Genomic DNA, 57,671 nt, shown 5'->3' with positions numbered 1-57,671 from the left:
GGCCGGGCCGCTGATCGCGCTCGCCGACCGGTTGACCGAGCTGCCGGCCGCGTTCTGGACCATGGCGGCGCTCGCCGTCGCCTGCGACGCCCGCCCGTTCGTGCCGCCCGGGCGGCGGCAGACCTCGGCCGTGTTCCCGTCGACCTGCTTCACCTTCGCCATCCTGCTCGGCTGGGGCTTCGGCCCGGCGGTGGCGGTCCAGGCGGTGGCCGTCGCGGTGAGCGGCTGGCGGCTCGGGTACGCGCCCTGGCGTACCGGCTTCAACGCCGCGCAGTACGCGTGCGCGCTCGCCGCCGCGTACGCGGTCAGCCGGCTCGGTCCGGGCGAGCTGTTCGGTGACGGCCGGCTGCACTGGACCGACGTGGCGGCGGTGGGCGGCGCGACGCTCGCCTGGTTCGTGGTCAACTACGGGCTGGTCAGCTCGGCCGTGCGGCTGCGGTTCGGCGACCGGTGGTGGCCCAGCGTGCGCAGCGGGCTGGCGTACGAGCTGCTGTCCACCGGTTCGCTGCTGCTGCTCGCGCCGGTGCTGGTGGCCGCCGCCCGGGCCAGCGCGGCGCTGATCCCGCTGGTGCTGGTGCCGCTGTTCGCCGTCTACCGGATGGCCCGGCTGTCCGAGGAACGGGAACAGCTCGCCGACGTGGACCCGCTCACCGGGCTGCCCAACCGCAAGGCGCTGCTCACCGAGGTGGCCGAGCAGGTGCACCTGCACGGCGAGCGGGCCGCCCGGGGCGCGCCGGACGCGCACCTGGCGCTGCTGCTGCTCGACCTCGACCGGTTCAAGCACGTCAACGACGCGCTCGGGCACGCGGTGGGGGACCGTCTGCTGGTCGAGGTGAGCGCCCGGCTGATGGGCGTGGTCGGCGCCGGTGACATGGTGGCGCGACTGGGCGGTGACGAGTTCGCCATAGTCGTACCCCGGCTCACCGACATCGACCAGGCCCGCGAGCGGGCCGACCGGGTGGTCGCCGCGCTTGCCGAGCCGGTGCCGCTGGACGGGTTGCCGCTGGACGTGGGCGGTTCGATCGGCATCGCGCTCTACCCGGACCACGGCGAGGACTTCGCCACGCTGATGCGCCACGCCGACGTGGCCATGTACGACGCGAAGCATCGCAACGACACGGTGGCGGTGTACGCGCCGGAGTCCGACCACAACTCGGCCGAGCGGCTGAGCCTCCTGGCCGACCTGCGCCGGGTGCTGGAGTCGGGCCCGTCCGCGCAGGGCGGGGAGACGGTGGGCGTACGCGGGGGTGACGGCGCGGCACTGACGCCGGCGCTGTCGGCGCCGCGACCGGCCCGGGCCGAGCGGCCGTCGCGCAACCAGCGCCCGGCGCGCGACGACGGCCGGGGCGGCGGACGCTCCGGCGACGGGCCGAACCGGTGGCTGCGGCGTCGTCGGGACCGCGCCGGGGAACGGCACGACGATGACCTGATCGAGCGGATCCTCACCGGCGCCGACCCGATCCGCAGCCGGGCCGCGCGCGCCGGCGCGGCCGGAGCGGTGGTGGCGACGCCAGTGGTCGGTGGCGGGGACGCCGACGCGGCGGAGACCGGCACCGGGCGCGACACGGAGGCCGCGCACGAGACCGACACCGGGCACGACGCGCAGGCCGCGGTGAGCACCGGCGCGCCCGGCGTCATCGGGCCGACCGCCGACGGGAGCGCCGAGCCGGAGGACCAGTCCGGGCACCCGGGCGAGATCACCATGTACTACCAGCCGCAGATCGCGATCGCGACCGGCGAGGTGGTGGGCGTCGAGGCGCTGCTGCGGTGGCGGCACCCGCGCCGGGGCATGGTCGATCCGGGCGAGCTGATCCAGGTCGCCGAGCAGAGCGCGGTGATGCGACTGCTCACCCGCCGCGTGGTGGACGACGTGGTGGAGCAGCTGGCCAAGTGGTCGGCGGCCGGGCTCACGCTGCGGGCCGCGCTCAACGTCAGCGTCCGTGACCTGCACACCGGCGAGATCGCCGACCAGATCGCCGACCGGCTGGCCCGGTACGGGGTGCCGCCGCAGCGGCTCCAGGTGGAGATCACCGAGGGCGCGCTGATGGCCGACCCCCGGCGGGTGCTCGCCAGCATCACCCAGTTGCACCGCATCGGCGTCGGCATCGCGCTGGACGACTTCGGCACCGGCTACTCGTCGCTGCAACACCTGCGCCGGCTGCCGCTGTCCGAGGTGAAGGTGGACCGCTCGTTCGTCCTCGGGATGGCCGACGACCCGGACGACGCGGCGATCGTCCGGTCGATGATCGAGCTGGCCGGCGCGCTCGGGCTGCGGGTGGTGGCCGAGGGCGTGGAGGACGAGCGCACCTGGCGGCTGCTGCACGCCGCCGGATGCGACGTGGCGCAGGGTTGGTTCCACGCCCGGCCGATGCCGGCCGAGGACCTGGTGGCCTGGTTGTCGCGCTACCGTCCGGTGCGCCCGGTGGAGGCCGGGAGCCGCAGCGGGGCGGCGCCGGAGGGGGAGGCGAAGGCGTCGTCGTGACGGCGGGACAATAGACTCGCTCCGGTCACCGCGCGTCATCCCGTACGCGCGGCCGGCCCACCGCAGACGTCTCAGGACAGCCACGAAGGGGGCACCCGATGGCCGCCATCTCCCGCGAGGAGGTCGCGCACCTCGCGCGACTGTCGCGGCTCGCCGTCACGGAGGAGGAGTTGGACACCTTCGCCGGCCAGCTGGATGTGATCCTCCAGTCGGTCGCGCAGGTCGGCGAGGTCGCCGCGGCGGACATCCCGCCGACGTCCCACTCGGTGCCGCTGACGAACGTGCTCCGCGAGGACGTCGTACGGCCGGGCCTGACCCCGCAGGAGGCGCTGTCGGGCGCACCTGACGCCGAGGAGCAGCGGTTCCGCGTCCCGCGGATCCTGGACGAGGATGTGGCCTCATGAGCGAGCGCAGCGAGCGAATCATCGGGCCCAGCATGGCTGTCGCTCATGACGGCACGGAGCGAAGCGGAGTGCCGGCATGAGCGACTTGACCAAGCTGAGCGCTGTTGAGATCGCCGGGCTGGTGGCGAGCGGCGAGACCTCCGCCGTCGAGGTCACCCAGGCTCACCTGGACCGCATCGGCGCCGTCGACGACCGGGTGCACGCGTTCCTGCACGTCGACACCGAGGGGGCGCTGGCCGCCGCGCGTGCCGTGGACGAGCGCCGCGCCGCCGGTGACGAACTCGGCCCGCTGGCCGGTGTGCCGGTCGCGGTGAAGGACGTGCTCACCACCAAGGGCGTGCCGACCACGGTCGGGTCGAAGATCCTGGAGGGCTGGCGCCCGCCGTACGACTCGACCATCGTCGAGCGGCTGCGCGCCGCCGGCACGGTGATGCTCGGCAAGACGAACATGGACGAGTTCGCCATGGGCTCCTCCACCGAATACTCGGCGTACGGGCCGACCCGTAACCCGTGGGACACCGACCGGATCCCGGGCGGCTCCGGCGGTGGCAGCGCTGCGGCGCTGGCCGCGTACGAGGCGCCGCTGTCGATCGGCTCGGACACCGGCGGCTCGATCCGCCAGCCCGGCGCGGTCACCGGCACCGTCGGCGCGAAGCCCACCTACGGCGGCACCTCCCGCTACGGCCTGGTGGCGTTCTCCTCGTCGCTGGACACGCCCGGCCCGTGCGCGCGTACCGTGCTCGACGCCGCGTTGCTGCACGAGGTGATCGGCGGTCACGACCCGCGCGACTCCACGTCGATCCCGGCCCCGGTGCCGGACGTGGTGGCCGCCGCGCGCCTCGGCGCCACCGGCGACCTGACCGGCGTGAAGCTCGGCATGGTCACCGAGTTCATCGGCGAGGGCGCGGAGCCGGGCGTGATGGCCGCGTTCCGCGACGCGGCCGAGGCGCTGGCGAAGCTGGGCGCGGAGATCGTCGAGGTTTCCTGCCCGCACTTCAAGTACGCGCTGCCGGCCTACTACCTGATCGCGCCGAGCGAGTGCTCCTCCAATCTGGCCCGGTTCGACGGCGTCCGGTTCGGCCTGCGGGTCGGCGACGACGGCAACCGGTCGCTGGAGGAGGTCATGTCGCTGACCCGTGAGGCCGGCTTCGGCCCCGAGGTCAAGCGGCGCATCATGATCGGCACGTATGCGCTCTCCTCGGGCTACTACGACGCCTACTACGGCCAGGCGCAGAAGGTCCGCACGCTGATCACGCGGGACTTCACCAGCGCGTTCGAGCAGGTCGACGCGCTGATCTCGCCGACCACGCCGTTCGTGGCGTTCCCGCTCGGGTCGCGTACCGCCGACCCGTACCAGATGTACCTGGCGGACCTGTTCACCATCCCGACGAACCTGTACGGCGGCCCGGCCATCTCGGTGCCGTGCGGCCTGTCCGACGGGCTCCCGGTGGGCTTCCAGATCATGGCGCCGACCATGGCGGACGACCGGATGTACCGGATCGCCGCCGCGCTGGAGAGCGCCGTCGGCACGCTCACCCCGCCGACGATCTGAACCGGACGGTACGGAGGCGGCCCGCCCGCCTCCGTACCGACACGGTGATCACCGATCAGGGGATTGCCGGGGGTCACTGGCACTGGTCGAATAAACTGCGAGTCTGCTGGATCGACTGGACTGTGGCCCGCTGGCGGACGCGAGCGGTTCCGACCGAGAGCTGGATGTGCGATGGGGACACTTCGCCCGGTCATGGCCCTGACGATGGTCGTCGCGTTGCTGCTGGGCGCCGGGCAGCCGGCCGCCGCGCAACCGGCCACCGTCGCCACCGAGGCCGTCACCATCACCTCGGGCAAGCCCCGGTCGGTCATGGTCATCGGGCAGGTCTACGCGATCCACACCGTCGAGGCGACCGGTGGCACCGCGCCGTACCGGCTGTCGGTGACCTCGGGCAGTCTGCCGCCGGGGATGCTCGTGGTGGGTACGTCGCTCGGGGGTTCACCGACCACTGCCGGGACGTACACGTTCACGCTGCGGATGACCGACCAGAACGACCTCTTCGACGAGCAGACGGCGACGATCGAGGTGCGCGAACCCAAGGTCGTCATCACGTCGGGCAAGCCCCGGTCGCCCATGTACCTGGGTCGGGTGTACGCGATCCACACGGTCGAGGCGACCGGTGGCACCGGGCCGTACCGGTTGTCGGTGGTCTCGGGCAGTCTGCCGCCGGGGATGCTCGTGGTGGGTACGTCGCTCGGTGGCGCGCCGACCACTGCCGGGACGTACACGTTCACGCTTCGGATGACCGACAAGAACGACCGCTTCGACGAGCAGGACGCCACCATCGTGGTCGCCGAGGCGGCGACCGCGTTCACCTCCGGCGATCCGCCCGCCGCCACGGTCGGCAAGCGCTACTTCTTCCGGTTCACCGCCGCCGGTGACTCGGACATCGTGTTCTCCCTGGCGGCCGGGGCCCTGCCGGACGGCCTCACCCTCGACGGGGAGGGCAAGCTCAGCGGCACCCCGGGCAGCGCCGGCACGTTCGCCTTCACCGTCGCGGCGAAGGGGTACAGCACCAGCGCCACGAAGCAGGTGTCGCTGACCGTCGCCGCCCGCAACCCGGGCACCCCGACGGCGTCCCCGACCGGCTCGACGCCCGACCCGGCCGACCCGACTGTTACGCCGTCCCCCGACGACCCGGCCGCCACACCGTCGGAGAGCAGCAGCTCGGCGCCGCTGCCGACGGCTTCGCCGTCGAAGGTGAGCGGCGCTTGGCTGCCGATCACCGGGCCGGGTTCGCCGCTCGTGCTGCTGCTGTTGAGCATCGTGGCCTTCTCCATCGGCGGCATCCTGCTCGTGCTGGCGTACAACCGTCGCCGCACCTTCACCACACCCGAGTGACGCCGGGCCCCGCGCGGTGATCTCGAAGCCCGGCAGCGGGGTGGCCGGGCCAGCCGATTAGGCTGGAACGGTTCTGTCCGGATCGCGCCTGGAGCTCAGATGACGACGACACTGCCCGCGTACGACGAGGTCGTCGCGCGCTTCGAACCGGTGATCGGCCTGGAGACCCACGTCGAGCTGGGCACGAACACCAAGATGTGGTGCGGCTGCCCGACCGACTTCGGCGGCGAGCCGAACACCCGGGTCTGCCCGGTCTGCCTCGGCCTGCCCGGCTCGCTGCCGGTGGCGAACAAGGCCGCCATCGAGGCGACCATCCGGATCGGGCTCGCGCTGAACTGCTCGATCGCCGAATGGTGCCGGTTCGCCCGGAAGAACTACTTCTACCCGGACATGCCGAAGAACTTCCAGATCAGCCAGTACGACGAGCCGCTGTGCTTCGACGGGTACCTGGACGTCGAGGTCAACGGCGAGCTGGTGCGCATCGGCATCGAGCGGGTGCACCTGGAGGAGGACACCGGCAAGACGCTGCACGTCGGCGGCGCCACCGGTCGCATCCACGGCGCCACCGAGTCGCTCGTCGACTACAACCGGGCCGGCATCCCCCTGGTCGAGATCGTCACCAAGCCCATCCCCGGCACCGGCGCGCTCGCGCCCGAGGTCGCCCGCGCCTACGTCGCCGAGCTGCGCGACGTGATCCGCTCGCTCGGCGTCTCCGACGTGCGGATGGAGGAGGGCTCGCTGCGCTGCGACGTCAACACGTCGCTGAACCGGCCGGGCGAGGAGTGGGGCACCCGCACCGAGACCAAGAACGTCAACTCGCTGCGCTCGGTCGAGCGGGCGGTGCGCTCGGAGATGCTGCGCCAGGCGTCCGTGCTGGAGGCCGGTGGCCGGATCACCCAGGAGACCCGGCACTTCCACGAGGACACCGGCGACACCACGTCGGGCCGGTCCAAGGAGACCGCCACCGACTACCGGTACTTCCCGGAGCCGGACCTCGTGCCGCTCGCCCCGGACACCGCGTGGGTGGCCGAGCTGAAGGCCGCCCTGCCGGAGCTGCCGCGGCTGCGCCGCAAGCGGATCCAGCAGGAGTGGGGCCTGTCCGACCTCGACATGCAGTCGGTGGTGAACGCCGGCGCGGTCGAGCTGATCGAGGCGACAGTGGCCGCCGGCACGACCCCCGCGGCGGCCCGCAAGTGGTGGCTGGGCGAGCTGTCCCGCCGCGCCAACGAGACCGGCGTGGAGCTGGCCGACGTGGGCGCCACCCCGGCCCAGGTCGCCGAGCTGCAGGGCCTCGTCGACGCGGGCAAGCTCAACGACAAGCTGGCCCGTACCGTGCTGGAGGGCGTGGTGGCCGGCGAGGGCTCGCCGACCGAGATCATGACCAACCGCAACCTGGAGGTCGTCTCGGACACCGGCGCGCTCACCGCCGCCGTGGACGAGGCGATCGCCGCCAACCCGGACGTGGCCGACAAGATCCGCAGCGGCAAGGTCGCGGCGGCCGGCGCGCTGGTCGGCGCGGTCATGAAGACCACCCGCGGCCAGGCGGACGCGAAGACGGTCCGCGAGCTGATCCTGGCGCGCCTCGGCGCCTGACGTGTTGTAAGGAAGGGCCCCTTCTTAACGCCTGGTGCATGGGAAGGGGCCCTTCCTAACGCCTCACCCCCACTCAGTGGGCGTCAACGGCGACGCCCGGATGGAGTCACCGTGAACCAGCACGACCTCGACGTCCTCGACGAGATCCAGCGCCGGGTGCTCTGGCTCGCCACTCGCATCGTCGACGCGGCCAACCACGACCGCGACACCGGTGACGGGGTGAAGGTCGGCGGCCACCAGGCATCAAGCGCCTCGCTGGTCACCGCGATGACCGCGCTCTGGTTCCAGCACCTGGACGCCGAGGACCGGGTGGCGGTGAAGCCGCACGCCTCGCCGGTGTTCCACGCCATCCAGTACCTGCTCGGCAACCTCGACAAGTCGTACCTGCCGAAGCTGCGGGCGCGCGGCGGCCTCCAGTCGTACCCGTCGCGGACCAAGGACCCGGACGAGGTGGACTTCTCCACCGGCTCGGTCGGCCTGGGCGCCGCCGCGCCGCTGTTCGCCGCCGTGACCCGCCGCTACGTCGACGCGCACTTCGGCGCGCGCCCGCACTCCCGGTTCGTCGCCATCATCGGCGACGCCGAGCTGGACGAGGGCAACATCTGGGAGGCGGTCGCCGACCCGGCCACCACCGGCCTGGGCAACGTGATGTGGCTCGTCGACTTCAACCGGCAGTCGCTGGACCGGGTCGTCCCCGGCATCCGGATCAACCAGTGGCGCGGCCAGTTCGAGGCGGCCGGCTGGCACGTCGTGGAGGTCAAGTACGGCCGCAAGCTCGCCGAGGCGTACGCCCGGCCGGGTGGCGCGGCGCTGCGCGACTGGATCGACCGGATGCCCAACGAGCAGTACCAGTCGCTGTTCGGGCTGGCCGGCCCGGCGCTGCGCAAGCAGTTCCTGGACGGCGCGCCGGCCGAGGTGGCCGCGTTCGTGGCCGACATCGGCGACGACGAGCTGGGCCCGCTCGTCACCGACCTGGGTGGGCACGACGCGCAGGCGATGCTCGACGCGTACGCCCAGTGCGACGCGGTGACCGACCGGCCCAGCGTCGTGTTCGCGTACACGGTCAAGGGCTGGGGTCTGCCGATCGCCGGCAACCCGCGCAACCACTCGGCGCTGCTCACCACCGAGCAGGTCGACGCGCTGCGCGCCGCGCAGGGCCTGACCCCGGAGACCGAGTGGGACCGCCTCGACCCGGCGTCCCCGGCCGGCATCCGGGCCGGCGAGCGCCGGGAGGCGCTGTCCCGCGCGCCGCGCGAGCGGGCGCTGGGCGTCACCGTTCCGGAAACCACGCGGGTACGCGCGAACAAGCCGGTCTCCACCCAGGAGGTCTTCGGCCGGGTGCTGGTCGACCTGGCCCGCGATCCGCAGGTGGCGCCCTACCTGGTGACCACCGCGCCGGACGTGGCCACCTCGACCAACCTGGCCGGGTTCATCAACAAGACGGGCGTGTTCGCCCCGACCGAGCAGCGCTCCTGGACCGAGGACCGGATGCTGCGCTGGACCGAGAGCCCCGCCGGGCAGCACATCGAGCTGGGCATCTCGGAGATGAACCTGTTCCTGCTGCTGGGCCAGCTCGGCCTGTCGTGGGACCTGTCCGGCCAGCCGCTGCTGCCGGTGGGCACCGTCTACGACCCGTTCGTGCTGCGCGGTCTCGACGCGTTCCTCTACGGGACGTACTCCGGTTCCCGGTTCGTGGTGGCCGGCACCCCGTCCGGCATCACGCTGGCCCCGGAGGGTGGCGCGCACCAGTCCACCATCACCGCGTCGGTCGGCCTGGAGCTGCCCGGCGTGACGTTCCTGGAGCCCGCGTACGCCGGCAGCCTCGACTGGCTGCTCTGCGACGCGCTCGGGCAGATCGCCGGTGGCGCCGCGCCCGCCGCCACCGCCGCGCCGGCCGAGGACGGGGCGTACTACTTCCGGCTCAGCACCCGGCCGATCGACCAGGCCCCGTTCGAGGCGGCCCGGACCCGGCTCGGGGACGCGGTGCTGCGGCGGCAGGTGGTGGCCGGCGCGTACCGGCTCGTCGACGCGCACCAGGCGTACCCCGATCTGGCTGACGCCCCGGTCGTGCAGCTCGCGGCCTCCGGCGCGGTGCTGCCGGAGGTGCTCGCCGCCGCCGCGGAGCTGGCGGAGGAGGGCGTGGCCGCGCACGTCGTGGACGTGACCAGCCTGGACCGCCTCTACCGGGCGTGGCAGCGGACGCTGCGTCAAGGTGTGCGGACCGCGACGGTGCCGAGCGTGCCGGGCGCGCTGCGGTCGGCGTTCGCCGACCGGGTGCCGGTGGTCACCGTGCACGACGCGGCCTCGCACGCGATGGCCTGGCTCGGCTCGGCGGTCGGCGCCCCGGCGGTGCCGCTCGGCGTGGACGAGTTCGGCCAGTCCGGCAACGTCCGGGAGCTGTACGAGTTGCACGACCTGCTGCCGGGCAGCATCGTCAACGCCGCGCTGGCCGCGATCGCGCTGCGCTGACCGCGCCGGGCTGGTCCGGCTCGACCCGGCACCGCGGCAGGCCGTGGTGGTCACGGAACGTGACAGGTTGACCTGATTGCTGAGAGTGACCGTCTCCGGCGAACCGGGCGATCGCCTCTCGCCGCCTTTGCTCTGCAGCCACACCCGCAGCATCGCCCTGAGCTGGGGTGCGGCGAAGAGTGCCCGCGGCGCGCGGCCGTCCGTGCGGTCACTCCCGGTGCCTGCCGCGCCGATGGGTGCAGAGCAAAGGCGGCGGCAGGACATGCCAGTGCCGGACGGGTCGGTGACACGCGGTGACCGGGCGTCCGCGCGGCAGGCGGCCGGAGAAGGCCCGGACGGTCAGCGGGTGGGGGTGGCGGTGGGGCTCAGGGTGGTCGTACCCGGCGACGGCGACTCGGAGGGTCCCCGGGTCGGGGTCGGGGTGACCGGCACCTGGTCGCCCTTGGCCGGGTCGCGGATGACGTGCCGCTCCAGGTTGACCTGCGACTGCCCGGTCCCGCCCACGGTGATCTCGTCGTAGGCCTGGAGCAGCTTCTGCTGGTCGAAGTAGAGCACCGTCATGGTCAGCGGCGTCGGCTTCTCGCCCTCCAGGCCGCGCAGCCCGGCCCCGCCGGTCGAGCCCTCCACCATCAGCGTGGTCGGCTGCTTGCCGGGCACCTCCGGCAGCTTCGACACCTGCCGGGCGTGGGTGTGCCCGGAGAGCACCAGCGGGCAGGTGCCGGAGAGCGGGCCGGCCGAGGCGGGATCGTGCACCAGCGCGATGTCGACCTTGCGCGGCGACTTCTCGACCGTCGCGGCGAGCTGTTCACCGGCGCCGATCACCTGGTCGGCGACGGCGGCGGTGAGGCCGCTGCCGGCCGGTGAGGTCTCCTTGTCCGGAGTGAAGCGGGGGTCGCCGATGCCGGCGATGGTCAGCCCGCCCACCGTCGTGATCGAGTTGTTCAGCACAATCGCGTTCGGCTGCTGGGCCACCGCGGCGGCGGTGCGCGGCGAGTCGTGGTTGCCGCGGATGAACACGTACGGCTTCTTGAGCAGGCCGATCGAGCCGACGAAGGACGCCTCCGGCTCGCTGCCCCAGTCGGTCATGTCGCCGGTGTCGATGACCACGTCGATGCCGAACTGCTCGACCACGGTACGGATCAACTGCCAGCCGGTCGGGTTGAGGTGCATGTCCGACACGTGCAGCACCCGGGTGGTGCCGGGCGACGGCTGCACCACCGGCAGCGCGGAGACCGTGGTGTACAGCTTGCTGACGTTGCCGACCAGCCGCTGCAACTGCTCGGCGTACTTGGTGTAGTCGTTGGCGATCCGCCGCGCGTCACCGACGATCGCGGGCGCGTTCACCAGCAGGCCCTCGTACCGTGGCTCCTCGATCGCCTGCGGACGCAGCGTCGTCGCGGCCACTCCGAGGCTGCCGGCGGTGATGACGAGCGCCAGGCCGCCGGCCCAGGCGGTACGGCGCACGTCGCGGAACACAAGCGCGGCCAGGATCAGCGTGGCCAGGACCGCCGAGGCGAGCGTACGCAGCCCGAGCCGCATCACGCCGTCGCGGACGTCCTGCACGGCCGACTGGCTGGCCCGGCTGATGCTGGCCGGGTCGTCGATCAGCGCCTCGGTGCGCCCCTGGTCGAGCGCGCCCACCTCGACGGTCAGGTACGCCGGCCCGTCGTGGCTGTCCAGCAGCAACGCGCCCAGCGGCGGGATGTCGACGGTGGTGCCGCCGCTCAGCGACGGGCTGAGCTTCAGCTCGGCCCGGAACGGGCCGATGTCGGTGCCGACGTGGCCGCCCGCGTACGTGCCGACCACGATGCCGCCGAGCGTGACCGCGAACAGGGCCAGCACGACACCCAGCCGGCGCAGCCGGTGACCCGGCCGCCACGCCGTCCAGCGGCGGGCAGGCCCGCGCCCGGGTGACGTCTCGTCCCCCGCGCGGTGCTCTTCGTTGTCGTGGCCGTCCATGCTGAGATCCTGACCTGCCCCTTGAGCGATCTTGACAAACCTGCCGACCCGGATCAGCTCCGGCCGGCGCCCCCGTCGGCGAAGACCAGCCGCAGGAGGCGGTCGTCCTCGGCGGCGGGCCGGCCCCGCCCGTCCCGGTTCGAGGTGCTCACCCAGAGCGAGCCGTCCGGGGCCACCGCCGCCGCCCGGAGCCGGCCGTACTTGTCGTTGAGCAGGTCGCGCGGCTGACCGAGGACGGTCCCGTTGCCGGCCAGCTCCACCAGCCACAGCCGTTGCCCGCGCAGGCAGGCGGCGACCAGCAGCCGATCCACGGCGGCCAGGCCGGAGCAGGAGGCGTCACCGGTGGGCCACTGCGTGATCGGGTTGACGTAGCGCCTGTCGTCGCTGCGCCCCTCCACCCGGGGCCACCCGTAGTTGCCGCCCTTGTTGATCGGGTTGATCTCGTCCCAGGTGTTCTGCCCGAACTCCACCGCGTACATCTTCTTGTCCGGCGTCCAGGCGAAGCCCTGCACGTTGCGGTGTCCGGTCGACCAGACCGGCGACCCGGCGGTCGGGTTGCCCGGCGCCGGCTTGCCGTCCGGGGTGATCCGCAGGATCTTGCCGCCGAGGCTCTTCGCGTCCTGGGCGTTCTCGGTGCGCCCGGCGTCGCCGGTGCTGGCGTAGAGGAGACCGTCCGGGCCGAAGCCCAGCCCGCCGCCGTTGTGCGTGCCGGCCTTCGGGATGCCGGTCAGGATCGGCGTCGGCGCCTGCCCGAGCCGCATCTTGGCGATCCGGTTGTCGTTCTCGGCGGTGTAGTAGACGAAGACCGTCCGGTCCCGCTCGTACGCCGGCGAGACCGCGATGCCGAGCAGACCGCCCTCGCCGCCGGCGGCCACGTCCGGCACGGTCTGCACCGGCCGCACGGCCAGCCCGTCCGGGCCGGACTCGGGGCCGACCTGAAGGATCCGCCCCTTGTCCCGCTCGGTCACCAGCGCCGCGCCGTCGGGCAGGAACGCGATGCCCCACGGCACCTCCAGGCCCTTGGCCAGCACGGTGGCGACCACCTGCTGGCCGGCCCCACCCGGGCTGGCGGTGCTGGACGGGCTCGGCAGGTTGGGCGGCGCGCCGGCCGGGTCCGGCTCGGGCTCGCCGAGGGCGCAACCGGCGCTGCCCAGCAGCAGCGCCGCGCAGGACACCGCCAGCGCCGTGCGGAGCCGGCGGGCACGGGGGTACGGAAGACGCGCTCTCACCCGGCCCAGCCTAGCCGGGCGAAGCGCCGAACCGGGCCGCTCAGCTCAGCCGGCACGCAGGGCGAGCAGGGCCACGTCGTCCTCACGGCGGTGGGCGGCGGCGAGCAGCCGGTCGCAGAGCAGGTCCAGCGGTACGCCCGGCCCGTCGGCGCGGAGATGGGCGAGCAGGTCGGCCTGTCCCTCGTCGATCGACCGGTCCCGGCGCTCGATCAGCCCGTCGGTGTGCAACAGCAGCGTGTCGCCGGGGGCGAGGACCAGTGTCCGGCCGGTACGCCGGGGCGCCCGGGCCAGGCCGAGCAGCGGCCCGCGTCCCTCGGCGACCGAGACCGTGCCGTCCGCCCGGACCAGCACCGGTGGGGGATGCCCGGCGTTGCACCAGGAGACCCGCAGCCCGTCCCCGTCCGGGCGGATCCGGGCCAGCACCGCGGTGGCGACGGTGGGCACCCGCAGCCCGCCCATCGCCCGGTCGAGCTGGGCCACCAGCAACTCCACCGGGTCGTCGCGCCCGTACGCGTTGCCGCGCACCAGGTTGCGCAACTGGCCCATGGTGGCCGCCGCCTCGATGTCGTGACCGGCGACATCACCGATCGCGGCCACCAGCTCGCCGTCGGGCTGGACGAACGCGTCGTACCAGTCACCGCCCACCTCGACCCGGTCCGCGACCGGCAGGTAGCGGGCGGCCAGCTCGATCCCCGGCACCGTCGGCAGGGTGGGCAGCATGCTGTGCTGGAGCACCTCGGCGACGTGGCGCTGCTCACCGTAGAGGCGGCTGTTGCCGACCGCCTGTCCGGCGCGTACTCCGATGTCCTGCGCGGTGCGCAGGTCGCTGTCGTCGAAACCGCGCCGCCCCTGGCGGTTGACGAGGGTGACCGCCCCGATCACCCGGTCCCCGGCGGCGGTGATCGGCACGGTCAGGTGGGAGCCGATGCCGAGCCGGTCGGCGAGCGGCACCAGCTCCGGGCGCGTGGTGCCGCGCGCCACGTCGTCCAGTCCGGCCACGGCCCGCACCGCCGGCCGCCCGGTACGCAGCACCGAACGGATCTGCGACTCCGCGCTGAGGCCGGTCGTCAGCAACTCGGCGAAGCGGGCCAGGTCGGCCCCGCGTTCGGCGTCCCGGTGTACGCCGGTGACGGTGCGCGGGCGGCCCGCCGGGTCGACGAGCGTGATCAGGCACCAGTCGGCGAGCAGCGGCACCATCGCGTGCCCGAGCCGGTCGACGGCAGTGGCGACGTCGAGCGTGCCGCCGAGCATCTCGCTCATCCCGGCCAGCATGGCGAGCCGGTCGTGCGCCTCCTCGGCGCGGCGGCGGGCCTGCTCGGCGCCGCGGACCGCGATGCGCAGCCGCAGCTCCGAGGAGCACGCGGCGGCCAGGTCGGCGAGCGTACGCAACTGCTCGGGGGTCCAGGCCCGGGGCTTGCTGTCGATCGCGCAGAGCGAGCCGAGCACCCGCCCGTCCAGGTCGGTGAGCGGCATTCCGGCGTACGCCACCACGCCCAGGTCCTCGATGGCCAGGTTGAGGCGTACCCGGGGGTAGAGGCGGGCGTCGGGCAGCACCAGCGGCATCTCGATGTCGACGACGTGCTGGCAGAACGAGTGGCTCAGCGGTGTCTGCCGGCGCGCGGCCCAGGGCTCCGGCAGCCCGGTCGCGCCGGGAAAGAACTGCCGGTCGGCGTCGACCAGGGAGACCAGCGCGACCGGCACGTCGAGCAGGTCGCCGACCAGGCGGGCGAACCTGTCGAACGCCTCGTCGGGTACGGCGTCGAGCCGCGTCTCGTCGAGCGCACGCAACCGGTCGGGATCGGTGAGCGCGGCAATCGGCACGGCCACCCGGCCCCGGCCGTCCTCGCTCATCGCCACCGCCCTCAGCAAGCGGAACACCCGACCGGCATCCCGTCCTCGGTTATACCCCGCTGCACTGTCAATCGACCCCGGGCGGGGCGTTCGTCACGGCCCACGCCATGCCGGCCCGGGGCTGCCGATATGGTCGGCGGTCGTGAAGGCATGGATCCCGCACCCCGAAGGCCTCCGGCTGCTCGGCGAGCTGCCGCCCGGCGTCACCGTGGAGCTGCTGGAGGACCCGGAACGGCCCCCGTCGTCCCCGGCCGGGGTGCGGTTCTGGGTGCCGCCGTTCCTGTCCGGCCCGGACGCCGGCGCGTTCCTGACCCGCCTGCCGGACGTCGAGGTGGTGCAGCTGCTCTCCGCCGGCGCGGACGCCTGGGTGGGGCGCGTACCGGACGGTGTGACGCTCTGCGACGCCCGGGGCGTGCACGACTCGCCCACCGCCGAGTGGGTGGTGGCCGCGATCCTCGCCTCGCTGCGCGGGTTCGCGCCGCTGGCCCGGGCGCAGGCGCGGCGCGAGTGGGCGTACGACGAGGTCGCGCCGACCGACGAACTTGCCGGTAAGCGCGTGCTGATCGTGGGCGCCGGCTCGATCGGCACGGCGGTGCGTGACCGGCTCGCCCCGTTCGAGGTGAGCTTCACGCTGGTGGCCCGTACGCCGCGCCCGGACCAGGGTGTGCACGGGGTGGACGAGCTGCCCGCCCTGCTGCCGGAGGCGGACGTGGTGGTGCTGCTGGTGCCGCTGACCGACCGGACCCGGGGGCTTGTCGACGAGAAGTTCCTGGCCGCGATGCCGGACGGCGCGTTGCTGGTGAACGCCGCACGGGGGCCGGTGGTCAGCACCCCCGCGTTGCTCGCCGAGCTGGCCTCGGGGCGCCTGCGGGCGGCGGTGGACGTCACCGACCCGGAGCCGCTGCCCGCCGACCATCCCCTGTGGGAGCTGCCGAACCTGCTGCTCACCCCGCACATCGGCGGCTCGGTACGCGGTCTGCTGCCCCGTGCGTACCGCCTGGTGGCCGAGCAGCTGCGCCGGTACGTGGCCGGGGAGGAGCTGACGAACCGGGTGGTCGACGGCTACTGATCGTTCGCCTCACCGGGCAGCTCCTGCCCGGTGACGGCGATCAGGTGGGGCAGCTCGGTGGCGCGTACCGCCGGCAGCATCACCACCTCGCCGTCGTCGAGCCGGGCGAGCGCGCGGCCCCGGGCGTCGCCGGCCAGTTCGGTGACGCGCGTCCACGGCACCCGGCGTTGCCCGGCGATCGCCCGCAGCCGCAGTTCCGAGGCGTCGGCGTCGGTGCCGGCGCGCCACGCCCAGACCGCGACGGTGAGCGGGACGAGCAGCACCCAGAGCAGCCACCAGCGGGCGGAGGCCAGCGGCAGCGCGCCGATGGTGGCGACGATCGCGGCGACCAGGATGGCCTGGTTGTGTCGGAAACGGACGGTATCGGCACGGCTCACCCTCCGATGATCCCACCCGGCCGACTCCCACCACCCCGCGCCCCGGCAGCCCCGGCGGCCCCGTCAACTCCGGAGATCTTGGTACGTCTCCGCCCTCCCGAGGGCGACTGCGTACCAAGATCTGGCGCGGGCGGGTCGTGCGATGGAGATCTTGGAAGGAAACGGTCCTCATGGTGGCCCTTTGCTTCCGAGATCTCGTCGGGAGGCTGGGGTGTGACGGATGTCACTGGTGGGATGACGTCACCGGGCGCTTCCGGGATCGTTTCTAGGCGTGGCCGCAGCGGTCCCCGCCGATGCGTCCGCCCGCCCCGACCCCGCACGTCGTAACCGCGAACCGCAACCGCACCGCCCCCGTGCCCCCTCACGAAGGCGACCGCCGTGCCCGTCCCTCCTCCCGCCGGTCCCCGTCGGCGGCCACCCCTGCCCGATGTCGCCGTGTCGCTCACCGGCGCGGTCTTTCTCCTGGCGGGCGTCGCCGGGCTCCTACCCGGTCCGGCCGCGACCGCGCTCGCCGTCGCCGGTGGATCCGCGCTCGCCTGTGTCCGGCTCGCCTGGCTGGCCGGCGGAGCGCTGCCCGCTCCGAGCGACCTCGCCCCGAACGCGCCGCCGACCGTCGACGCCCGAACCGCCGAATCACCAGCCCGGAGCGCCGAAACCGGCCCACCCGAGCGCCGGGACGCACTCGCGCCGGGCGTGACGACCGGGCGGCAGGCGCGCCGGGTCGCGTTGTCCCGCCGGGTCGCCGCGATCCTCGACGCCGCCGTCCTGGTCGCCGGGCTCTCCGTGGCGGTGCTGCCGCTGAGTGATCCCGCGTACCGGCTGCCGATCGCGCTGACCGGGCTGTGCCTCACCGCGCCGCTGTACGTGACGGCGCTGCTGCGCCTGCCCGGCCGGTCCCGGCTGTCCGGGCCCGAGCTGGTACGCCGTACCGTCGACGTGCTCGCGCTCGGCGTCAGCCTGGTCTTCGCCGGCTGGATGCTGCTGCCGGGCGGTCCGGTCCCGGCCGCCGCCGGGATCGCCGCGTCGGGCGGCGCGGTGGTGCTGGCCGTGCTCGTGGTGGCGGCCCTCGCCGAACGTCACCGCCGGCCGGGCGCCGCACGCTGTCACGCCGGGGCCGCGCTGACGCTCGGCGGGCTGACGCTGCTTGTGGTGCTGCTGGCGTACGGCGCGCCGGACCGGGCGCTGCCGGTCGTCGCGGCGCCGCTGCTGGCGGGGGCGCTGCTGACCGTCGCGGGCCTCCGGCGTGCCTGGGCCGGGGAGCGGCCGGATCGGGACGTGGCGCCGGCCGCCTGGCCCCGCCTCACCGCGCCGGCCGGGATCGCCGCGCTGGCCGCCGGTGTCCATCTGTGCGTGGTGGGGGAGTTCAGTACCGGCGCGATGGCTCTGGGCCTGACGGTCGTTCCGCCGATCATGGTGGGTGAGCTGCTCGCCGCCGCGGACCAGCGTCGCCGCGTGCAACGACTGGCGGCCCGGGAGGCGTGGCTGCGGCGCCGGCTCGGGCCTGATGCCCGGGCCGTCGAGCCCGCGCCGCTGACGCGCGCGGATCTGGTCCGGGCGTTGGCGCAGCGCAGCGGTGGCGCCCTGCTCGTGGTCGACCTGCACGGCGAGGGCGCGGCCGTGCCGGAGGGGCCGGTGCTCACCGAGGTCGCGCGCCGGCTCCGAGTCGGCGTCGAGGCGCACGACCTGGTCGCCCGGCTGGGCGACACCGAGTACGCGGTCCTCACCGATGTCGGGCCGGTGCTGGCGTACGCGCTCGGCACCCGGCTGCTGGCGGGGCTGACCGAGCCGTACCCGCGGCCGGGCGGGGTGGCCCGGGTGCGGGTGAGCGTCGGGCTGGCCGAGACCGGAAGCGGCGAGCCGGAGGACGTGCTGCGTCAGGCCGACCTGGCCCGCCGCCGGGCGGTGCAGCTCGGCCGGGACCGGGTCGAGTGGTACGACGCCTACCTGGAGGAGCAACTGGTCCGGCGCCTGGATCTGGAACGGGAGCTGCCCGGCGCGGTGGCGCGCGGTGAGCTGGACCTGGTCTACCAGCCGGTGGTGGCGCTCGCGGAGCGGACACCGGTCGGCACCGAGGCGTTGCTGCGCTGGCGCAGTCCCACGCTGGGCACCGTGCTGCCGGCGGAGTTGCTGCCGGTGGCGGCCGACCTCGATCTGGTCGGCGAGATCGGGCGGTGGGTGGTGGACCGGGCCTGCCGCCAGCTCGCCGCGTGGTCGGGGGGCGGCCGGGAGCTGTGGATGGCTGTCAACGTGACGCCGCGTGAGCTGGCCGCGCCGGACTTCGTGGCGCGTACGGCGACCGCGCTGGCCGCGTACGACGTGTCGCCGGAGCGGCTGGTGGTGGAGGTGGCCGAGCCGGGGGTGGGCGCCGAGTTGTCCACTGTGGTGGCCCGGCTCGCCGGTCTCCGCTCGATCGGCGTGCGGACCGCGCTCGACGACTTCCGCGCCGAGCACGCCTCGCTCGCCCAGCTTCGCCGCCTGCCGATCGACCTGCTCAAGGTGGGCCCGCATCTGGTCCGGCCGGGTGGGGACGGGCAGCGTCCGCTCATCGACGTGGTGGCGAACCTGGCCGACCGGCTCGGGGTCGAGTTGGTGGTCGAGGAGCTGGAGTCGGAGGGCCAGGTGGCGGGCGCGCGCCGGGCCGGCTGCCGGTACGGGCAGGGCTTCGCGCTGGCCCGCCCGGCGACCGCCGAGCGGGTCGAGGCGTGGTTCGAGGAGTTCCCGTCCGCCGCCCGCTGAGCTGAACCGGTTCAGCGGTCCGTCGTACGAGGTGGGGCCGTGCTGCCGCGCGGCGTGAGGTGCGCGGTCTCGTCCTGGACCGCGGCGGCCGGCTCACCCGCGATCACGGCGAGGAGCTGCCGGGCGGCGTGCGCGCCGTACGCCGGGATGTCCCGGCCCAGCGCGGTCAGCGGCGGGTGCACCAGCCGGCAGAGCGGCGAGTCGTCCCAGGCCACGATGGACAGGTCGCCGGGGACGGCCAGGCCCATCTCCTGGGCCACCGAGAGCCCGGCGATCGCCATCACGTCGTTGTCGTAGATCACCGCGGTGGGGCGTGCGGCGGAGCTGAGCAGCCGGCGGGTCACCCGCGCGCCCTCCTCGCCGGTGTAGTCGGACCAGACCGTCTGCGCCTCCTCCAGCCCGAGCCGCCGGCACACGCCGGTGAACGCCTCGGTGCGGATCTCGGTGTGCAGCAGCGAGGGCAGCCCGCCGACCCGGGCGATGCGCCGGTGGCCGAGCGCGACCAGGTACTCCACCGTCTCGACCAGCGCCGCCGCGTCGTCGGCCCAGACGCTCGCGAGGCCGCCGGTGTGGCCGGGGCCGCCGATCACCACCGCCGGCAGTTGCAGCTCCTCCAGCGCCGGCACCCGCCGGTCGTCGGTGCGCAGGTCGCAGACGAGCACGCCGTCGACCCGGCGTTCGGCCCACCACCGCCGGTAGACCGCGATCTCGGCGTCCTGGTCGCTGACCACCTGGAGTGTGAGCGCGTACGAGCGGGCCGACAGCTCGGCCTCGACGCCGCTGATCAGCTCCATGAAGAACGGCTCGATGCCGAGTATCCGGGCGGGGCGGCACAGCGCCAGCCCGACCGCCTTGGCGGTCGCCCCGGACAACGCGCGGGCGGCGCTGCTGGGCCGGAACCCGATCTCGGCGGCGATCGCGAGGATGCGCTGGCGGGTCGCCTCGGAGACGCCGGGCTGGCCGTTGAGCGCGTACGACACCGCGCCCTTGGAGACCCCGGCGCGCCGGGCGACGTCGGCGATGGTCGGCCGCTTCACCGGAGCGTTCCTCCACTGTGTCCGGCCCTCGCGGGCGCTTCCGGTCGCCGGATCACCGGCGTCTGGTGACGCTACTGCACGCGGTGCCGGGTCCGGGTGTCGCGGGCGGCATCGGTGGACCGCATCCGGCGGCAGTCGCTTGTGCGGTTCAGCTTAGAGCGCGGACCCGGCGAGACCGCCCGCAGCGTGGTCGTGAGCGGCGGCGAGGTTACCGGATCGGCACATCGGTAACCGGCCGTTGACAGTCGTGAATGGGAACCGTACGGTGGCGTCACTTATCCGGTTCAGTCAACGTCTCTCGATATTCGGGAGCGTTCCCATTTCGGCGCGGAGGATGAGATGAGACGGTCCTGGACGCACCTGGCGCGGGTGACCGCCGTCGGTGCCGTCAGCCTGGTCATGATCGCCGCCTGCAGCGGCCGGAGCACCACCGGCGGCTCCGACCCGGCCGGTGGTCAGGTCACGCTGAAAATCAACTTCTGGGGCGACTTCGGGCTCCAGGACCTCAAGGCCAGGTACGAGGCCGAACATCCGAACGTCAAGATCCAGCTCAACTCGGGCGAGTACAACGCCCAGCACGAGGACCTGCAGAAGAAGCTCGTCGCGGGCAACGGCGCGCCGGACATCGCGGCGATCGACGAGGGCTTCATGGTCCAGTTCCGAAGCCAGTCCGACAAGTTCGTCAACCTGCTCGACAAGGGCGCCGGCTCGTACGAGAGTAAGTACCTGCCCTGGAAGTGGAAGCAGTCGCTGTCGGCGGACGGCAAGACGCAGATCGGCCTCGGCACCGACGTCGGCGGCCTGGCCATGTGCTACCGCACCGACCTGTTCAAGGCCGCCGGCCTGCCCACCGAACGCGACCAGGTGTCAGCGCTCTGGCCCACCTGGGACAGGTTCATCGAGGTCGGCCAGCAGTACACCACCACGACGAAGAAGAAGTTCATCGACGCCGGCACCAACCTGTTCAACCCGATCCTCGGTCAGCAGCCGGTCGGGTTCTACGACGAGCAGGACCAGCTCCGGATGGAGCAGGGCCCGAAGGTCGCGTTCGACTACACGGTCAAGGCCGTCGGTGCCGGGCTCTCGGCGAACCTGGTCAGCTTCCAGGCCGACTGGGACAAGGGCTTCACCAGCGGCGCGTTCGCGGTGCTCGCCTGCCCGGCCTGGATGCTCGGCCACATCAAGGACACCGCGCCCGGCACCGAGGGCAAGTGGGACATCGCCGCGGTACCGGGTGGCGGCGGCAACTGGGGCGGATCGTTCCTGACGTTGCCGAAGCAGGGCAAGAACGTCGACGAGGCGTACAAGCTGCTGACCTGGCTGGTCGCGCCGGAACAGCAGATCGAGATCTTCAAGAAGGTCGGCAACCTGCCGTCGCAGCCGGCGCTCTACACCGACCCGGCCATCGCCGACTTCAAGAACCCGTTCTTCAACGACGCCCCGGTCGGCCAGATCTTCCCGAAGATGGCGCAGGGCCTCACCCCGCAGTACCTGGGCCGCAAGAACGGCCCGACCCGGGTGGCGGTGGAGAACGTGATCCGGCGGGTGGAGAACAAGTCGCTCAAGTCCGACGCCGCCTGGAACGAGGCGGTCAAGGAGGCCGAGAAGGCCGCGAAGTCCTGACGTGTCAGCGGTGACGGGGCGGCCCGGCCCGCCCCGTCATCGTCCGATCTCCCGGCCCTGGAGTGAACAGATGTCCAGCACCCGTGCCGCACCGCCCCGCCGCCCACCCGCGCCGCAGGGCGGCAGTGCCGGCGACCGGCGGATGACCTGGCGCGACCGGCTGTACCGCTTCGACATGCGCTACATGCCGTACCTGATGATCGCGCCGTTCTTCCTGCTCTTCCTCGTGTTCGGGCTGTTCCCGCTGCTGTTCAACGCGGTCGTGTCGCTGCGCAACTACCGCCTGGACGACCCGACGCTGCCGTACTGGGCGGGCCTGGAGAACTTCAGCCGCCTGATCGCCGACGAGGACTTCTGGAACGCCCTTTACAACACGTTCGGCATCTTCCTGCTCTCCACAGTGCCGCAACTGCTGCTCGCGCTGCTCGTCGCGTCGCTGCTCAACCGCAAGCTGCGGGCGCAGACCTGGTGGCGGGTGGGTGTCCTGCTGCCGTACGTGACACCGATCGTGGCCTCGACGATGGTGTTCAGCGTCTTCTTCTCCCGCGACTTCGGCATGGCCAACTGGGTGCTCGGCCTGCTCGGCATCGGCGGCGCGGACGACCCGATCGACTGGCGGGCCGGCAAGCTCCAGGCCTGGATCGCCATCGCCACCATGGTCAACTGGAAGTGGATCGGCTACAACGCGCTGCTCTACCTGGCCGCCATGCAGTCCATCCCGCGCGACGTCTACGAGGCCGCCGCCATCGACGGCGCCGGGCAGTGGAAGCAGCTCTGGCGGATAACCGTGCCGATGATCCAGCCGGTGGTCCTGTTCACAGTCATCCTCTCCACCATCGGCGGGTTGCAGTTGTTCACCGAGCCGATGCTGTTCGACCCGAACGCGCAGGCCGCCACCGGCGGGCCGGACGGCGAATGGCAGACCATCGCCCAGCTCATCTACAAGGTCGGCTGGAAGGACCTCAACCTCGGCTACGCCGCCGCCATGTCCTGGGCGTTGTTCCTGATCATCCTGATCGTGGCCGGCCTCAACTACCTGCTGACCAACCGACTCTCCGGAGGCCGCCGGTGACGACCCGACGTGTGGTGGCCCGGGCCCCGCAGGACACCCCGGCCGGGCTCTGGACCTACCTGCTGCTCGCGGTCAGCATGCTGTTCGCCGCGTTCCCGCTCTACTGGATGTTCGTCATCGCCACGAGCAACGACGAGGCGCTGGCGAAGCTGCCACCCGCGGTGGTCCCCGGCGACCGGTTCCTGACGAACGTCGAGGAGGTCTTCTCCCTCCAGGACGTCTACTTCGCCGCGTCGCTGATCAACAGCGTCATCGTCTCCTTGGTGGTGACCGCCTCGGTGCTGTTCTTCTGCTCGCTGGCCGGCTTCGCGTTCGCCAAGCTGCGCTTCCGGGGCAGCCGCGCGCTGATGCTGTTCGTGGTGCTCACGCTCACCGTGCCCAACCAGCTCGGCATCGTGGCGCTCTACATCGTGATGGGCAGGCTCGGCTGGAACGGCACGCTGCTCGCGGTCATCGCGCCCGGCCTGGTCACCGCGTTCGGCGTGTTCTACATGCGGCAGTTCATCCTGAACACCGTCCCGGACGAGCTGATCGAGTCGGCCCGGGTCGACGGCGCCACGACCATGCGGGTGTACGCGACGATCGTGCTCCCCGCGATCCGCCCGGCGCTGGCGGTGCTCGGCCTGCTCACGTTCGTGGCCACCTGGAACGACTTCCAGTGGCCGCTCATCACGCTCAGCGGCACCGACTACCCGACGTCGATGGTGGCGGTGTCCGACCTCGCAAGCGGCAACTACGTGATCTACCGGCGGGTGCTCGCTGGTGCGTTCATCGCCACCGTGCCCCTGCTGGTCATGCTGTTCATCGGTGGACGTCAGATCGTCCGCGGAATCATGGAAGGCGCGGTGAAGTCGTGAGCCGTCGAACTCTGCTGCACGAGGGATGGACGCTGCGGGCCGAGCCCGGTCCGGCGGTGCCGCCGCAGATCGCCGGGACGGCGGTGCCGGCGACAGTGCCCGGATGCGTGCACACCGACCTGCTCGCGGCCGGCCTCATCCCCGACCCGTACCTGGACGACAACGAGAACCGCCTCACCTGGATCGGGCGCACCGACTGGGTCTACGAGACGACGTTCGGATGGCAGCCCGGCGACGAAGAGCGGGTCGATCTGGTCTGCGCCGGCCTGGACACGGTCGCCACCGTCACGCTCAACGGCGTCGAGGTCGGCCGCACCGAGAACCAGCACCGCTCGTACCGCTTCGACGTCCGCGCGCTGCTGCGCCCGGACGGCAACACCCTGGCCGTACGCTTCGACTCCCCGTACCGGTATGCCGAGGCGCACCGGGACCGGCTCGGTGACCGGCCGAACGCGTACCCGGAGCCGTTCCACTTCATCCGCAAGACCGCCTGCAACTTCGGCTGGGACTGGGGACCGACGCTCGTCACCGCCGGCATCTGGCGCGACATCGGCCTGCACGCCTGGTCCACCGCCCGGCTCGCGTCGGTGCGGCCGATCGTGACGGTGGTCGACGGCGTCGGCCGGGTCGAGCTGCACGTGCAGGTCGAGCGGACCGGCGACGAGCCGCTGACCGTCCGCGCCGCCGTCGCCGGGGTCACCGCCGAGATCGCCGTACCGGCGGGGGAGCGGACCGCCGTCGTGACGCTCACCGTCGCGGACCCCGCGCTGTGGTGGCCCATCGGGTACGGCGACCAGCCGCGGTACGACCTCGACGCCACCCTGCACGGCGCCGACGGCCGGGAGTTGGACGCCGCGTCCCGCCGGATCGGGTTCCGCTCGGTACGCCTGGACACCACGCCCGACGCGCACGGCACCCCGTTCGCGCTGCACGTCAACGACGTGCCGGTGTTCGTCAGGGGCGTCAACTGGATCCCCGACGACGCGTTCCCGAACCGGGTCACCCGGGAGCGCCTCGCGCAGCGGTTCGGCCAGGCGGCCGGCGCGCACGTCAACCTGCTGCGCGTCTGGGGCGGCGGCCGGTACGAGTCGGACGACTTCTACGACCTGGCCGACGAGACGGGATTGCTGGTGCAGCAGGACTTCCTGTTCGCCTGCGCCGCGTACCCGGAGGAGGAACCGTTCCGCACCGAGGTCGAGGCGGAGGCGCGCGAGCAGGTGACCCGGCTCGCCGGGCACCCGTCGCTGGTGCTCTGGACCGGCAACAACGAGAACATCTGGGGCTGGCACGACTGGGACTGGCAGGAACCCCTGGCCGGGCGCACCTGGGGGCGCGGCTACTACCTGGAGCTGCTCCCCGCCGTCGTCGGGGAGCTGGACCCGACCGTCCCGTACTGGCCGGGCAGTCCCTGGTCCGGCAGCGAGGAACTTCACCCCAACGACCCGGCGCACGGCACCACGCACATCTGGGACGTGTGGAACACCGACGACTACACGCGCTACCGGGACTACGTGCCGCGCTTCGTGGCCGAGTTCGGCTACCAGGCGCCGCCCGCGTACGCGACGCTGCGCCGGGCCCTCTCCGACGACCCGCTCGCGCACGACTCGCCGGGCATGACGCACCACCAGAAGGCAGCCGACGGGGACGGCAAGCTGCGGCGCGGGCTCGACGCCCACCTGCCGCCGCCCGCCGACTTCGACGACTGGCACTACCTCACCCAGCTCAACCAGGCCCGCGCCATCCAGCTCGGCGTGGAGCACTTCCGCTCGCACCGGCCGGTCTGCGCCGGCACCGTCGTGTGGCAGCTCAACGACTGCTGGCCGGTCACGTCGTGGTCGGCCATCGACGGCGACGGGCGCCGCAAACCCCTGTGGTACGCGCTGCGCCGCGCCTACGCCGACCGGCTGCTCACCGTGCAGCCGCGCGACGGCCGGCCGGCGCTGGTGGCGGTGAACGAGACCGCGCAGGCGTGGCGCGGGCCGGCCACGGTCACCCGGTTGACAGTCACCGGGGAGCCGAGGGCGAAGACCTCGGTCGACCTCGACGTCCCGGCGTACTCCTCGGTCGTGGTGGATCTGCCGGCGGAGCTGGCGCGGCCGGACGACGGCCGCGCGGAACTGCTCGTCGCGGACGCCGGGGACGCCGCGGAGCGCGCGCTGTGGTTCTTCGCCGAGGACCGCGACGTGCGGTGGCCGGCGGCGCAGTGGGACGCGGCGGTCGAGCCGGTGGACGGCGGACGGCGGGTCCGGGTGACCGCGCGGACGGTGCTGCGCGACCTGACGCTGTTCCCGGACCGCCTCGATCCGGCCGCGGAGGTGGACCGGGCGCTGGTGACGCTGCTGCCGGGGGAGAGCGTCGTCTTCACGGTGAGCACCACGTGCCCGCTGGATGCCGAGGCGCTCACCTCCCGGCCGGTGCTGCGCTGCGTCAACGACCTGGCCTGAGCGGGACGCCCTTCATCTCCGTCGATGTGAAGATTTATGCAAGTGCTAAAGTCTTCAGAGTCGTCGTCGGAGGGGTGTGTCGTGTCGGTGCCGCTGTACCAGGCCAAGGCGGAGCTGTTCCGCACCCTCGGGCACCCCGTGCGCATCCGGGTGCTCGAACTGCTCCAGGACGGGCCGAAACCGGTCCGCGACCTGCTCGCCGCCATCGACGTGGAGGCGTCCAACCTCTCCCAGCAGCTCGCCGTGCTGCGCCGCGCCGGCATGGTCACCTCGTACCGGGACGGCCCCCTCGTCATGTACGCGCTCAGCACCCCCGACGTGGCGGACCTGCTCGCCGCCGGTCGGCGCATCCTCGGCGCGGTCCTCACCGACCGGGACGGCCTGCTGGACGAGCTGCGGGCCTCGGGGACGGACCGGTGAGCGCGGCGACTGCCCTTCGCGCCGGTGACGTCGTACGGCAGACGGGCCGGCTGTTCCGCGGGCTGCTGCCCGGCCGGGCCGACTGGGCGGCGGCGCGCCGCTCGCCCCGGCGCGACCTGCTCGCCGGGCTCACCGTCGCCGTGGTGGCGCTGCCCCTGGCGCTCGCCTTCGGCGTCACCTCCGGCCTCGGCGCGCAGGCCGGACTGGTCACCGCCGTCGTCGCCGGAGCGGTCGCGGCGGTCTTCGGCGGCTCCAACCTCCAGGTCTCCGGCCCCACCGGAGCGATGACTGTCGTGCTGGTGCCGGTGGTGCAGCAGTTCGGCGCCGGTGGCGTGCTGATGGTCGGCGCGCTGGCCGGGCTGATCCTGATCGCGCTCGCCCTGGCCCGCCTCGGCCGGTACGTCCGCTACCTGCCGTCCCCGGTGATCGAGGGGTTCACCGCCGGCATCGCCGTGGTCATCGCGCTGCAACAGGTGCCGGCCGCGCTCGGCGTCACCGGCGCGCACGGCGAAAAGGTGTGGGCGGTGGCCGTCGACGCGGTCGCCCGGTTCGCCGCGCATCCCCGGCCCGCCGCGATCGCTGTCGCGCTCGGCGTGGCGGCGCTGATGCTGCTCGGCGGCCGGTGGCGGCCCGCCGTGCCGTTCTCCCTGGTCGGGGTGGCCGCCGCGACGCTCCTCGCCGAGCTGGCCCCGATCGACCTGGCCCGGATCGGCGAGCTGCCGCAGGGGCTGCCCGCGCCGTCGCTGGACTTCGTCGACCTCGGCGCGCTGGGCGTGCTGCTGCCCAGCGCCCTCGCCGTGGCCGCGCTCGCCGCGCTGGAGAGCCTGCTCTCCGCCACCGTGGCCGACGGAATGACAGTCGGCGAGCGGCACGACCCGGACCGCGAACTGTTCGGCCAGGGCCTGGCCAACCTCGCCTCCCCGGTCTTCGGCGGCATCCCGGCGACCGCCGCCATCGCCCGTACCGCGGTGAACGTCCGCGCCGGGGCGTCCTCGAAGCTCGCCGCGCTCACCCACGCGGTGGCCCTCGCCGCGATCGTGCTCGCGGCCGCCCCGCTCGTCGGGCGCATCCCGCTGGCCGCCCTGGCCGGGGTGCTGCTCGCCACCACCGTCCGGATGGTGGAGGCCGCCTCCCTGCTCGCGCTGATGCGGGCCACCCGCGCCGACGCGGTGGTACTGGTGCTGACATTCGCCGTCACCGTCATCTGGGACCTGGTGACAGCTGTGGTCGTCGGGCTCGCCGTCGCGGTCGTGCTGGCGCTGCGCGCGGTGGCCCGCAGCGCCAAGCTGGAACAGGTGCCGCTGGACACCGGCGAGCACAGCGCCGAGGAGCACGCGCTGCTCGCCGAGCACATCGTCGCGTACCGGCTGGACGGGCCGCTCTTCTTCGCCGCCGCGCACACGTTCCTGCTGGAGTTGGCCGAGGTGGCCGACGTGCGGGTGGTGATCCTGCGGATGTCCCGCGTCTCCACCATCGACGCCACCGGCGCCCAGGTGCTCGGCGACGCCATCGCCCGGCTGCGCGCCCGGGGGATCACGGTGCTGCTCTCCGGCATCACCCCGGGCCACGACCAGGTGCTCAGCACGCTCGGCGTCGCCGAGGAGCTGCGCCGCGAGGGCCTGGTGTTCGCGGACACCCCGGCCGCCATCCGGTACGCCCGGGGTGTCGCCCTGGCCGCGAGCCCCGCCTAGGCCGCGGTCGCCCTGGCATCCGTCTCCGCGCGCTTTCGCACGCCGAAGATGATCAGGTAGCCGAGGATCCACACCTCGCCCACCGTGGCGGGCACCACCAGCAGATCGCCGACGATGCCGGCGCCGGGGGCGAGGTACGCGACGAACGTCATGAGCACGTAGCCGACGCCACCGGCGACGAGGAGCCGGCCCAGCGGTCGGGGCAGCCAGCCCGACCGGAGCGCGCACCAGCCCATCGGCACCAGCCAGAGCCCGAAGAAGAGGCCGCCCACCTCCCACAGGTTCCCGCTGACCAGGTAGAGCAGCTGGACCGTGTTGGCGTCGCCCGGCCCGCCGGTCGCCACCCCCAGGGCCGTCGCGAGCACTGCGGCGCTGCCCAGGATCGCGACCGCGTTGACGAGCCCGAAGGCGGCGATGCTGCCCGATGCGGTGCTGTCGACAGTCCGGAACAGGCGGTGGAACCAGACGGCGGTGAGCGCCTGGGTGAGGACGACGAGCAGTTCGAGGGCGACGCCGACGCGGGCCAGCGACTCGTGGGCCACCAGGTTGGCGAACGTCGCGCCCGCGTCGTCCGGGTTGAAGATCATCGGCCGGACGGTGAGGAACCCCAGCGCGCCGGTGACGGCGAGCCCGAGGTAGAACAGCCCGGTCACCCGGGCGGTACGGATCAGCTGGTGCATGGCGGCTCCTTCGGGGGTGAGCGACGCGGTGGCGGGGCTTGCCTTACGCCGTAAGGCCAACCATACGTTGTAAGGTCAAGGGGAGATGGAGAGCCGGATGGGAGCGCGGAAACCTCGGGAGCCGCTGAGCCGCGAGCGGGCCCTGGCCAGCGCGATCGCCCTTGTCGACGCCGAAGGGATGGAGGCGCTGACGATGCGCCGGCTCGCCGCCGAACTCGGCGTCGAGGCCATGTCGCTCTACCACCACCTACCCGGCAAGGCCGGACTGCTCGACGGCCTCGTGGACGCGGTCGCCACGGAGATCACCTCGGCCGCCGAGCGTGCCGAGGCGGACGCGCCCGGCGGCGACTGGCGTACCCGGCTGCGGCTGCGCTTCCTCGCCGCGCGCGCGGTCATGCTGCGGCACCCGTGGGCCCCCGCGCTGCTCAGCTCGCGCCCGACCGTCCCCGCCGGGGTGTACGCCTACTACGACGGCATCCTCGCCACGCTCGTCGACGGCGGCTTCTCGTACCGGATCGCCCACCGGGCACTGCACGCGTTCGGCAGCATGGCGCTCGGCTTCGCCCAGGAGGTGTTCCGCCCGGACGCGGGCGGGGCGGCCGACGCCGCAGCCGCGGAAGCGGAGATGGTGGCGCTGGCCGAACGGCTGCCGCACCTGGCCGCGATGGTGGCCGCCGAGACGCACGACGCGGCCGATCCGACGCTGGGGTGGTGCGACTCCCAGACCGAGTTCGAGTTCACCCTCGACCTGCTCTTCGACGGCCTCGAACGACACCTGCCGCGCGCCTGACCCCGTCGGCCCTCGGGCGGGTTCGGGCGGCGCCGGGCGGGTACCAGGGCGGCATGACTGATCCGGTTGAGCTGTCCGAACTGCACGCCGGAGGCGCCGATCCCGACGACGTCATCCCGGACGAGCCGCACGCGGACCTGGACGGCACCGACGAGAACTCACCGGCGGAGTTCGGCCTGCCGATAGACGGCACCGCCCCGGCCGAGGAGGACCCCACCCAGCGCTTGACCTGCCGTTGCGCAGCGCGCCCTCGCGGTGAGTGGAACGCGATGGGTGTCAAAAGGGGGCCGGAGACACCCATGGCGTTCCACCCCAACGGCTCTGTGGGCGAGCACTAGTTGGCAGGGCGGCGAGGCTGGCAGCAGCTCCCCGCGCTCGGTGTCGGTGAGCACCGCGTACGCGGGCTCGTCGCGGCGGCCGGTGTCCGCCTCGATCGCCGCGCGCTCCAATCGTCTGGCCGCGCGGATCGCCTCGACGCGGAATTCACCTCAGCGTCCTGCCCGCTTCCACGCCCGATAGAACTCTCTGTACAGGAATCGCTGTACCGGGGTGCCGGTCGCAGAGACCTGCTTGCCGATCACCCGGGCACCGATCCACATTCCCGAAACCTTCGGGATTCCCGGCACCGACTCAGCCACGGACGCCACGCCATTCACGAGTTCCTGCTCTACCGTCGACAAGGCGATCTTGCGTAGCCCGAGGCGTTCGAGTAGTTGCTTCTTTGCTTCGTCGATGTCCCGCGCAAGGCGTAGGTAGTCCTCGTCGGTGACGCACCTGGCGACAGCTGCCCGTAGGTCGGCTGCCTTTTTTCGATACTCACCGATGCGGTTGACGACCAGGTCGACCCACGCGTTGTCTCCCATTTTGCCGGTTTCCGACGCCTGCCAGAGTCGACCGCCGAGTAGTGGTAGTTCCAACTCAAGCAACCGCACCTGATGGGTGTCGCTCTCACTTACGGCAGTGGCGAGGGATTGGTGGATACCGCGAATAGCCTTGATGACGTCGAGTACGACTCCTTCGGCCGCGCCCTCGCGGGACAGGTCGAAGGTAAGGAGGAAGTCTCTTCGAATGGGGTGTGCTTGGTATGAAAGCCCCGTGGCGTCCGCTCTCGACCGGTACTTGAGCCCTCGTGCAAGGGTGGCTGCGACGTAGACCTCCTCACCCGGCGGAGCCATCGACCGCAGTGGACCCCGCAGGACGATTGAGGCTGCTCTCGCCCACTCACCGAACGGGTCATCCTCAACGCCGTCCGACGTCGCGATCCGATCCGCGTGATGGCCGGCCACCCGGACATGGGCGGCCTGGAACGTGGACCAGCCGTGGATGCGCTTCGAGAGCGAGTTGCGAGGCCCCGGCATGGCGTCGTCGCAGACGAGCGCCTGCTCGATGAACTGCCCGAGCGCCTGGCTCCCCTGCCAGCTCTGCAGATCCTGAAGAGCAGACTCCTCAGCAGTCCGAGCGGTTCGGCTCTCATCGGCATCCAGTTGTAGCGGATGGAGTAGCTCTGCCTCCGCCAACGCCCGTAGCAGGAAGGGTTTTGTGCCGAAATCCGCAGCAGTGGGTCGAGCGAGCACTGGGTGGGCAACCCATACCCGGTCCATGAAAATCAAGGACTGGATCAGTTCGACGAAGGCTTGGCGCGCGAACGGATCACCGGGTTGCACGCGGCGGTTCTGGGCGGCGATGAAGTCATCGGCACCGATGATCGACGTTACGTCTACGAGGACTTCGGTGTTTCGGTGCGGGAGTCCCGCGCCAACTCCACGAACCACTTGACTGCCTCCGGACGACCCATCACGGTGCTGGCGAAAGCCGGTTCTGGCTGAGCGAGCGTATCGATAGACACTGGTAAGCGCTTGTTTCCCTCACCGTCTGTGCACATTAGACCGACGATCTCACCGAGGCACAACCCCGCCAAGCCATCCCAGACCTTCTGTTGCTTGCGATGGAAGAGGTCGAAACGTGGGGCCCCGTCTACATGATCTGTGAGATCCAGCGCTGTGCGGAGCATGTCGAGCGTCTGTGACGTGGTGCGGGTCTTCAGCCGGTAGCCAGCCTTCACCATGGCCGACTCGTAGGGCGGTGCCTCGGACCCCGAACTGCGTGTCAGAGATGCGACAAGTGCGGGCTCGGAATGGTTGTTAAGCATCGCGGGCCGACCGTTGACGAGGATCGTGCTGTCGGCTCGGGATGCTTGCACGACGACCGGCGTGCGGCCGGTACCGAGTTCGGGAGCGACGATGAGCGCGGCGACTGGCGTCCGCTGTTCTAACAGGCATACAACGGAGCAGAACTCGGCGCTCCTCGGATGGACGAACTCAGCCGTACCATCGATCGGATCGATGATCCAGATCCGCGCAGGCTCCTCATCGATGCCGGGCCGCCAACTACCGCTACCCGACTCCTCCGCTAGGACACGGGCAGCAGGATCCAAGGCGCGGATCTTGGCCATGATCAGCTGTTCAACCGCGAGGTCAGCTTCGGTGAGCAAAGTCTGGTCGGCCTTCTCCCGTACATCGAGCTCCGCGATCCGGGACCGATTGGCAGCAAGGATGTCCAGAAGCTCCGTCGTCAACTCGGACCACAGTTGCTCAAGATTCATCGACTCTCCTACACGTTCGTGTGGGACCAGCCTGCCAACGGAGGCCCATCCTTTCACCACTATCCCTGTCTGCGGAAAGGAGCGACCGGCTCGCCGCGCTTCCTCGCGGCTCCCCTTCGTGCGAATCGGCCAGCAACTGGTTCAGCAGGGTCCCGATGCAGCCGCTGCCGATACCGGTTTACGCCTCGCCATTGGTCGGGGATCCTTCGCTGGAGCGGGCCCGGCACACCGCCGCGAACCACCCCCGGGCGCTGACCCTGACCCTGCGTCGGCACGCCCGTTGGTCGCACCCGCCCACCGTTGCCGAGTACGCCACAGGGCTTCTAGTTGGGGAGGGCGGCGAGGCCGGCCAGCAAGTCCCATCGCTCGGCCTCGGTGAGCACCACGTACGCCGGCTCGTCGCGGCGGTCGGTGTCCGCCTCGATCGCTGCGCGTTCTGGGCCGTCCGGCAGCGTACGGATCTCGTCGGCGGTCAGCCCGGCGGCCCGCCACGCGGCCCGGTGCGCGTCCGCACGGTGGTGCCGCAGCGAGCCCAGCCGGGTCACGAGCAGCAGCGCCGGGGAGGCGCCCGCCGGCTCGTACGGCGGGGACATCGCCCGGAACACCGGCCCGCCGGTGGCCTGCGCGTGCGTCAGCACCCGGCCGACCAGGTCGGCGAGCCGGGGCACGATGCCCAGGCCGGGCAGTACCCCGGGCAGCATGGCCCACAGTTCCTCGGCGGCCTCGCCGGTGGCCCGCTGGGCGAACAGCGTCAGTTCCCGGCCCAGTTCGGTGAGGTGCCACGCGCCCTCGGCGCCCCGGACGACGACGCCCTGCTCCAGTTCCTCGTCCATGCTGCCGGACGTGTAGATCAGGCCGTCGGCCAGCGCCTCGGCGGGCATCGGCCGGGCCAGCACACCGGAGAAGAAGCTGTTCTCCGCACCGAGTGTGCAGCCCCGCTCGGCGTAGAACGCCTCCATCCGGGCGCGAGCTGCCCAGCGGGCGCCAACGTAGACCCGGTCGATCGCCGGCCGGACCAGTCTCGTGTAGCTCACCGTCGTCTCCACGCCGCCAGACCCTAGCGACCAGAAGGCGTGTCATGTGGCCAAGTGGATGCGGCACCTGATGAATGGGTGGCCTCTGTCCAAAGGAGGCCGCTAGAGTGGCGGGCGGTTCAGCGGATCGACGGGCTTCCCCCGGGACATGCCCCCACCGCACGAGATCTTCGTGCCTGGGGGCCACTCAATTGCTCGCCTTTCAGACCAGCGCCACGCAGATCCTGGACCTGGCGAGGGAGGCGCAGCTCGCCGAGCAGCTGAGGGCTCATCTCGCTCGGGCTGGCTTCCGGATTTCAGACAGTGAGCAATCGTCCTGGCAGCAGAGTCTTCCAGCGTTGGCAGTGGAGCTCGTCGGCGCTGGTCTTGGGGCACTCGACCTGCTCGTGGAGTGCCAATTGCCACGTAGCAGCAAGCGTATCGACGTCATCCTCGCTGGCATGGAGCCACTCACCCGACGCCCGGCATACCTCGTCGTGGAGCTCAAGCAGTGGAGCGCTGCGACCACCTACGACGAAGTTGAGAAATTGGTGCAGGTGCCGGGCATGGCCGAGCCCCAGGTCCATCCTGCGGTACAGGTTGAGAACTACTGCTCATACCTGACCGACTTCCTGCCTATGTTCGCCGAGTCGCCCGACCGGGTGCACGGCCTGGCGTACCTGCACAACGCGGAGCAGCGGCACATTCCGGCACTGATCAAAGAGGATGATGAAGACCGAAATGACCGGCGAATGGTGTTCACCAGCGACCGTACCGAGGAGATGCGCCGCTATCTGAGCGGACGGTTCGCTCCCTGGCGGGACGAGGCGGCCGCACGAGCGTTGCTGACGGCCACAGTGCAGCCCAGTCGACGACTCCTCACCTTCAGTGCGGAGGACCTGGATAGCCGACGGCATCTTGTCCTGCTCGATGAACAGCGCGCGGCCTATGAACTGGCTATGCGCGGCATGCGTTGGGCGGACCAGGGCCGGCGGAAGCGAGTGGTGCTGGTCGCGGGCGGGCCCGGCAGCGGTAAGAGCGCCATCGCCTTGACGCTACTCACCGACCTGGCACGGGAAGGTCGATCGGTTGCCCACGCGACCGGGTCCAAGGCGTTCCGGGAGAGTCTGCGGCGGTACGCCAGGAGCCAGCCGCGCAGCCCCGACCAGCGCACCGCAGCGCTGTTCCACTACTTCATGGACTTCATGGATGAGCCGGCCGACAGCCTGGACGTGTTGATCTGCGACGAGGCGCATCGGATCCGCGCCCAGTCCTCTCGTGGCAGCCGCCGAGGACGAAAGCCGCAGGTCCGGGAACTCATCGAAGTGGCAAAGGTGCCCGTCTTCCTGCTCGACGACGATCAGGTGGTGCGGCCAAACGAGGTGGGCAGCGTTGCGATGATTCGTGACGCGGCGGAGCGGCTGGACCTTGAGGTCGACTTCGTTCATCTCGGGGCCCAGTTTCGGTGTGGTGGCAGCCCACGTTACGAACGATGGGTGCGGCACCTGCTGGGCCTTGCCGAAGGTCGTCCGTACCGTTGGAGCGGGGACGACTCCTTCCGGCTTGCCCTTGCCGCCTCACCGAGTCAAATGGAGATGTTGCTACGCCGTACCCACAACCGGAAGGCGTCGGCGCGCATCTCGGCCGGTTTCTGCTGGCCGTGGACCGAAGAGCCGCGGGGTCGGGACCTCGTCCAGGATATCCGCATCGGAGCCTGGTCGAAGCCGTGGAACGCGGCCGGCAAGCATCCGCCCCGGGGCATTCCGTCGAGTTCCCTCTGGGCCATCGACCGGGCCGGCTTCGAACAGGTGGGATGCATCTACACAGCACAAGGTTTTGAGTACGACTGGTCGGGTGTCATTCTCGGCCCGGATCTGGTGTTCCGGAACGGCAGGCTGATCAGTCAACCGTCGGAGTCACATGACAGCGCCATCTTCGACCGGCGGCGGCGAGTCGCGGCAAGGGATGCCGATCGGCTCATCCGTAACACATACAAGGTCCTGCTCACACGCGGGATGCGGGGGACGCTGATCTACTCGGTAGACCCGGAGACTCAGCGATTCCTGGCCTCACTGGTGCCTGCCGCGCAGGTGCCGCGAGCGTTCGTGGCCGAAGGGGTACAGCGGATCGGAGCGCCCGCCGACGAGACTTCCTCCGTACCGGATCGGTCGTCCGGGCAGAACCTGAGCGCCCCGAGTACGGGCACCAGTGGGTCTCACGGCGCGGGATGAGAAAAAGTGTCGGATATTCGACTTTGTCGCTGTTCGACGGCCGGTACCGTGCACCGGATCCAACACAGTTGAATACGTGGGGAGTGGCCGTCATGACTGCGCAGATTCGCTTGGTGCGTCATGCGTGAGGACTCGCCGCGCTGGCAACAGATCAATCCCACTGCCTACCTGCATGAACAGGACGGCCTTCGGGAGTTGGCTTCGTATCTGCCGGACGCCGAGCCGTATCACGTCTGGGCCAACGTCGAGTTCGTCGGCACCGATGGCTCCATCAACGAGATCGACGCCCTGGTGCTCACCCGCAGTGGCCTCTACGTGCTCGAACTCAAGCACTGGCAGGGCCGGATCTCGGGCGACGGCCAGCGGTGGCGGCATGGCCGATCCCACGTGGACAGTCCACTGATCTTGACCAACCGCAAAGCCAAGCGGCTGCGCAGCGTCATCGGCCAGTACGCCCCGCCCGGCGCCCGGATCCCCTTCGTGAACGCGGCAGTCTTCCTGCACGCCCGCAACATGCGCTGCGAGCTGGACGACATCGGGCGTCAACACGTCTACGGGCTGGACGACAACAACAGCCAACTGCCCAGCCTCAAGCAGATGCTGCTGGCGCCGCCGGCGGATTCTCGCCATCTCGTCGACGCGGTACGTGCCCGGCAGATCGTCGAGCTGGTACGCGGCGCCAAGATCCGGCCGTCGGTGGCCGAGCGGCGGGTCAACCAGCTCATGCTGCACCAGCGGCCCTTCGCCGAGGGCATCGGCTGGCAGGACTTCCTCGCCGACCACACCGTGGACACCTCGCTGCTACGGCGGGTGCGGTTCTACCTGACCAGCCGCGCGGCGGAGGAGGACGTGCCCGCCATCCGGCGGGCCGCCGAACGCGAGTTCCGCCTATTACAGGGCATCCACCATCCGGGCATCGCCCGCGCGCTGGACCTGGTCGACCACCCCTGGGGGCCGGCGGTGGTTTTCGACCACCGGCCCGAGTGGCAGCGACTCGACCAGTGGCTGGCCGAGCGGGACGGCCGGCTCCAACTGGCCCAGCGACTGCAACTGGTGCAGGATCTCGCCGAGATTGTGGGGCACGCCCACTCGCGTCGGCTGTCACACCGTTCGCTGAATCCCCGCGCGGTCTACGTGTGTGACCCGGACAGCGCCCGTCCCACCTTGGTGGTCACCGACTGGCAGACCGGTGGGCGGCTGCCCGGCACTCGGATGACTTCCCTCGGCTCGCCCACGGACCCGGCCTCGCTGGAGCTCTTCTTCGACGACTCGGTCCGGCGCTACCAGGCACCTGAGGCAGCAACCCTGGACGACCTGCCAGGCCATCAGCTCGACATGTTCTCGCTCGGGGCGCTGGCGTACCGGATCTTCACGGGCGTGGAGCCGGCGGCGTCGGCGGAGGAACTTGTCGCGGCGGTGGCCGGCGGTGGACTGCGGCTGGACGCGGTCGCCGACGGCATGCCCAAGGCGCTTGTCGAAATCGTCTACGACGCCACCCAAGGCGACCCGGGGTCGCGGATGCGGCGGGTCACTGACTTTCTCGCCGGCCTGGAACTGGTCTGGGAGGAACTGACCGCGCCCGAGCCGGAGCCGGTGGTGGATCCGTTGCGCGCCCACCGCGGTGACGTACTCGACGGCGGGCTGACGGTGCTCGGTCGGCTGGGCAGCGGCTCCACGGCGGTCGCCCTGCTGGTGACCGAGGACGCCGGGTCGGACCGGCGGCCGGTGGTGCTGAAGGTCGCCCGGGACGAGCAGTACGCGGAGCGCTTCGCGGCCGAGGCCCGCGCCGTGGACAAGCTGCGGGACTCGCGAGTTGCCGCGCTGGTGCGTGGCCCGGTCAAGGTCGGCGGCCGGACCGCGCTGCTGCTGGAGAACGCCGGTGAACGCACGCTGGCCGAGGACCTGCGCGGCGGTCGACTGGCGCTGGACCTGCTGGAGCGGTACGGCCGGGACCTGCTGGAGATCGTTGCCTTCCTGGACGGGCAGGGCGTGTGGCACCGGGACATCAAACCGGCGAACCTGGCATCCCGCCCCCGTCCGAAGGACAAGCAACCGCACCTGTGCATCTTCGACTTCTCGCTGGCTGCGGTCCCGGCCGACCAGCTCACCGCCGGCACCACCGCCTACCTCGACCCGTTCCTCGGCCCGCCGCGCCGGCTGCGTTACGACGCCGCCGCCGAGCGGTTCGCCGTCGCCGTGACGCTCTACGAGATGGCCACCGGGACGCTGCCCCGCTGGGGCAACGGCGCGAACCCGGCCGCGATCAGCGACGAGGTGACCCTCGATCCGGCGGCGTTCGACCCCTCGGTCGCGGACCGTCTGGTCGCCTACTTCGCCAAGGCACTGGCCCGGGACACGGCGGATCGATTCGACACCCTCGACGAAATGACCGACGCGTGGCGGGCGGTGTTCCGGGAGATCCCCGAACCGACGCCGCCCACCGACGACACCGGTGGGCCGGCGCCACTGAGCCGGGACTCGTCGCTGGAAGCGGCCGAGTTGACCGCCCGCGCCCGGTCGGCCCTGGAACGCCTCGGCATCGGTACCGTCGGGGAACTGCTGGACGCCGAGCCGTCCGCGCTGACCCGCGCCCGGGGCGTGCCGGACGCCACCCGCAAGGAGATCCTGGCCCGCAGCCGGGAACTGCGCGACCTGCTCGCCACCGACGCGCCGCCGTCTCCCGCCAGCCCGGACGCGCAGCACGTCGAGGCGCTCTGTGCCACGTTGCTCCCGCCCGAGACCGGTCGGACCTCGTGGCACCGCACGGCCGTGCAGGTGCTCCTCGGGCAGGCCGCCGACGAGAAGGGTCACTACCTGCGCTGGCCGTCCCAGGCGGACGTGGCGCGGGTCGTCGGCAAGCAACAGCCGCAGATCTCCATCCTGCTGCGGCGGGTCCTCACCCGCGACTGGCAGCCCAACCCGGCCCTCGGCCTGATCGGCGACGAGATCGTGGCGTTGCTGGACGCGCGGGGTGGGGTGGCCTCCAGCGAGGAGATCGCCGAGGCGTTGAACGTCACCCGCGGCTCCTACACGGCCGAGCCGAAGCGCACCGCGCAGGCCATCGGCCTGGTGCGCGCCGCGGTGGAGACCGAGCTGGCCCGGGGCGGCGACGCGCGGCTGGCGATGCAGCGACTGCGCGGCGGCGACACCGTCCTGATCGGCCGGGAGCCGGACGACCCCGGCACCGAGCGCACGGCCGACGACCTGCTCGGATACGTGACCCGTCTGGGCCGCCGGGCGGCGGCCCTGGCCGGCGCGGACCCGTTGCCCAGCCGCAGCCGTGCGGTGGAGGAGCTGCGTGCGCTGGAGACGCCGCCGGCCGGGATGCCGCCGCTGAACGAGGCCCGGCTGCTCCAGCTCGCCGCCGCCGGTAGCGGCGGCGAGGCCGCCGTCAACGCGCAGGGCCAGCTCTACCCGGCGGAACGGATGACCGCCGAGCGTGCGCTCCGTCTGGCCGCCGGCGCGCTCGTGGGTCAGAAGCTCGACCCCGAGACGGTACGCGCCAGAGTGCGCGCCCGGTTCCCCCGCGCCCAGGAACTACCGGCACGGCCGAAGCTGGACGAACTTCTGCGGGAGATCCCGCTGTTCTGGGACGCGAGTACCGGCCGTTACGTCCCGCCGGACCGCACCTCGTCGCTGACCGGCACCCGCTCGGTCAGCACAGTTGGGCCGATCCTGACGCCGGGCGCCGCCGCCCGGGCCCGGCGGCGGCTCGCCGAGGTGATCGACCGGCGCGGCTTCCTGGTGGTGCTGACGTCGATCCGGCGACCGGGCCGCGCCCGCCAGGCCCTGCTGGACCGCTACGACCTCACCGAGGTCGACGTGACCGCGGTCATGTTGGAGCGGCTCCGTGCGCTCGGCTTTCCCTGGGAGACGATCGTCGCCGCCGATACCGGCTCGCCGACGGACGCTGATTTTCGCTCCCTTGTGGAGCTCTTCCAGCACGAGGTGATGCCGGCGGTCCAGACCGCGCTAGCCGAGACCGAGCGGCCAGTGCTGATCACGGAGGCCGCGCCGCTAGCCCGCTACCAGCAGTTGCAGCTGGTCCAGGAACTGGCCGACCCGACCCGTCCCCGTCCGGCCGCCCGGTTACTGCTGGTGCCGGTGCGCCGCACCGAGCCGGTGCTGCTCGACGGGCAACAACTACCCCTCACCTCGCCATCCAGCCAGTCGCTGTGGTTGCCGGACGAGTGGGACACCCCCATTTTGGAGAGGACCGCCCCCCGATGATTCCGCTGAAGGCGTTGCAAACCCAGGTCACCGCCCTCACCGACGACCTGCGTGGGCGGGTCACCGCGGACTCCGAACTGGAGTCGTCGCTGCGCAAGGAACACGCCCAGGCGACCGAGGCCCGGCGTACGGCGGGGACGTTCGAGACCTGGCTGGAAGACGTCCTAGACCAGGCGGCGGTGGCCTGGGTGCTCGGTTGCGTGTTCGTCCGCTTCTGCGAGGACAACGAACTGGTCGAGCCGCTCTGGCTCGGCGGCCCGGAGCCGGTTGCGCCGGTCGGCCGGGCCATGCAGCACCGCCAGCAGCACCTGATCGACAACCCCCGGCACAACGACCGGCACTGGCTGCGCGAGGCGTTCACCTACCTGCGCGGGCTGCGCGCCACCGGCAAGATCTTCGACGAGCACAACCCGGTGTGGCGGTTCGACATCTCCGGCCGGGCGGCGGAGAAGCTGTCAGAGTTCTTCCGGCGCGGGCCGGGTCTGGTATCGCTACGCGTCGACGACCTGAACACGCGCTTCCTCGGCGACCTCTACCAGGACCTGTCGACGCACGCGAAGAAGACGTACGCGCTGTTGCAGACCCCGGAGTTCGTCGAGGAGTTCATCCTCGACCGCACGTTCGAGCCGGCGGTGCGCGAATTTGGCTTACCGGAGACGTCGGTCATCGATCCGACCTGCGGCTCGGGGCACTTCCTGCTGGGCGCGTTCGGTCGGCTGGTGCGCAAATGGCGAGAGCGCGAGCCCGCCACCGATATCCGAGTGCTGGTGGAGCGGGCGCTCGGCCAGGTCACCGGGGTGGACATCAACCCGTTCGCGGTGGCGATCGCCCGGTTCCGGCTGCTGATCGCCGCGATGAAGGAGTGCGACCTGCGGTCGCTGGAACGCACGCCGTCCTGGCCGGTCCGGGTGGCGACCGGTGACTCCCTCTTGCAGTGGGGGCGCAAGTCGCGACACCAGGGCGATCTGATCGCGATGTTGGAGGGGCAGAACGCCTTCGCGTACGCGACCGAGGACGCCGACGTACTCAGCGACTACCTGCGCGAGGGGCAGTACACGGTGGTGGTCGGCAACCCGCCGTACATCACCGTAAAGGACAAGGCGCTCAACGATCGTTACCGTAAGGAATATTCGTCCGTCTGCCATCGGCAGTATGCGCTTACGGTGCCGTTTGCCAAGCGATTCTTTGATCTGGCTAAGCGATCGGATGAGCATGGCGAAAGTGCTGGCCTTGTCGGGCAAATCACTGGCAACGCCTTTATGAAGCGTGAATTTGGCAAGAAACTGATTCAGGACTACTTCGCGCACAAGGTCGAGCTGACTGAGGTGATCGACACTGCTGGTGCCTATATCCCCGGACACGGTACACCCACTGTCATCCTCATTGGGCGCGCGAAGGATCGCCGCCCTAGGCAGAAGATCATGGCGGTTCTAGGGGTTCGTGGAGAACCGTCGCAGCCTGCCAATCCGGCTGAGGGTCAAGTTTGGTCTGCGATTAAAGCAGGAGTGATTGACGGGGAGCGAAACTCCGATTGGGTAACGGTTGTCGACTTAATGCGGAGTCAACTCGCATCCCATCCTTGGAGTCTCAGTGGCGGTGGTGCAGCTGAGCTTATGGAATTGCTGCGTCGGTGTGCGGAATCCCCGCTCGGAGAAGCCGTTGAGGAGATTGGCTTCGGGGCTGTCACGCGAGAAGACAGTGCTTACATGGTGGGCGCTGGATTTCTGCGTCGTCGATCAGTCCCTCCGGAGTTGCGACGGGCGATCGTCGAAGGTGACGTGACACGTGACTGGAGAATCGAGGACCCGGTCACCTCAATCTGGCCCTATGATGAGACTTCGCTCTCGCCGAAGATGCATTCGTCGCTGCATCAGGTTCTATGGCCGCTCCGTCGAATCCTCGTTGATAGAGTGGCTTATGGTCAGAGTCAGCTTCAGCGAGGGCTCTCATGGTTTGAGTACTCCATGTTCTTTAAGGCTCGCTTCCGCAACCCTAAATCAATCCCATTCGCATTTGTGGCGACGCATAATCATTTCGTCTTGGATCGAGGTGGGAGGGTATTCAAGCAGTCGGCGCCGGTGATCAAGCTGCCGGAGGGGGCGACGGAAAACGATCACCTGCGGCTGCTCGGGGTGTTGAACAGCTCCACCGCCTGCTTCTGGCTCAAGCAGGTCAGCTACCCGAAAGGCGGCGACCCGATAGGGGGTGATGGAGCAAGGGTGAGCGCCGAGCCGTGGTCCGATCGCTACGAGTTCACTGGCACGAAGCTTCACGAGTTTCCGCTGCCTACGGCGTACCCGTTGGAGCGGGCCAGCCTGCTCGACTCGCTGGCGCAGCGGCTTTCCAGCCTTACCCCGACAGCGGTCGCGGAGTCTGGGGTGCCGACCCGTGAGCGGCTGGCTGCGGCGCACGTCGACTACGAGGAGACCCGAGCCCGAATGATCGCCTTGCAGGAGGAGTTGGACTGGGAGGTCTACCGGCTCTATCGGCTGCGCGACGACGACCTGACCTGTGCCGAGCCACCACGCCTCGCGTTCGGGGAGCGGGCGTTCGAGATCGTGCTGGCGCGACGGATGGCGGCCGGCGAGGTGGAGACTCAGTGGTTTGCGCGGCACGGGTCGACGCCGATCACGGAGCTGCCGGCGCACTGGCCGGACGACTACCGGGCGTTGGTGCAGCGGCGGATCGAGGCGATCGAATCGGACCGGAACATCGCGCTGATCGAACGGCCGGAGTGCAAGCGGCGGTGGGCCACCGAGGGCTGGGACACCATGCAGGCCAAGGCGCTGCGTGACTGGCTACTTGACCGGCTGGAGGCACCCGAGATCTGGGGTGACCGGCCGATACCGCAGTCGGTGGCGCAGCTCGCGGACCGGGTACGCCACGACGACGACTTCCGCGCGGTGCTGGAGTTGTGGACCGGCCGCGACGACTACGACCTGACGAAGACGCTGGCGAAGCTGGTCGCCGACGAATACGTACCCTTCCTGCCTTCCTACCGCTACAAGCCGTCCGGCTTGCGCAAGCGCGCGCAGTGGGAGCGGACCTGGACACAGCAGCGGCTGGAGGACGCGGGCGAGGACGTGGACATCAAGGTGCCGCCGAAGTACACGTCGGCGGACTTCGCCAAGCCGTCCTACTGGCGAGCGCGCGGCAAGCTCGACGTGCCGAAGGAGCGCTTCATCTCGTACCCGAAGGCGGGACGCGACGGTGACGGTACGGAACTGCTCGGCTGGGCGGGGTGGGACCACCTTGCGCAGGCCCAGGCGCTGGCGACCGTATACCTGGATCGCAAGCTGCAGGCTGCATGGCCGGCGGAACGCCTGCTGCCGTTGCTGGCGGGCATCGCGGAGCTGGAGCCGTGGCTGCACCAGTGGCACACCGAGGAGCGGCCCGACTTCCCCGGCATCCCGGCCCAGTTCTTCACCGACCTCATCGACACCGAACTATCCCAGCTCGACGCTGACCGGGCAGCTCTCCTGGCGTTGCGAGGGCTTGGTGGCCATGCCGGCAACCGCGGCGAGTAGCAGGAGCGGGAACATGAGTGACCAGGCAAGTCTGGGCGGTCTGTACGACGGCTTCGAGGGCTACCGCAATGTGGAGCGAGCGGGCCTCGATCAGGTGCTCCGAACAGGCATCGTCGCGCTGGACACCAATCTGCTGCTGGACCTCTACCGCTACTCCAAGAACGCCCGTATGCAGGTCCTCTCGGCGCTGGAGGCGGTGGCACCCGCGCTGTTCATGCCCGCGCAGGTGCAGAAGGAGTTCTGGCGCAACCGGGACGACGTGATCCGGCGGGTGATCGCCACCAACTCATTCGCCGGACTGCAGGAAGCCAGGAAGAAGGCTCTCGCCGAGGTCGACTCGTGGGCTGCCCGCACAACGCCCGGCGCCGAAGCGGACGAGCAGCGGGTACTGCTCGACAAGGCATTCGCCGAGGTGATCGGCTGGGTGAAGCGTGGCGGGAGCGGACTCAACCTGCGGGCGGCGCTTCGTGACGTCGCCGAAGACCCTGTCCTCGGCAAACTCCGCGAACTCTTCGAGCACCGCGTCGGCCGGCCGTTCCCTTCCGAGCGCCTGGTCGAGTTGATCGCCGTCGGGCGACAGCGCTTCGCGCGCCGGATGCCGCCCGGATACATGGACGCGGACAAGCCGGAGCAGCAGGAGGAGGGGACCGGTGACTTCCTCCTCTGGGAACAGCTCATCCAGCACGCGGCGGTGCAGAGGAAGGACCTGCTCTTCGTCACCCGGGACCGCAAGGAGGACTGGTGGCGGCTCGACGCGGCCAGAGAGCCGATCGGGCCGCGCGTGGAGTTGATCAACGAGATGTCCGAACGGGCAGGCGTGGGCTTCTTCATGGCCGTGCCCGAGGACTTCCTGGCGGCGGCGTCCGCCGCGTTCGACGTCGATGTCAGTGAGAGTACGCTCGATACCACCGAACGGCTTGCCGAGGGGCCGGAGCAGGATGGGCCACGACCCTGGACCCGGGCTCAGTTCGAGATCCTGATGTCCCGGCTCGAGGAGTCCGGCTACCCGCTGCGGGCGGCCGTGCTTCGGGAGGCAGCCCAGGATCCGAGGGGCTTTCTGCCGAGAAAACGGGTCTACGAACTCGGTGAGTACCCCGAGGGACGTCTGCTGGTCGGTTTCACCCGGCCCGTCATCGGGGCCACGCGAGACCTGGTCGCCACCGGCGGTCTGCCCGAGGGCCTCGAGCCGGCGCTGCGGGCGCGCTATGTGCGCAGCGGAAAGGCGGACGGTTTCGTGGTGCCGCGCTCGATCGTCGACAACCCGGGCGATGGAGAGTAGCCGTGCGGGACCGTGAACGACGTGATGCCGGATACCGACCGCAACTGGTGTTGCAACTGCGGGGCGGCGCAAGGGTGCGCGGCCCGGAGCACTACCAACACTCCATCATTCGAGGCGTACGGCTCGCCGAGATTGCGGCGGAACTGGGGCCCGAACTGCCGGCACTGCAGCGGCTCTATCCGGACGGCGTCGCTCGCCTATGGGGGTCGACGCCGACCCAGCAGGTCAACAACCCCAAGGCGCGTGCGCTCCGTGAGCGCAATGCCGGCGACCACGTGCTGTTCTACGCCGACAAGGTCTTCTACGCCCGCGCCCGCATCCTGCACCTCTTTCGAAGTCAGGCCGTCGCGAAGCGGGTGTGGCAGACCGACGACGAGGGCCAGACCTGGGAACACATCATGGCGCTGGGGGCGATCGAACAGCTCGCTCATGCCTTGCCGGCCGAGCCCGTACTGCGTCAACTCGGACTCCCTTTTCCGCTGCGGAGTCTCACGCTTGTCGACGCTGACGGATACGACTCGATCCTGCCCTTCCTCCCGAATGTGCCCGGCATCGGCTCGTCGCACGGTCGGACCGCGCGAAAGCGGATGGGCCGTAAGCAGTTCTTCCGTGTGCTGCGGCAGGTGCTCGACGAGAGCAGCGACGGCTCGGCGCCCGGCATACCGCTGGCGATGCTGTGGGCGATCGGGCGGACGGCTGCCGCTGCGGAGCCGAGCAGCCACGCGGACACCCTCACGTCCCTGGAAGCGTTCCTCGCACGTCACGGCGGCGCGGACAAGCAATCGCTGCTGCCCTTGATCGACAGCGGGCTGTGGGAACACAAGCAGGCACAGGAATGGGAGATCGACCGCTCCGGCTTCCACGGTGGTCGGGCATCGAGCGCTCCGGACGCCGCCACATCTGACTTGTCGGCAGACGTCGCCGGGCTGCTGGCCGACGTCGACATGCGGGGGCGCGCCGTGGCGATGCTGTCCCGGACGCTGACCTCCAACGTCGACCGCGCCGCGGTGCTGGCTCAGGTAGGGCTCGCGGGCTACGACTCCGCAGCCGGCACGCTCGAACCGAACCTCTTCGCGCCCACCGGCTCGGGTAATCCGGCGGAGAGACAGCTCGTCACGATCGACCGCATCGTCCGCAGCAGCCGGCATGCGAAAGCCGTGAAGCAGCTCCATGGCCATCGGTGCCAGATTTGCGGAGTCCGGCTGGAGACCCGGGACGGCTACTACAGCGAGGCGGCGCACATCCGTGGGTTGGGCAAGCCGCACGACGGTACGGACGACCTGAGCAACCTGCTCTGCCTCTGCCCCAACCACCACACCCAGTTCGACTTCTTTGCCCTCTACATTGATGAGAAGTTCACGGTGCGACGGACGAGTGACGACTCGCGGATCAGTGAGCTACGTCGGCACCCGCAGCATCACATAGACCAAGCTCATCTCCGGCATCATCGCCGATTCTGTGGCCTCCCAAAGTGACGTCCCAGGCGCAGGCGACTGTCCGGAATCCGACTTACTTTCATCTACTGATGGTCCGGTACGACGCATGCTGATCTGCGGTTCCTCCCACGATCGGTGGAGGGCGGGTTCGACGGATCACGACGAATTCCCCCATCCAGCATGGACAGCGTCCAATCGGGGCGCTGCCAAGCAATCAGGTCGATGGGTAGCGTGTCGGGCACCGTGGGGAGGCTTGGAGGAGCACCTGTGACGCTGCTGCGCGACCTGATCGACATTCCGACGTCCGTCGGCGAAGGCGACTTCGTGGTGAAGGCGGCTGAGGGCGCCGACCTTCACCGGTACGTCGTCACCGACCAGCTTCGCGACAACTTCGCTACCGCGTTGCAGCGGATCGGCCACGCGGTCACGACCGGTCGCTCCCAGGCCATGTTCCTGCACGGCTCGTTCGGTTCCGGCAAGTCGCACTTCATGGCCGTGCTGCGGGAGATCCTGGCGCACAACCCCGACGCCCGGAAGATCAAAGGGCTGGAGGGTCCGGTGGTCGCGGCCGATTCCTGGCTCCCCGGCCGGAAGTTCCTCACGCTGACGCTGCACATGCTCGACGCGCGCTCGGTCGAGCAGGCGATTCTCGAGGGCTACCTGCGCCAGATCACCGCCGCGCACCCGGACGCACCGGTACCTGCCGTACACCGGTCGGATGCGTTGTTGGACAACGCAGCGGGCCTGCGGCGGACGCTGGGCGACGACAAGTTCTTCGCCGCGCTGCGCGGTGGCGCCGCCGTGCCGGGCGCGGGCGGTCTCGGCCTGGCCGCGATGCGGGCTCAGGCCGAGGGCTGGACCCCGCAGCGGTACGCGGAGGCAGCCGCTCAGCCACCCGGCACGAAGGACCGCGACGCGCTCGTGAGTGCGCTCACCCAGACGTTCTTCAGCGGAGCGGTGCACAGCGCCGAATATCTCGACCTGGACAGCGGCCTCGCGGTCATCACCCGGCATGCCAAGTCCCTCGGGTACGACGGGATCGTGCTCTTCCTCGACGAGTTGATCCTCTGGCTGTCCGGCCGCATCGCCGACTACACGTTCGTCAACACCGAGGGAGCCAAGCTCAACAAGCTGGTCGAGTCCGCAGACGCGGCCCGGCCGCTGCCGCTGATCTCCTTCGTTGCCCGGCAGCGCAACCTGGAGGAGTTCCTCGGCCCGCAGGTCGGCGGCACCGAGCGGGAAGCACTGGCACACGTGATGCGCAGCGTCCAGGGCCGGCTCGGGGAGATCGTCCTCGCCGACACGAACCTGCCGGAGATCACCGAGAAGCGCCTGCTGCACCCCAACGACGAGGCGGCGCGGGCGGTCATCGACAATGCGTTCGCCGCCGTCCGGCACAACCGCGAGGTGTGGGACATCCTGCTGCTCGGCGCACAGTACGGCGACGCCGGCATCGGGTCCGACGCCACCGCCTTCCGCCAGCTCTACCCGTTCTCGCCGGCTCTGGTCGCCACCCTGGTCGCGCTGTCGCAGGCGTTGCAGCGTGAGCGCACCGCGCTGAAGGTGATGACCGAGCTGCTGGTCGAGCGGCGGGACACGCTGAAGGTCAACGACCTGATCGGGGTCGCCGCGCTCTTCGACCCGCTGGTGCTGCACGGCGAACTGCCCGATCGGCCGAAGCTACGTCAGCAGTTCGACGCCGCCCGCAACCTCTATCTGCGTAAGCTGCGGCCGCTACTGCTCACCCTCAACGGCATCGACGAAGAACGGGCAGCGACACACACCCAGTTCCAGCTCGACGACAAGCTGGTCAAGACCGTCCTGCTCGGCGCGTTGGTGCCCGAGGTGCCGGCGCTGCACAACCTGACCGCGGCCAAGCTGCACGCGCTCAACTTCGGATCAATCGCCTCGCCGATCCCCGGTTACGAGAACACCATGGTGCTCACCCGGCTGCGAAAGATCTCGCAGGACGCCGGCGAGCTGCACCTCACCGACGACCACGACCCGGTCGTGTCGCTCAAGCTGCACACCGTCGACTTCGACAAGCTGCTGGACCTGGTGCCGCACAACGAGACCTCGGCGGGCGTACGGCAGCAGTTGCTCCGCGAGCTGATCAGTGCGGAGATGGGCCTGACCGGCACCGAGGGGAGCCACGGCGAGTTGCAGCACCCCCGCGAGTGGCGGGGGCGGCGGCACGTCGTACAGGTCAAGTTCGGCAACGTCCGCGACCCGCTCACCATGCCGGTCGCCGCCCTGATCGCTCCTGGCGAGTCCTGGCGGATCGTCATCGACTATCCGTTCGATCCGCAGGACTTTCCCCGGAACGCGGACCGAGCTCGGATCGACGAGCTGCCCCGGGGTTCCAACACCGTGTTCTGGCTGCCGCTGTACCTGACCGACGACATGATGAGCCGGGTCGCCCAGCTCGCGAAAATCAACTACCTGCTCGGCGTGGGCGGCGCGGGGGAGCGGCTCAACACACTTGCCGCCGACTGGCCCCAGGCCGACCGGCAGCAGGGCCGGGTCTACCTGCTGCAGCGCCAGACCCAGCTCCGCGACGGCCTGATCACCGCGCTCAAGCAGGCGTACGGGGCCGCGAGTCCGCAACCCTCCGACGTGCACCCGGACAGCGTCGGCGTGCTGCACACCCTGGCCGATGGGCTGCGCATCGGCGACCCGAGAGGCGGCACGCTCGCCGACGCGTTCCGCAACCTCACCGGCGAGCTGCTGGACTGGTCGTACCCGGGCAGCCCGGCGCTGCCCGTCGACGAGAAGCCTTTGGCTCGTGCCGACCTGGCGAAGGTGTTCGAGTACGCCAAGAGGGCGGCGGCGGACCCCACCCACGGCGTCTCCATCGACTCCCCGGCCGACCAGAAGACGCTGCGCCGAATCTGCAACCCGCTGCAGCTCGGTGAGGTGGTCGACCACCGTTACGTTCTCGACATCAGCACCTGCTTCTGGAGCCGGCACCTGCTGCAGGAGGCGGCCCGGCAGGACTACCGGGACCGCTGGCCGGTACACGCGCTGCGCAAGCTGCTCGACCTGCCCAAGGCCCGCGGCTTCGATCGCGAGCTGCAGAATCTGATCATTGCGGTCTTCGCGTTCGAGCAGCAGCTCAGCTGGTACGACACCGGGGGCAAGATCAGCGTAGCGGCGGTCAACGGCGTGGAGGACCGTTTCGAGCTGCGCCACCCGCCGATGCCGGACGACGAGACCTGGAAGGCGGCGGTGAGTTTCGGCCAGCCCTTCTTCGGCGAGGTGCTGCCTCGGTTTCGCAACCCTGCCAACCTCGGCACTCTGGCCGGCACCATGCGTCAGGTCGCCACCCGGTATGCACGGCCCGCCGGTCAGCTCGTGGAGAAGCTGGAGTCGAACGCGACGCGTCTCGGACTCGACCCGCTCGCCGAGTGCGGTCGCCTGGCCACCGCACGGCGGGTCGCGCAGCTACTCACCGAGGTCGCCCAGGAACCCGACGACGTGGTGCTCGTCGCCGTGGTTGCCGAGGGCGAGCGGCGCCTCGGCGGTGTGGACGGCCACGCCGCGAGCCAGGTGTTCAAGCGGGCGCAGGAACTCACCGACGCGCTGACCGACGCGCAGTGGTCGGTGATCGACGCGATCAGCCGGCTGTCAGCGGCGCAGGACGACCCGCGCGCCCGAAGCATCATGGACCAGTTGCACGCCGCGGGGCGTGACGAGCAGCACGGTACGGATCTGGCCGAGGCGGTGCGACGAGCTGTCGAAGCGTCGGTCGAGATGCTCGCGGCACAGCGACCGGTGACCCCGCCGCCCCCGCCCCCTCCGGGGAAGGGCGTCGCACGAGGGAACCATGACCCGGTCGTCGATTCAGGGCCGGACGTCGTCCAGCCGTTGATCCCCCGACAGCGAGGGAACGGCAGCAACACGCCCGTCGAGCCGACACCGGCGGTCCCCGGGGAGACGACAGTCCACGACCTGGATGCGCTGGAGGAAGTTGTCCTTGGGATTCGAGCGGTGGTTTCCGCCGGACGTCCGGTTTCGATCGTCTGGCGGGTCGTCCTTCCGGAGCAGCAGGTATGAGCGTGCCAAGGGCCGCCGTCCGTCCGGCTGCGGTGCGGCGAAAGGTGGAGGCGTGGCTCGCCGAGCGGGACGACGCCGACGCCATCGTGCTGCTGGCCCGGCCGTACTGGACCGATGAGCCCGTGCTGACCGTGGGTGGCAGAACCGTGCGGGTGGTGCCCTGCCCGACGCCTCTGGCGGCGCGTGCTGCCCTGGCGGACCGGTCGGCGCAGGAGAAGCTCGTCCTGCTCACCGACCTCACCGACAGCGAGCTGGGTGACGGGCTGCTGGCGCACGTCAGCCTTCAGACCGGACGCAGCGTGGATCCCTGGGACCTGGTCAGCCAGGCGTTCGGTGGCCAGGTGCGACCGGACTCGACGCTGGTGCGCATCGGTCGCTGGGTTGCCGACGCGCTCACCGAACTGGCGCCGGCCGAGGGCTGGCCGCCGCCGACGGGAACCATCCTGACCCGCGACCACGCGTTGAGGCACCTCGCCGGGACGGTACTCGGACTCGAACCCGACGGGCTGGACGCCGCGGGACTGCTGCACTGGAGCACCGACGCTGCGGCGCAGATGCGCCTCAGCGAACTGCCGGCCGAATGGATCGACGGGCTCGGCACGTTCATGGTCGACGTTGCCGGTCCGGTCGCCGTACCGGTGCTGGCGGCCGTGCGCGCCGGGCAAGGGGTCGATGCCATCCCGCTGGGCCTGCTGACCGGCGTGCTCTGGCCGCGTGACTCCGCGCAGGCGTCGGATGTCGAACTCGCGGTGGCCCGGACCCGGCTGGAGCCGCGTTTCGCCGGTACCCGGCTCACCGAAACGCAGGCATGGGCGTTCACCGATGCCGCCGAGGCGTGGATCTACCGGGCTCTCGACGACGAGGCGGTCCGGCACGACGCGCACCGGCTGCTGCGCCGGGCCGAGGAGGTCGCCGGGGAGATCGGAGTGGCCGGCCGGCTCGCCGCTTCCGCCCTGTTGCCGGCCGGCTTCACCCAGCGGATGCGCGCCTTCGGCGCCGCGGTACGGCTGGCACTGCCGGTTGCCGGAGGTGCCGCGCCCGCCGCTGACCTGATCGAACGGGCGCAGGATCGGCTGGCCGAGGTGGAAGCCCACCGGTCGGCGGACCGGGCACGGGTGGAGACCGCCCGGATGGCGGTTCGGCTCCTGCGCTGGTTGGCCACACCCGATCAGGCGTCGCCCGCCACCATGCTCGACGCCGTGCACCGGCAGATCCGCGAGGACGGCTGGGTCGACCGGGCACGGCTTGACGTGTTCGACGGTGACGTGGATCAGCAGGTTGCCGAGGCGTACCGGATCCTGCACCAGGCAGTACACGCCCGCAGGTCCCGTCACGACCGTGAGTTTGCCGAGCTGTTGCAGGACACCACCGGCGCGGAGCGTGACCCCGGTGCCCTGTTGCGCGTGGAGGACCTGCTGGACCGAGTGGTCCAGCCGATCCTGGACCACGGCCGGCGCGTTCTGCTGCTGCTTCTCGACGGTATGGGAGCGGCGGCGGGTATCGAGATCGCCGAGTCACTGGGGCGTAGCGGCGCCTGGACCGAACTCACCCCGCACGGCGGGCAGCGCACCGGCGTCCTCGCCGCGCTGCCGACGGTCACCGCCGTCAACCGGTGCAGCCTGTTCAGCGGCATGATCAGGGTCGGTGACCGCAACGACGAGGTGAAGGGCTTCGCGGCCCGGTTCCCGGACGGGGTGCTGCTGCACAAGGCCGATTTGCGTACGTCGGCCGGTGTCGCCGTCGACCGTGAGGTCGCCGCGGCGATCGAGAATCCGGCGGTGCCACTGGTCGCCGCCGTCATCAACACCATCGACGATGCGCTCGACCGCAGCGACCCGGGTACCGTCGAGTGGAGCGCTGACACGGTCAGAGGACTGCGTGACCTGATTGCTGTCGCCCAGGACCGGGTAGTGGTGCTGGTTTCCGACCACGGGCACGTCGTCGACCGCGGCTCCGAGGCCCTGCTGTGCCGGTCGGAGAGCAGTGAGAACCGATGGCGTCCCGCCACTGGCGAGCCGGCCGACGGTGAGCTGCGCTTCCGCGGCAGCCGGGTGGCGCTCGGTGGGGGCGACCTGATTCTGCCCTGGAGGGAGGAACTGCGGTACGGCCCCCGCAAGGCCGGCTACCACGGGGGCGCGAGCCCGGCCGAGGCGGTCATCCCACTGCTGCTCTTCGCCTCCGGTGACGATGAGGCCGTCCCCGGATGGTCGGGAGCGCCGGTCGCCAGCCCGGACTGGTGGCGGGAACCGGTTCGGCAGACCGCACCCGAGGAGCAGCCCGCACTGCCCGTCCCTCGCACGGCGGCGGCCCGTCCGACCCGCCGTCCCCGTGCGGCGGTTCAGGACGAGAGCCTGTTCGATGTGCCGCCCCAGGCGCCGGTGGCGGCGGTCCTGCCCCCGCCCGCCGGTCCGCCGGCCCCGATCGACCCATCGTCCGCGCTCGTCGAGGCGCTGCTCGCCAGCCCGGTCTACGCCGACCGGCGGGGAAGTCGGGCACCCGTCCCCGACGAGCGGGTGGCTGCGATGGTCACCGCGCTGCTCGCCGGCAACGGCCGAGCGACGCTGGAGACGCTTGCCACCCGGGCGGAGGTGCCGGTGCACCGCATCTCCGCCACCTTCACCGCGCTCCGGCGGCTGTTGCAGGTCGAGGGCTATCCGGTGCTCAGCCTTGACCCGGACGGACGGACCGCGAAACTGGATATCCCCCTGATGATCGAGCAGTTTGTGCTGGGGCCCTCATGACGGTCGAGGTCAGCGCCCGCCGCCGACGGGACATCATCGACGCGCTGCGCCGGGGCGTAGTGCCGGCCAATGGCCTGGACGCGCTCGCGGTCGGTCTGGACCGGTTCACGGCAGCCCTCGACGAGGACCTGGACCGGGTGGCCGGTGCGGGCAGCGTGTTCAAGGCGGTCCGCGGTGAGTACGGGGCCGGGAAGACCTTCTTCACCCGGTGGCTCGGCGAACGGGCGAAACGGCGCGGCTTCGCGGTGGCCGAAGTGCAGATCTCCGAACTCGAGACGCCGCTGCACCGGATGGAGACGGTCTACCGGCGACTCGTCGAGCAGTTGTCCACCGAACAGTTCACACCGAGCGCGCTGCGGCCCGTACTCGACAACTGGATCTTCGCCTTGGAGGAAGATGTCTTGGCGGCCGGCACGGCTACCGAGGCGGACGCCGAAGCGCTCGACCGCGCGGTAGGTGCGCTGCTCGAAAGCCGCTTGGCGGACATCTCGCGGAGCACCCCCGCGTTCGCGGCGGCACTGCGCGGCTACCGCACCGCGCTCGCGGACGGCGACGATGTCACTGCGGGTGGTCTCGCCGCCTGGTTGGGCGGCCAGCCGCACGTCGCTGCGGCCACCCGGCGAGTCGCTGGGGTGAAGGGCGATCTTGACCACTTCGGTGCGCTCAACTTCCTACGCGGCCTGCTGGCCGTGCTGCGCGACAGCGGCCACCCTGGTCTGCTTCTGGTACTCGATGAGGTCGAGACGCTGCAGCGGGTTCGCGCGGATGCACGGGACAAGGCACTCAACGCCTTGCGGCAACTCGTCGACGACATCTACGCTGGCCGATTCCCCGGGCTCTTCCTGATGATCACTGGCACACCGGCGTTTTTTGACGGCCCGCAGGGCGTCCAGCGGCTCGCCCCGCTTGCTCAACGACTCGCCACCGACTTCGGCCCGGAACACCGTTGGGACAATCCCCGCGCCACGCAGCTCCGGCTCCCCGGCTTCACCGAGGACTCCCTGGTTCACCTCGGCGTGCGAGTGCGGGACATCTACGGTGGTGATCGGGTTTCCGCGCGCGTCGACGATGATTACCTCGGCGAACTTGCCCGCGCGGTAGCCGGACGGCTGGGTGGCCAGGTCGGGGTGGCACCCCGGGTCTATCTCAAGAAGCTCGTCGCGGACGTCTTCGACCGCGTCGACCAGTTCCCCGACTGGGACCCGCGCCAGCACTACGGACTGACCCTGCGGCCCGATGAGTTGACCGACGTCGAGCGGAACGTGGTCGCGGCCGACGACGTCGAGCTGTCGATGTGAGCGAGGGCGTCCCGCTGGACCCGGTGCTGTTGCATCACGTGGTCAACAGCCTCGGCTGGCCGGACCTACGTCCGCTGCAGCGTGCCGCCCTCGCGCCGGTGGCGCGCGGCGACGACGCGCTGCTGCTCGCCGCGACGGCCGGAGGCAAGACCGAAGCTGCGATCTTCCCGCTGCTCACCCGCATGGCGGGCGAGCGTTGGAGCGGCACCTCGCTGCTCTACCTGTGCCCACTGAAAGCGCTGCTCAACAACCTGCATCCGCGACTGGAACGGTACGCCGGTTGGCTGGGGCGCACCGTTGCACTCTGGCACGGTGATGTGAGCGCGACGGCTCGTCGCCGAGCATTGTGGCAACACCCTGACATTCTGCTGACCACACCCGAATCGATCGAGTCCATGCTGGTCAGCGCTAACGTGGACCACAGGCTCTTCCTGACCGGGGTGCGTGCGGTGGTGGTGGACGAGGTGCATGCCTTCGCCGGCGACGACCGTGGCTGGCACCTGCTGGCACTGCTCGAAAGACTGGTGCGGGTGACCGGCCGGCCTCTGCAGCGGGTCGGACTCTCCGCCACCGTGGGCAACCCGGAACAGCTTCTCACCTGGCTGCAGGGGTCGGGAGCGGGCAGCCGTCCGGGCACCGTCGTCGCCCCCGGCCAGGTCACCGACGTTCGTCCCGTTGGTGGGCCTCCACCAGGTGAGGTCGAACTCGACTACGTGGGATCGCTGGCCAACGCGGCCGTTGTCATCGCCGCCCTGCACCGGGGGGAGAAGCGGCTGGTCTTCTGCGAGTCCCGGCAGACGGTCGAGGAACTGGCACAGCTGCTCCGCGAGCGCGGCGTCACCACCTTCCTGTCCCACGCCTCGCTCTCACTCGACGAGCGACGCCGGGCAGAGCACGCATTCGCCGAGGCCCGGGATTGTGTCATCGTGTCCACCAGCACGCTGGAACTCGGTATCGACGTGGGTGACCTGGATCGGGTGATCCAGATCGACTCTCCGACGACCGTCGCGTCATTCCTGCAGCGGCTCGGTCGCAGTGGGCGCAGACCGGGCAGTTCGCGCAACTGCCTCTTCCTCTGCCGCAGCGCGATGGAGCTGACCAGGGCCGCCGCTCTGCTGTCGCTGTGGGGCGAAGGCTGGGTGGAGCCCGTCCTCCCCCCGCCTGAACCTCGCCATATCGTCGCCCAGCAGATGCTCGCGCTCTGTCTGCAGGAAGGCCGCGTCGGAGACCGGCTCTGGGCGCAGGCGTGGAACGGCTTGCCCCCGTTCGACCGGAGCGCCGAGCCGGTCATGCGCCATCTGACGGACCAGGGCTACCTCGACAGCGACGGCGGGCTGCTGTTCATCGGCCTGCAGGCAGAACAGCGGTTCGGCCGGCGGCACTTCATGGAGCTGACCGCTGTATTCACCGGTCCGCCGGAGTTCACCGTCCTGCACGGGCGGCAGGAGCTGGGGCGAATCGACCCGAGCCTGCTCACCGAGGAGGTGCGGGGAGACCGCCGACTGCTGCTGGGCGGCCGGAGCTGGCGGGTCAACTACGTCGACTGGCGACGGCGGCGCTGCTTCGTGGAACCCGCGGACGGCGGCGGCCGGGCCCGGTGGACGTCGCAGGGTTGGCTCGGGTCGAGCTTTCCGGTGACTCAAGCCATGCGGCAGGTACTGCTCGGGAAGGACCCGCCGGTGCGATTGACCACGCGGGCGTCGAACCGGCTCGCGGCGATCCGTGAGGAGCGTTCGTCCCAAGTACACCCAGGCGGCACCTGTGTGGTGCGTTCTCGCGGAGATCTGCACTGGTGGACCTGGGCGGGTCTACGGGGCAACGCTACGCTGGCCGCCACGCTCAGTGAGGTGGTCGACCCCTCGCAGCGTTTCGACGACTGTGCCATCCGCCTCCGCCGGGATGTGACAAGGGCCCAGTGGCGAGCCCTGGTGACCGACGCCGGTCAGCGGTTGTGTCTTCCCGACATCGACAGGCGGGCTGTCGCCGGCCTCAAATTCGGCGCAGCCCTACCCGAGCGGCTCGCCGTCGCGACCTTGGCGGCACGCCTCGCCGACCTGGATGCGGCGGCAGCCGTACTGGCCGAACCGGTTCGCTTCACGGACGTCGGGTGTTAATAAGGGCCCCCTCCTCTACCGGAGGCGTTAAGAAGGGGCCCTTCCTTACATCACTCCGGGACGCGGCGGTAGGCGCCGTCGCTGGCCGAGGTCGCCATCGAGGCGTACGCGCGCAGCGCCGCCGACACCGGACGCTGCCGGTCGACCGGGGTGTACGGGCGGTCCCGCTTCTCCTCGGCCACCCGGCGCGCCTCCAGCTCGTCGGCGGGCACGTTCAGCTCGATCGACCGGCCCGGGATGTCGATGACGATCTCGTCGCCGTCGCGGACCAGCGCGATCAGCCCACCGGAGGCGGCCTCCGGGGAGACGTGCCCGATGGACAGGCCGGAGGTGCCGCCGGAGAACCGGCCGTCGGTGAGCAGCGCGCAGGAGCGGCCCAGCCCCCGGCCCTTGAGGAACGAGGTCGGGTAGAGCATCTCCTGCATGCCGGGGCCTCCCTTCGGGCCCTCGTACCGGATCACCACGACGTCTCCGGCGACGATCTCCTTGGCGAGGATCGCGGTCACCGCGTCGTCCTGCGACTCGTAGACCTTGGCCGGGCCGCGGAACGTCAGGCACTCCTCGGGCACGCCGGCGGTCTTCACCACGCAGCCGGCCGGCGCGAGGTTGCCGTGCAGGATGGCCAGGCCGCCGTCCGCGCTGTAGGCGTGCTCCCGGTCCCGGATGCAGCCTCCGGCCGCGTCGGTGTCCAGCGACGACCAGCGGTTGGTGGTGGAGAATGGCTCGGTGGTGCGCACGCCGCCCGGGGCGGCGTGGAACAGTTCGATCGCCTCTCGCGTGGCCGCGCCGCCGCGCACGTCCCAGTCGGCCAGCCACTTGTCGAGGCCGGGGGAGTGCACCGCGCGCACGTCTCGGTGCAGCAGCCCGGCGCGGTCCAGCTCACCGAGGATGGCCGGGATGCCGCCGGCCCGGTGCACGTCCTCCATGTGGTAGTTCGGCGAGTTCGGGGCGACCTTGGCCAGGCACGGCACCCGGCGGGAGATCGCGTCGATGTCGGCGACGCCGAAGTCCAGCTCGGCCTCGCGGGCGGCGGCGAGCAGGTGCAGCACCGTGTTCGTGGAGCCGCCCATGGCCACGTCGAGGGCGATCGCGTTCTCGAACGCCTCCCGGCCGGCGATCGAGCGCGGCAGCACCGAGGCGTCGTCGTTCTCGTACCACTGCTTGGCGATCTCCACGATCGTGCGCCCGGCCTCGACGAACAGCGACCGGCGCGCGGCGTGGGTGGCGAGCGTCGAGCCGTTGCCTGGTAGCGCGAGGCCGATCGCCTCGGTGAGGCAGTTCATCGAGTTGGCGGTGAACATGCCGGAGCAGGACCCGCAGGTCGGGCAGGCGGAGCGCTCGATCTCGCCGAGCTGGTCGTCGGTGACCGCCTCGTTCGAGGAGGCGATCATGGCGTCGATCAGGTCGATCTTGGAGTGCACGACGCCCTCGATCGCCACCGTCTTGCCGGCCTCCATCGGGCCGCCGG

35 protein-coding genes (2 of these 35 running past the window's edge) are annotated in these 57,671 nt (G+C 71.0%); 25 read left to right on the top strand and 10 right to left on the bottom strand.

Going from position 1 to position 57,671, the window contains the following annotated elements; all coding sequences use genetic code 11:
* The 6 genes from DQE82_RS02015 to DQE82_RS01990 all read left to right on the top strand — a co-directional run.
* Nucleotides 1–2,482, top strand: partial view of a bifunctional diguanylate cyclase/phosphodiesterase gene (locus DQE82_RS02015; RefSeq protein ID WP_113971859.1) — the 3' portion only. 98 nt of this gene lie to the left of the window's left edge; the window shows 2,482 of its 2,580 coding nt (coding positions 99–2,580); its start codon lies off the left edge, out of view; the stop codon is at nucleotides 2,480–2,482.
* Nucleotides 2,483–2,580: 98 nt separating this feature from the next.
* The gene (gatC, locus tag DQE82_RS02010) at nucleotides 2,581–2,886 is read left to right on the top strand and encodes an Asp-tRNA(Asn)/Glu-tRNA(Gln) amidotransferase subunit GatC (RefSeq protein WP_013284468.1); all 306 of its coding nucleotides are present in this window, start codon (nucleotides 2,581–2,583) and stop codon (nucleotides 2,884–2,886) included.
* Nucleotides 2,887–2,962: 76 nt separating this feature from the next.
* Complete coding sequence (gatA, locus tag DQE82_RS02005; RefSeq protein WP_043326045.1) at nucleotides 2,963–4,438, top strand: Asp-tRNA(Asn)/Glu-tRNA(Gln) amidotransferase subunit GatA; 1,476 nt, start codon at nucleotides 2,963–2,965, stop codon at nucleotides 4,436–4,438.
* 192 nt (nucleotides 4,439–4,630) lie between these two features.
* Nucleotides 4,631–5,779 carry a putative Ig domain-containing protein gene (locus DQE82_RS02000; RefSeq protein ID WP_233514563.1) on the top strand — a complete coding sequence of 383 codons (1,149 nt, stop codon included), beginning with the start codon at nucleotides 4,631–4,633 and terminating at the stop codon, nucleotides 5,777–5,779.
* A gap of 99 nt (nucleotides 5,780–5,878) precedes the next feature.
* Nucleotides 5,879–7,372: an Asp-tRNA(Asn)/Glu-tRNA(Gln) amidotransferase subunit GatB gene (gene gatB, locus DQE82_RS01995; protein ID WP_043326041.1), complete on the top strand. Its 1,494-nt coding sequence runs from the start codon at nucleotides 5,879–5,881 to the stop codon at nucleotides 7,370–7,372.
* A gap of 111 nt (nucleotides 7,373–7,483) precedes the next feature.
* Complete coding sequence (locus DQE82_RS01990; protein ID WP_113971857.1) at nucleotides 7,484–9,841, top strand: pyruvate dehydrogenase; 2,358 nt, start codon at nucleotides 7,484–7,486, stop codon at nucleotides 9,839–9,841.
* A gap of 339 nt (nucleotides 9,842–10,180) precedes the next feature.
* On the opposite strand, the gene DQE82_RS01985 is transcribed toward DQE82_RS01990, so the two are convergent.
* From DQE82_RS01985 to DQE82_RS01975, 3 genes are read right to left on the bottom strand one after another with little or no spacing between them, the layout of a single operon-like run.
* Nucleotides 10,181–11,800 (bottom strand): metallophosphoesterase, encoded by a 1,620-nt coding sequence (locus DQE82_RS01985; protein ID WP_104113640.1) that lies wholly within the window; start codon nucleotides 11,798–11,800, stop codon nucleotides 10,181–10,183.
* A gap of 53 nt (nucleotides 11,801–11,853) precedes the next feature.
* Nucleotides 11,854–13,029 (bottom strand): sorbosone dehydrogenase family protein, encoded by a 1,176-nt coding sequence (locus tag DQE82_RS01980; RefSeq protein WP_113971856.1) that lies wholly within the window; start codon nucleotides 13,027–13,029, stop codon nucleotides 11,854–11,856.
* 45 nt (nucleotides 13,030–13,074) lie between these two features.
* Nucleotides 13,075–14,880 carry a SpoIIE family protein phosphatase gene (locus DQE82_RS01975; protein ID WP_113972342.1) on the bottom strand — a complete coding sequence of 602 codons (1,806 nt, stop codon included), beginning with the start codon at nucleotides 14,878–14,880 and terminating at the stop codon, nucleotides 13,075–13,077.
* Between the two features lie 142 nt (nucleotides 14,881–15,022).
* Here DQE82_RS01975 and DQE82_RS01970 point away from each other — a divergent pair, with 142 nt between their 5' ends.
* Nucleotides 15,023–15,949, top strand: a complete 927-nt coding sequence (locus DQE82_RS01970) for a 2-hydroxyacid dehydrogenase (RefSeq protein ID WP_113971855.1) — start codon at nucleotides 15,023–15,025, stop codon at nucleotides 15,947–15,949.
* On the opposite strand, the gene DQE82_RS01965 is transcribed toward DQE82_RS01970, so the two are convergent.
* On the bottom strand, nucleotides 15,943–16,326 hold the full coding sequence (locus DQE82_RS01965; protein ID WP_064446987.1) for a PH domain-containing protein: 384 nt from the start codon (nucleotides 16,324–16,326) through the stop codon (nucleotides 15,943–15,945). The genes DQE82_RS01970 and DQE82_RS01965 overlap by 7 nt on opposite strands.
* A 378-nt stretch (nucleotides 16,327–16,704) precedes the next feature.
* On the opposite strand from DQE82_RS01965, the gene DQE82_RS01960 reads away from it, so the two are divergent.
* Complete coding sequence (locus tag DQE82_RS01960; protein ID WP_233514562.1) at nucleotides 16,705–19,062, top strand: GGDEF domain-containing protein; 2,358 nt, start codon at nucleotides 16,705–16,707, stop codon at nucleotides 19,060–19,062.
* Nucleotides 19,063–19,073: 11 nt separating this feature from the next.
* On the opposite strand, the gene DQE82_RS01955 is transcribed toward DQE82_RS01960, so the two are convergent.
* On the bottom strand, nucleotides 19,074–20,099 hold the full coding sequence (locus tag DQE82_RS01955) for a LacI family DNA-binding transcriptional regulator (protein WP_113971853.1): 1,026 nt from the start codon (nucleotides 20,097–20,099) through the stop codon (nucleotides 19,074–19,076).
* Between the two features lie 339 nt (nucleotides 20,100–20,438).
* Here DQE82_RS01955 and DQE82_RS01950 point away from each other — a divergent pair, with 339 nt between their 5' ends.
* The 6 genes from DQE82_RS01950 (at nucleotide 20,439) to DQE82_RS01925 (ending at nucleotide 28,206) form a co-directional block, all read left to right on the top strand.
* A complete protein-coding gene (locus DQE82_RS01950; protein ID WP_069087623.1) occupies nucleotides 20,439–21,722 on the top strand; it encodes an ABC transporter substrate-binding protein in 1,284 nt (427 codons plus the stop codon).
* A gap of 70 nt (nucleotides 21,723–21,792) precedes the next feature.
* On the top strand, nucleotides 21,793–22,794 hold the full coding sequence (locus tag DQE82_RS01945) for a carbohydrate ABC transporter permease (protein ID WP_104113872.1): 1,002 nt from the start codon (nucleotides 21,793–21,795) through the stop codon (nucleotides 22,792–22,794).
* A complete protein-coding gene (locus DQE82_RS01940; protein WP_113971852.1) occupies nucleotides 22,791–23,651 on the top strand; it encodes a carbohydrate ABC transporter permease in 861 nt (286 codons plus the stop codon). Before DQE82_RS01945 ends, DQE82_RS01940 begins: the two co-directional genes overlap by 4 nt.
* Nucleotides 23,648–26,095 (top strand): glycoside hydrolase family 2 protein, encoded by a 2,448-nt coding sequence (locus DQE82_RS01935; RefSeq protein ID WP_113971851.1) that lies wholly within the window; start codon nucleotides 23,648–23,650, stop codon nucleotides 26,093–26,095. Before DQE82_RS01940 ends, DQE82_RS01935 begins: the two co-directional genes overlap by 4 nt.
* Before the next feature lie 81 nt (nucleotides 26,096–26,176).
* Entirely contained in the window at nucleotides 26,177–26,515 is a 339-nt protein-coding gene (locus DQE82_RS01930) for a helix-turn-helix transcriptional regulator (RefSeq protein ID WP_043326024.1), read from the top strand.
* Complete coding sequence (locus DQE82_RS01925; protein ID WP_113971850.1) at nucleotides 26,512–28,206, top strand: SulP family inorganic anion transporter; 1,695 nt, start codon at nucleotides 26,512–26,514, stop codon at nucleotides 28,204–28,206. Before DQE82_RS01930 ends, DQE82_RS01925 begins: the two co-directional genes overlap by 4 nt.
* Here the strand turns inward: DQE82_RS01925 and DQE82_RS01920 are convergent.
* Nucleotides 28,203–28,886 carry a DUF4386 domain-containing protein gene (locus tag DQE82_RS01920; protein ID WP_113971849.1) on the bottom strand — a complete coding sequence of 228 codons (684 nt, stop codon included), beginning with the start codon at nucleotides 28,884–28,886 and terminating at the stop codon, nucleotides 28,203–28,205. The genes DQE82_RS01925 and DQE82_RS01920 overlap by 4 nt on opposite strands.
* Before the next feature lie 85 nt (nucleotides 28,887–28,971).
* On the opposite strand from DQE82_RS01920, the gene DQE82_RS01915 reads away from it, so the two are divergent.
* A complete protein-coding gene (locus DQE82_RS01915) occupies nucleotides 28,972–29,676 on the top strand; it encodes a TetR/AcrR family transcriptional regulator C-terminal domain-containing protein (protein ID WP_113971848.1) in 705 nt (234 codons plus the stop codon).
* A gap of 53 nt (nucleotides 29,677–29,729) precedes the next feature.
* On the top strand, nucleotides 29,730–30,014 hold the full coding sequence (locus DQE82_RS30615) for a hypothetical protein (RefSeq protein ID WP_158559960.1): 285 nt from the start codon (nucleotides 29,730–29,732) through the stop codon (nucleotides 30,012–30,014).
* Nucleotides 30,015–30,164: 150 nt separating this feature from the next.
* Here the strand turns inward: DQE82_RS30615 and DQE82_RS01905 are convergent, their stop codons facing one another.
* The 3 genes from DQE82_RS01905 to DQE82_RS01895 all read right to left on the bottom strand — a co-directional run bounded on the left by DQE82_RS01905 (nucleotide 30,165) and on the right by DQE82_RS01895 (nucleotide 33,312).
* Nucleotides 30,165–31,448, bottom strand: coding sequence for a hypothetical protein (locus tag DQE82_RS01905; protein WP_223201212.1), 1,284 nt, complete (start codon nucleotides 31,446–31,448; stop codon nucleotides 30,165–30,167).
* On the bottom strand, nucleotides 31,394–32,278 hold the full coding sequence (locus DQE82_RS01900) for an inositol monophosphatase family protein (protein ID WP_043326017.1): 885 nt from the start codon (nucleotides 32,276–32,278) through the stop codon (nucleotides 31,394–31,396). The genes DQE82_RS01905 and DQE82_RS01900 overlap by 55 nt, the downstream gene beginning before the upstream one ends.
* Before the next feature lie 323 nt (nucleotides 32,279–32,601).
* The gene (locus tag DQE82_RS01895; RefSeq protein ID WP_113972341.1) at nucleotides 32,602–33,312 is read right to left on the bottom strand and encodes a hypothetical protein; all 711 of its coding nucleotides are present in this window, start codon (nucleotides 33,310–33,312) and stop codon (nucleotides 32,602–32,604) included.
* Between the two features lie 191 nt (nucleotides 33,313–33,503).
* On the opposite strand from DQE82_RS01895, the gene DQE82_RS01890 reads away from it, so the two are divergent.
* The 9 genes from DQE82_RS01890 to DQE82_RS01850 all read left to right on the top strand — a co-directional run bounded on the left by DQE82_RS01890 (nucleotide 33,504) and on the right by DQE82_RS01850 (nucleotide 56,203).
* A complete protein-coding gene (locus tag DQE82_RS01890; RefSeq protein ID WP_113971846.1) occupies nucleotides 33,504–35,522 on the top strand; it encodes a DUF2075 domain-containing protein in 2,019 nt (672 codons plus the stop codon).
* A 120-nt stretch (nucleotides 35,523–35,642) separates the two neighbouring features.
* Nucleotides 35,643–39,752, top strand: a complete 4,110-nt coding sequence (pglW, locus tag DQE82_RS01885; protein ID WP_113971845.1) for a BREX system serine/threonine kinase PglW — start codon at nucleotides 35,643–35,645, stop codon at nucleotides 39,750–39,752.
* The gene (gene pglX, locus DQE82_RS01880) at nucleotides 39,749–43,279 is read left to right on the top strand and encodes a BREX-2 system adenine-specific DNA-methyltransferase PglX (protein ID WP_113971844.1); all 3,531 of its coding nucleotides are present in this window, start codon (nucleotides 39,749–39,751) and stop codon (nucleotides 43,277–43,279) included. Before pglW ends, pglX begins: the two co-directional genes overlap by 4 nt.
* A 13-nt stretch (nucleotides 43,280–43,292) precedes the next feature.
* Nucleotides 43,293–44,558: a PIN-like domain-containing protein gene (locus tag DQE82_RS01875; protein WP_147265113.1), complete on the top strand. Its 1,266-nt coding sequence runs from the start codon at nucleotides 43,293–43,295 to the stop codon at nucleotides 44,556–44,558.
* A gap of 2 nt (nucleotides 44,559–44,560) precedes the next feature.
* On the top strand, nucleotides 44,561–46,033 hold the full coding sequence (locus tag DQE82_RS30750) for an HNH endonuclease (RefSeq protein ID WP_199495908.1): 1,473 nt from the start codon (nucleotides 44,561–44,563) through the stop codon (nucleotides 46,031–46,033).
* Between the two features lie 228 nt (nucleotides 46,034–46,261).
* Nucleotides 46,262–50,050, top strand: coding sequence for a phage resistance protein (locus DQE82_RS01865; RefSeq protein ID WP_043326008.1), 3,789 nt, complete (start codon nucleotides 46,262–46,264; stop codon nucleotides 50,048–50,050).
* Nucleotides 50,047–52,791 carry a BREX-2 system phosphatase PglZ gene (gene pglZ / locus DQE82_RS01860; RefSeq protein ID WP_113971842.1) on the top strand — a complete coding sequence of 915 codons (2,745 nt, stop codon included), beginning with the start codon at nucleotides 50,047–50,049 and terminating at the stop codon, nucleotides 52,789–52,791. The genes DQE82_RS01865 and pglZ overlap by 4 nt, the downstream gene beginning before the upstream one ends.
* Nucleotides 52,788–54,089, top strand: a complete 1,302-nt coding sequence (gene brxD / locus DQE82_RS01855; RefSeq protein ID WP_043326004.1) for a BREX system ATP-binding protein BrxD — start codon at nucleotides 52,788–52,790, stop codon at nucleotides 54,087–54,089. The genes pglZ and brxD overlap by 4 nt, the downstream gene beginning before the upstream one ends.
* Nucleotides 54,086–56,203: a DEAD/DEAH box helicase gene (locus tag DQE82_RS01850; protein WP_113971841.1), complete on the top strand. Its 2,118-nt coding sequence runs from the start codon at nucleotides 54,086–54,088 to the stop codon at nucleotides 56,201–56,203. Before brxD ends, DQE82_RS01850 begins: the two co-directional genes overlap by 4 nt.
* A 50-nt stretch (nucleotides 56,204–56,253) precedes the next feature.
* On the opposite strand, the gene ilvD is transcribed toward DQE82_RS01850, so the two are convergent.
* On the bottom strand, nucleotides 56,254–57,671 hold the 3' portion of the coding sequence (ilvD, locus tag DQE82_RS01845) for a dihydroxy-acid dehydratase (protein ID WP_083296934.1). The gene runs 430 nt beyond the window's last position; only the last 1,418 of its 1,848 coding nucleotides appear in the window; the start codon falls outside the window, past its right edge; the stop codon is at nucleotides 56,254–56,256.

The organism is Micromonospora sp. LHW51205 (assembly GCF_003315815.1).
GTDB lineage: Bacteria > Actinomycetota > Actinomycetes > Mycobacteriales > Micromonosporaceae > Micromonospora > Micromonospora chalcea.
The sequence above is the reverse complement of the archived record's forward strand: the minus strand, read 5'-3'. Positions and strand labels throughout refer to the sequence as shown.

What these genes read in the sequence shown, in the direction of transcription:
- DQE82_RS02000 (WP_233514563.1), top strand. Translation starts at nt 4,631, where the DNA reads ATGGCCCTGACGATGGTCGTCGCGTTGCTGCTGGGCGCCGGGCAGCCG.
- pglZ (WP_113971842.1), top strand. Translation starts at nt 50,047, where the DNA reads ATGAGCGTGCCAAGGGCCGCCGTCCGTCCGGCTGCGGTGCGGCGAAAG.
- gatA (WP_043326045.1), top strand. Translation starts at nt 2,963, where the DNA reads ATGAGCGACTTGACCAAGCTGAGCGCTGTTGAGATCGCCGGGCTGGTG.
- gatC (WP_013284468.1), top strand. Translation starts at nt 2,581, where the DNA reads ATGGCCGCCATCTCCCGCGAGGAGGTCGCGCACCTCGCGCGACTGTCG.
- DQE82_RS01900 (WP_043326017.1), bottom strand. Translation starts at nt 32,278, where the DNA reads ATGAATCTTGAGCAACTGTGGTCCGAGTTGACGACGGAGCTTCTGGAC.
- DQE82_RS01985 (WP_104113640.1), bottom strand. Translation starts at nt 11,800, where the DNA reads ATGGACGGCCACGACAACGAAGAGCACCGCGCGGGGGACGAGACGTCA.
- DQE82_RS01975 (WP_113972342.1), bottom strand. Translation starts at nt 14,880, where the DNA reads ATGAGCGAGGACGGCCGGGGCCGGGTGGCCGTGCCGATTGCCGCGCTC.
- pglW (WP_113971845.1), top strand. Translation starts at nt 35,643, where the DNA reads ATGCGTGAGGACTCGCCGCGCTGGCAACAGATCAATCCCACTGCCTAC.
- DQE82_RS01945 (WP_104113872.1), top strand. Translation starts at nt 21,793, where the DNA reads ATGTCCAGCACCCGTGCCGCACCGCCCCGCCGCCCACCCGCGCCGCAG.
- DQE82_RS01915 (WP_113971848.1), top strand. Translation starts at nt 28,972, where the DNA reads ATGGAGAGCCGGATGGGAGCGCGGAAACCTCGGGAGCCGCTGAGCCGC.
- DQE82_RS01875 (WP_147265113.1), top strand. Translation starts at nt 43,293, where the DNA reads ATGAGTGACCAGGCAAGTCTGGGCGGTCTGTACGACGGCTTCGAGGGC.
- DQE82_RS01950 (WP_069087623.1), top strand. Translation starts at nt 20,439, where the DNA reads ATGAGACGGTCCTGGACGCACCTGGCGCGGGTGACCGCCGTCGGTGCC.
- brxD (WP_043326004.1), top strand. Translation starts at nt 52,788, where the DNA reads ATGACGGTCGAGGTCAGCGCCCGCCGCCGACGGGACATCATCGACGCG.
- gatB (WP_043326041.1), top strand. Translation starts at nt 5,879, where the DNA reads ATGACGACGACACTGCCCGCGTACGACGAGGTCGTCGCGCGCTTCGAA.
- pglX (WP_113971844.1), top strand. Translation starts at nt 39,749, where the DNA reads ATGATTCCGCTGAAGGCGTTGCAAACCCAGGTCACCGCCCTCACCGAC.
- DQE82_RS01920 (WP_113971849.1), bottom strand. Translation starts at nt 28,886, where the DNA reads ATGCACCAGCTGATCCGTACCGCCCGGGTGACCGGGCTGTTCTACCTC.
- DQE82_RS30615 (WP_158559960.1), top strand. Translation starts at nt 29,730, where the DNA reads ATGACTGATCCGGTTGAGCTGTCCGAACTGCACGCCGGAGGCGCCGAT.